Source organism: Chitinophaga sp. 10T418, from assembly GCF_056394125.1.
On record NZ_JBFTHG010000019.1, the window covers coordinates 1 to 57,671 of the forward strand.

At 45.3% G+C, this 57,671-nt stretch carries 38 protein-coding genes and 1 pseudogene (1 of these 39 running past the window's edge); 16 read left to right on the forward strand and 23 right to left on the reverse strand.

Translation table 11 applies throughout. The annotated features are described in order from the left end of the window. Window positions 1-163 precede the first annotated feature (163 nt). Window positions 164-325 (forward strand): annotated as a pseudogene (locus tag AC1DCV_RS33250) (hypothetical protein); the annotation flags it as partial. A gap of 115 nt (window positions 326-440) precedes the next feature. Here the strand turns inward: AC1DCV_RS33250 and AC1DCV_RS33255 are convergent. The 8 genes from AC1DCV_RS33255 to AC1DCV_RS33290 all read right to left on the reverse strand — a co-directional run bounded on the left by AC1DCV_RS33255 (window position 441) and on the right by AC1DCV_RS33290 (window position 18,356). Next, window positions 441-1,172 (reverse strand): DUF1266 domain-containing protein, encoded by a 732-nt coding sequence (locus tag AC1DCV_RS33255; RefSeq protein WP_477027210.1) that lies wholly within the window; start codon window positions 1,170-1,172, stop codon window positions 441-443. A gap of 571 nt (window positions 1,173-1,743) precedes the next feature. After that, entirely contained in the window at window positions 1,744-10,329 is an 8,586-nt protein-coding gene (locus AC1DCV_RS33260) for a hypothetical protein (RefSeq protein ID WP_477027211.1), read from the reverse strand. A 59-nt stretch (window positions 10,330-10,388) separates the two neighbouring features. Beyond that, window positions 10,389-11,789, reverse strand: coding sequence for a ComEC/Rec2 family competence protein (locus AC1DCV_RS33265; protein ID WP_477027212.1), 1,401 nt, complete (start codon window positions 11,787-11,789; stop codon window positions 10,389-10,391). Window positions 11,790-11,824: 35 nt separating this feature from the next. Beyond that, window positions 11,825-13,237 (reverse strand): ComEC/Rec2 family competence protein, encoded by a 1,413-nt coding sequence (locus AC1DCV_RS33270; RefSeq protein WP_477027213.1) that lies wholly within the window; start codon window positions 13,235-13,237, stop codon window positions 11,825-11,827. A 20-nt stretch (window positions 13,238-13,257) separates the two neighbouring features. Next, a complete protein-coding gene (locus AC1DCV_RS33275; protein ID WP_477027214.1) occupies window positions 13,258-16,707 on the reverse strand; it encodes a hypothetical protein in 3,450 nt (1,149 codons plus the stop codon). 5 nt (window positions 16,708-16,712) lie between these two features. Next, entirely contained in the window at window positions 16,713-17,174 is a 462-nt protein-coding gene (locus AC1DCV_RS33280) for a hypothetical protein (RefSeq protein ID WP_477027215.1), read from the reverse strand. A gap of 13 nt (window positions 17,175-17,187) precedes the next feature. Then, window positions 17,188-17,568: a hypothetical protein gene (locus AC1DCV_RS33285; RefSeq protein WP_477027216.1), complete on the reverse strand. Its 381-nt coding sequence runs from the start codon at window positions 17,566-17,568 to the stop codon at window positions 17,188-17,190. Window positions 17,569-17,705: 137 nt separating this feature from the next. Beyond that, the gene (locus tag AC1DCV_RS33290; protein WP_477027217.1) at window positions 17,706-18,356 is read right to left on the reverse strand and encodes a response regulator transcription factor; all 651 of its coding nucleotides are present in this window, start codon (window positions 18,354-18,356) and stop codon (window positions 17,706-17,708) included. Between the two features lie 933 nt (window positions 18,357-19,289). Here AC1DCV_RS33290 and AC1DCV_RS33295 point away from each other — a divergent pair. Then, window positions 19,290-21,089, forward strand: coding sequence for a right-handed parallel beta-helix repeat-containing protein (locus AC1DCV_RS33295; RefSeq protein WP_477027218.1), 1,800 nt, complete (start codon window positions 19,290-19,292; stop codon window positions 21,087-21,089). 1,031 nt (window positions 21,090-22,120) lie between these two features. On the opposite strand, the gene AC1DCV_RS33300 is transcribed toward AC1DCV_RS33295, so the two are convergent. Then, on the reverse strand, window positions 22,121-22,864 hold the full coding sequence (locus AC1DCV_RS33300; RefSeq protein ID WP_477027219.1) for a hypothetical protein: 744 nt from the start codon (window positions 22,862-22,864) through the stop codon (window positions 22,121-22,123). Window positions 22,865-23,211: 347 nt separating this feature from the next. Between AC1DCV_RS33300 and AC1DCV_RS33305 the strand changes: the two genes are divergently transcribed. The 9 genes from AC1DCV_RS33305 to AC1DCV_RS33345 all read left to right on the forward strand — a co-directional run bounded on the left by AC1DCV_RS33305 (window position 23,212) and on the right by AC1DCV_RS33345 (window position 34,311). Further along, a complete protein-coding gene (locus AC1DCV_RS33305; protein ID WP_477027220.1) occupies window positions 23,212-23,787 on the forward strand; it encodes a hypothetical protein in 576 nt (191 codons plus the stop codon). 3 nt (window positions 23,788-23,790) lie between these two features. After that, a complete protein-coding gene (locus AC1DCV_RS33310) occupies window positions 23,791-24,438 on the forward strand; it encodes a hypothetical protein (protein WP_477027221.1) in 648 nt (215 codons plus the stop codon). Next, entirely contained in the window at window positions 24,420-25,211 is a 792-nt protein-coding gene (locus AC1DCV_RS33315; protein WP_477027222.1) for a sensor histidine kinase, read from the forward strand. The genes AC1DCV_RS33310 and AC1DCV_RS33315 overlap by 19 nt, the downstream gene beginning before the upstream one ends. Window positions 25,212-25,222: 11 nt before the next feature. Continuing rightward, window positions 25,223-25,894 carry a response regulator transcription factor gene (locus tag AC1DCV_RS33320; RefSeq protein ID WP_477027223.1) on the forward strand — a complete coding sequence of 224 codons (672 nt, stop codon included), beginning with the start codon at window positions 25,223-25,225 and terminating at the stop codon, window positions 25,892-25,894. Window positions 25,895-26,284: 390 nt separating this feature from the next. Then, entirely contained in the window at window positions 26,285-26,881 is a 597-nt protein-coding gene (locus AC1DCV_RS33325) for an RNA polymerase sigma factor (RefSeq protein ID WP_477027224.1), read from the forward strand. A gap of 134 nt (window positions 26,882-27,015) precedes the next feature. Further along, on the forward strand, window positions 27,016-28,167 hold the full coding sequence (locus AC1DCV_RS33330) for a FecR family protein (RefSeq protein ID WP_477027225.1): 1,152 nt from the start codon (window positions 27,016-27,018) through the stop codon (window positions 28,165-28,167). A 201-nt stretch (window positions 28,168-28,368) separates the two neighbouring features. Beyond that, window positions 28,369-31,683 (forward strand): TonB-dependent receptor, encoded by a 3,315-nt coding sequence (locus AC1DCV_RS33335; RefSeq protein ID WP_477027226.1) that lies wholly within the window; start codon window positions 28,369-28,371, stop codon window positions 31,681-31,683. Window positions 31,684-31,713: 30 nt separating this feature from the next. Continuing rightward, window positions 31,714-33,441, forward strand: coding sequence for a RagB/SusD family nutrient uptake outer membrane protein (locus AC1DCV_RS33340; RefSeq protein WP_477027227.1), 1,728 nt, complete (start codon window positions 31,714-31,716; stop codon window positions 33,439-33,441). A 30-nt stretch (window positions 33,442-33,471) separates the two neighbouring features. After that, window positions 33,472-34,311: a DUF5018-related domain-containing protein gene (locus AC1DCV_RS33345; RefSeq protein ID WP_477027228.1), complete on the forward strand. Its 840-nt coding sequence runs from the start codon at window positions 33,472-33,474 to the stop codon at window positions 34,309-34,311. 151 nt (window positions 34,312-34,462) lie between these two features. Here AC1DCV_RS33345 and AC1DCV_RS33350 read toward each other — a convergent pair whose 3' ends face one another. From AC1DCV_RS33350 to AC1DCV_RS33375, 6 genes are all read right to left on the reverse strand, one after another. Further along, a complete protein-coding gene (locus tag AC1DCV_RS33350) occupies window positions 34,463-34,852 on the reverse strand; it encodes a VOC family protein (protein ID WP_477027229.1) in 390 nt (129 codons plus the stop codon). A 153-nt stretch (window positions 34,853-35,005) separates the two neighbouring features. Continuing rightward, complete coding sequence (locus tag AC1DCV_RS33355; RefSeq protein WP_477027230.1) at window positions 35,006-36,856, reverse strand: ABC transporter ATP-binding protein; 1,851 nt, start codon at window positions 36,854-36,856, stop codon at window positions 35,006-35,008. 91 nt (window positions 36,857-36,947) lie between these two features. After that, on the reverse strand, window positions 36,948-37,169 hold the full coding sequence (locus AC1DCV_RS33360; protein ID WP_477027231.1) for a hypothetical protein: 222 nt from the start codon (window positions 37,167-37,169) through the stop codon (window positions 36,948-36,950). Window positions 37,170-37,286: 117 nt separating this feature from the next. Continuing rightward, window positions 37,287-38,885, reverse strand: coding sequence for a vitamin K epoxide reductase family protein (locus AC1DCV_RS33365; protein ID WP_477027232.1), 1,599 nt, complete (start codon window positions 38,883-38,885; stop codon window positions 37,287-37,289). A 408-nt stretch (window positions 38,886-39,293) separates the two neighbouring features. Beyond that, the gene (locus AC1DCV_RS33370; protein ID WP_477027233.1) at window positions 39,294-39,851 is read right to left on the reverse strand and encodes a sugar O-acetyltransferase; all 558 of its coding nucleotides are present in this window, start codon (window positions 39,849-39,851) and stop codon (window positions 39,294-39,296) included. A 161-nt stretch (window positions 39,852-40,012) separates the two neighbouring features. After that, window positions 40,013-40,537 (reverse strand): dihydrofolate reductase family protein, encoded by a 525-nt coding sequence (locus AC1DCV_RS33375; protein ID WP_477027234.1) that lies wholly within the window; start codon window positions 40,535-40,537, stop codon window positions 40,013-40,015. 378 nt (window positions 40,538-40,915) lie between these two features. On the opposite strand from AC1DCV_RS33375, the gene AC1DCV_RS33380 reads away from it, so the two are divergent. The 3 genes from AC1DCV_RS33380 (at window position 40,916) to AC1DCV_RS33390 (ending at window position 44,159) form a co-directional block, all read left to right on the forward strand. Continuing rightward, on the forward strand, window positions 40,916-41,662 hold the full coding sequence (locus AC1DCV_RS33380) for a DUF2846 domain-containing protein (RefSeq protein WP_477027235.1): 747 nt from the start codon (window positions 40,916-40,918) through the stop codon (window positions 41,660-41,662). Window positions 41,663-41,939: 277 nt separating this feature from the next. Continuing rightward, a complete protein-coding gene (locus AC1DCV_RS33385; RefSeq protein ID WP_477027236.1) occupies window positions 41,940-42,416 on the forward strand; it encodes a hypothetical protein in 477 nt (158 codons plus the stop codon). Window positions 42,417-42,659: 243 nt separating this feature from the next. After that, the gene (locus AC1DCV_RS33390; protein ID WP_477027237.1) at window positions 42,660-44,159 is read left to right on the forward strand and encodes a TlpA family protein disulfide reductase; all 1,500 of its coding nucleotides are present in this window, start codon (window positions 42,660-42,662) and stop codon (window positions 44,157-44,159) included. 75 nt (window positions 44,160-44,234) lie between these two features. Here the strand turns inward: AC1DCV_RS33390 and AC1DCV_RS33395 are convergent, their stop codons facing one another. Together AC1DCV_RS33395 and AC1DCV_RS33400 are read right to left on the reverse strand one after the other, a co-directional pair. Next, entirely contained in the window at window positions 44,235-44,561 is a 327-nt protein-coding gene (locus tag AC1DCV_RS33395) for a DMT family transporter (RefSeq protein ID WP_477027238.1), read from the reverse strand. A gap of 76 nt (window positions 44,562-44,637) precedes the next feature. Next, window positions 44,638-45,201 (reverse strand): Crp/Fnr family transcriptional regulator, encoded by a 564-nt coding sequence (locus AC1DCV_RS33400; RefSeq protein ID WP_477027239.1) that lies wholly within the window; start codon window positions 45,199-45,201, stop codon window positions 44,638-44,640. A gap of 205 nt (window positions 45,202-45,406) precedes the next feature. Between AC1DCV_RS33400 and AC1DCV_RS33405 the strand changes: the two genes are divergently transcribed. Beyond that, window positions 45,407-48,421, forward strand: coding sequence for a glycosyl hydrolase (locus tag AC1DCV_RS33405; RefSeq protein WP_477027240.1), 3,015 nt, complete (start codon window positions 45,407-45,409; stop codon window positions 48,419-48,421). 110 nt (window positions 48,422-48,531) lie between these two features. On the opposite strand, the gene AC1DCV_RS33410 is transcribed toward AC1DCV_RS33405, so the two are convergent. The 4 genes from AC1DCV_RS33410 to AC1DCV_RS33425 form a co-directional block, all read right to left on the reverse strand. Continuing rightward, a complete protein-coding gene (locus AC1DCV_RS33410; RefSeq protein WP_477027241.1) occupies window positions 48,532-49,629 on the reverse strand; it encodes a DUF4998 domain-containing protein in 1,098 nt (365 codons plus the stop codon). A 27-nt stretch (window positions 49,630-49,656) separates the two neighbouring features. Further along, window positions 49,657-50,838 (reverse strand): DUF5000 domain-containing lipoprotein, encoded by a 1,182-nt coding sequence (locus AC1DCV_RS33415; protein WP_477027242.1) that lies wholly within the window; start codon window positions 50,836-50,838, stop codon window positions 49,657-49,659. Window positions 50,839-50,862: 24 nt separating this feature from the next. Continuing rightward, window positions 50,863-52,749: a RagB/SusD family nutrient uptake outer membrane protein gene (locus AC1DCV_RS33420; protein WP_477027243.1), complete on the reverse strand. Its 1,887-nt coding sequence runs from the start codon at window positions 52,747-52,749 to the stop codon at window positions 50,863-50,865. A gap of 63 nt (window positions 52,750-52,812) precedes the next feature. After that, window positions 52,813-56,001 (reverse strand): SusC/RagA family TonB-linked outer membrane protein, encoded by a 3,189-nt coding sequence (locus AC1DCV_RS33425; RefSeq protein WP_477027244.1) that lies wholly within the window; start codon window positions 55,999-56,001, stop codon window positions 52,813-52,815. A gap of 141 nt (window positions 56,002-56,142) precedes the next feature. Here AC1DCV_RS33425 and AC1DCV_RS33430 point away from each other — a divergent pair, with 141 nt between their 5' ends. After that, window positions 56,143-56,307, forward strand: a complete 165-nt coding sequence (locus tag AC1DCV_RS33430; protein ID WP_477027245.1) for a hypothetical protein — start codon at window positions 56,143-56,145, stop codon at window positions 56,305-56,307. 430 nt (window positions 56,308-56,737) lie between these two features. Here AC1DCV_RS33430 and AC1DCV_RS33435 read toward each other — a convergent pair whose 3' ends face one another. Together AC1DCV_RS33435 and AC1DCV_RS33440 are read right to left on the reverse strand one after the other, a co-directional pair. Beyond that, window positions 56,738-57,481 (reverse strand): LytR/AlgR family response regulator transcription factor, encoded by a 744-nt coding sequence (locus AC1DCV_RS33435; protein WP_477027246.1) that lies wholly within the window; start codon window positions 57,479-57,481, stop codon window positions 56,738-56,740. A gap of 2 nt (window positions 57,482-57,483) precedes the next feature. Beyond that, window positions 57,484-57,671 carry the 3' end of a sensor histidine kinase gene (locus AC1DCV_RS33440; protein ID WP_477027247.1) on the reverse strand. It continues 2,932 nt past the right edge of the window, so 188 of the gene's 3,120 nt are visible here — the last part of the coding sequence; the start codon falls outside the window, past its right edge; it ends in the stop codon at window positions 57,484-57,486.

Here is a 57,671-nt window from a genome sequence, read left to right on the forward strand (position 1 = left end):
TCTTATTCCTTGTCCAGGAAAATATATGTGCCAAGTGGAACAAGCCTGTACACAACTGGAATCAGACATTGGCGCAATTATCAATTATATTTAGCGAACGTTTGAAACTTAATCTTTAATCACCGTGACACACTTTATGTAATACTACCGATTCTCCGACAAGAATCTATGGCGTATGAAACAGTTTTATGAGGCATATGAATCTTCTCCTGAGCTTATACCCCTGTTAAGAGAGGTCACCTGGACTAATAATCTAACTATTTTTAGTCGTGCCACAAAAAAGGATACAGTAAATAAATTTAGATTTACTGTATCCTTTTTCTGAAATGCGTATCAGTAAATGGTTTTGTGGTTTACAACCTATGCAAAACAAACCAGGCAATACCAAAACAAAACATCGGAGCTTATTGGAATCAATGTTTTGTCAAAGATTTATCGTATTACGATTTTATAAACGGGTACTTTGTATATATATCTATATCCTCAATTTTTCTCAATGCTGGCCCCTTGCTTGTTAATATTTGTTTGCTTTCTACTATTATTTCATCTAAGTCAAACCCTTGTATTGTCCTGCCTAATAGAAAAGAAATGGTATAATCAGTCCAGTTATCACTTTTTGCAGTTGCTACTTCCGAAGCTTTTTTCATGACTTCCCAAGTTTCGGTTTCCGTTAAATAGCCAGTCCAGTAGCACCATTTGGCCAATGATACAGCCCTGCAAATATCCCAGGCATAAGCAGATTTTACTTGAGCAATTCTATCCAGGTCTAGTCCTAAACCTTTTGAAATATTTTTTTGAGTAATGCTTAATTCTTTTGTTGACTGAAGAAAAATAGCTTCAAATTCATTACTTCTTTGTAATGATATTAAACCATTTAAAGTTTCTTTCGCCGTTGTTTCGTTTGTTATTTCCCATTGCTGCTTTAATCCGCCGATATATTCATTCAAATTATTTTCTGGTTTGATTCCAAGGATTTTCTCTCCTCTATAGTAAAACAAAATTCCGCCAAATGAAAGCAGCCTTTTTTGTTCGTCAGTTAATGGTTTGTCTGAATGATTGGTATTGAAACTTTCTAGTTGTTTATTATTATATTTCTTCATCCTCGCTTTTAAAACGAGCATATATACAATAAATAACAAGGCGATTCCGCCGATAATAAGGTAAGTGTTCATTGTAATAGGGACTTTTAATGTTGGCTGTTGATTATTTTTTTTAAGTCAGTAAGTTATAGGTCAGGAACATAATTGCTACAGAAAACAGTGTATGTAAAGGCTTCCGTCTGGCCTAAAAATAATAAAATAAATTAATATTTAAAATATTTTAAAATATTAATGCGATTCATGTTAGTCGTGAAGTAATCATCATGTTAGCCCCAATCTGGAATTTCAGGGGGATGTGGAAGGTGAGGGCAATATCCATTTTTCTGAGATGACGGACATTGAAGGAATCTACTTTCATTATATAAAGGAAGCATTCCCCAGCATAGCAAGTCCAACTGCGAAGCCTGGAGCAATAACAGGGTGGCTGGAAATTTTCCATATAAACAAGGCTGCCTGATTTCGGATGATAAGAAGCGATATATTTCACGTACTCCTGATCATCCATCCTGAGAATTCAGCATGACCGGAAAGATGCGCAACTCTTCATGAACGGTGCCAGCGAAGCCAATATACCGATTGATTATTCACGTTTATAAAATAATATGATCTTCGCTCATCATAATAACTACTTTAATCATATACATTACAGTCCACTTATCAGCAAGTACAGTTGCACTTGCAACACTGGTCTTGTGCTATCATCAGAGAAAACTGTCATATCCAGGTTGTACTGAGCCTTGTTGGTTTCCGGCATATGAGTATCCTTCCATTTCTTCATCGCGTCTGCTATCATGATGGCTACTGCCAGTCCTTTATCTGCGATACTTACTTCCGTAGAGGCCAGCAGTAATACAGGCAGGTTTATTATGAATGAAGTGCCCGGTTTGGTATACTGGTAGCTGACGTGTAATTTAATTAGTATATCCGTTAACGTTACGTCATTGGTGAGGGCGATGAAGAGCTGGGTCATGTTCTCCTGCAGGGTTCTCTGCTGCGGCGCAGGGAAGACGTTGCTGTTGATGGTGGCRATATCTACGGCGCGGTTGCAGTGGAGTAGCGGTACCAGCTTGTCGAAGAAGCGCACCCACGGAGTCTGATAGATGAACCGTTGATTGGTGGGCTGCCACGTTCCATTATTATTCTGTATCAGGTACTCATTGCGGATGATGCTGGCGCCTGACCAGCTGTTTTGTTCATGGAGTATATCCAGCTGTTGCATGACCACTTCTCTGTCAGGATCTTTGTTCCTGTCGGCGTACAGGAGATAGTCACCATTTGCATCTTTGTATGTCCAGGTATTACTTTGACCGGTTACCGGCTCTGCGGTGTAATTGCTGATGTTGACCAATGGAACCATCGGCACGCTATTGCCACTATCTTTCGTAATGGTGATGCTGAGATAATTGGTAGCCGGCTCTTTGTTTTCTGTGATAGTATATGATAAAGTATACGGCGACAACGCCAGGCTAAGCGGTCCGTGACTCACCAGTTTTTTGGTGCGTGGATGTATCTGGTTCCAGGTGCTCCATGCCTTAGCCACTACAGTTACGACCTTGATGAAAGCTGCTACGGCATTCTTTGCAGCCTGCGCATTCGGTGTGTTGTTCGTTACATCATCAGCAGTCAGTGTCAGCAGGTGCATATTGAAATCATCCAGCATGGCGGGATACACGGACATGAACTGAGATAATGCCTGATCCAGTGTAGGCGATTCATCCAGGTTCCGTGACAGGAAAGTGTTACTGGATGCAGGGATATTGAATTGAACCTGCGTGTGTATGGTATCCTGTGCGGCAGACTGGTTTTGGTATACATAGCGGTAGTTCCATGCTCGTGTATCAGCGATGGTTATAGGATCGCTGCTACTGTTGACAGGATATTGAAGTCCCTGGCTCAGGATGGAAGGCGGTGTAGGATAGGCGCGCAAGGGAACCGGTATGGTGATGTTGCCTGTCTCCCCCAGGCTGTTATCCAGCGGGATAATGAAGGTCAGCCAGGACGAAGCCATGTAGCCTTCGATACCATCAACAGGTTGTAACTGGTATTCCAGGTGACTTATGGCATAACGCATGTCTGTGAAGCTGAAGCTGCGGCTGGCCGGCAGGTCTTTCGATTCAAACATATACGTAAGCCATGATTGCCCGTTGCCCAATGGCACTTTAGCGTTGGACAGGGAATAGGAAGTATTGGGCGGTGTACCGGGTGGCAGGGAAGGATCAGTACCTTTCATGCTGCCGTACAATGCAGGCACATAGGGCGCTTCCGGGGGCTGATTGTTGCTGCCTGTCCATCCGGAGTTGATAGTGGCGGGTGTCTGCACGGCTGTCGTATAGCGGTAAGCGTTAGAGAGCAGTTGGAGGATCACCTGTTTCCATTTGTCCTGTGCGTTGCCGATGTTGGATTGTGGGGTACTTCCCGGATCTATGATATAGTCGATGGTCCCTTCGATAGCATTGGCGATGTTTTCTTTTTCAGCCAGTAGTGATGCCAATGATACGCCGTTGTCTAACAGGAAGGCGGGCACGGCATAGGCGGGGCTGAGGAAACTATCTACCGCAGTGAGGAACTGCAATCCCCAGTTGTCGAGGTCTATGCTGCTGAAATGCTGCGTCACTGCGGCCCCTGCGGGATATGGCTGTCCACTTGCATACGGATAGTTGTTGCTGCTGAACGACAACAGGTTGTTGGCCAGCGGTACGGGTGCAAAGAAATATACTGCAGCATGGCTGAAGTTGAAATTGATACCACTCTTTCCGTTGCTGTCCAGTCTTATCATCCAGAGGGATGGTATTTTGTCTTCACTTTCCTTCGGTGTGCCTGTCGCCAGTTTCAGCGTGATGCCTGCGGTCGGCTGATCTTTGAAGGCCGCTTCAAACTGTTGTGCAAATGGGGTGAGCGACAAGGAATCATCGTTGCCGTTGCCACAGGGGGTGCCTTTGGATTGCGGCGGCACGGTGGTCTGTGCGCTGCTGATACCGGCAGTGTTGGCAAAAGCCGGATCTATATGTGAAGTGCGTTGTACCGTTGCTGTTAGTGTCAATGGCAGTATATCTGCATAGCTCGCAATCGTGGCGGTATCCACCGGGCTGCTGATAGTATACAGGATGCTATTGCTGTCTATGGTGGTAGCGGCTACTATGCTCTTCAGGTAGCTGATCACCGGTGTGAGGAAGCTGGTGTTCAGGGCGGCTATATTTATACTGCGAGTGGAGCCCTCCGGTACAGCAGTGCTGCCGTCAATAGAGGAGCGGAAGCTCATGTTCACATCGGTACATACTACCAGCTGATAATAGAGGCGCATGTAGGTTTCGAGGTCTATGGCAGCATTATTCTGGCTTTTGCTGCCGGTGTATTTCGTTTTGTCGAAACAGAAGCTGAGCTGTATTTCGGGTTTGCCGGCGTTCTGGGCAAACTGGTAATAGGACGATACGGCAGGCCATTGTGATATGGCGATGAGCGGATCGGTATACAGTGATGCCATTGATAATGTCAACGGCTGCACGTTGTTCATGGGTATGTTACCAAACATATCCTGCCAGTTAAGCTGCATCTGCACAGTAGCGCCGATGCCCCCATACGGATTAGGATAGTCCGGGTCTGTACCGGAAGGCTGGACATATTTGTAGTAAGGGATCACAGCTGCATAGTTCCAGTAGTCGGTGTTCAGGTTTGGTGTTTCACCAGCGCGCAGTTTATTTACCTGGTCTTCATCCAGTGTATCCGCAGGACCGGCTGGCAGCAGGTTCTGATAGGCGGCCACGCCGGGTAGTGTAGTGCCCAGCAGGTTGAACTGGTTTTGCAGGTATACCTGGTTGTCGGCGGTTGTAGGTGGTTGCTGTGAAGGATTGTATTCTCCCGGATTATTGCGTACTACTGTATAGCCCACGGTGCCCACCGGTATGGTAGCTACACGGGTGGTAATGCTGGCTGTCTGGGCATATACACTGGTAGTGGAAGTATCCACCTGATCGCCGGTTACCACGCTGTTCACAAAAGGTTGTATGAGCAGATCCGTATAAGTGACCACCAGCGTGAGGCGTGCTACGCCGTCTTTATTGAACAGGTAGGGTGGAATGCCATCGCCGTCGGAGCTACGGTAGTACAGATAAAATCCACCTGATCTCACAATGCTGTTTTCCCACAACAGTTGCAGGAAGATGCCCGGTTTGTTCAGCGTGTTGTAAGTGTTGGTCACGCTGTCTTTCAGGTAGCTGGATGTGCCTGTAGGGTTGGTTTCCGTGCTCAGGTTGGCCTGTACAATAGCCAGCTGTAAAGCGCCATTGGCAGCGGAGATATTACCTCCGGCGGAATCTGTTGTCGGGTCAGGTTCATACAACAATTGTATTTGTGCAATAAAGCTGTCGTCGCCTTTGCGGGTAGTATTAAGGAAGATGATCAGTTGTTGTAATGGTACCACACCACTGTCGTCTGCACCGGTGAGGTTGTACATGTTGCCGGCAAGCGGTGTATCGGGTGCTGAGCCGGCAGAGATCTGCTGTATCGTAACCGGCACAGTGGTGGCCCAGGCAAGATGACTGATACTTCCTTTCTCGCTGCCATCGCCGGAGGGCTTGATGGTCTGGAGGGAGAAAGGAATGGATATACCGGCATGCAATGCAAATACATCGGTCAGGTTTTGTGGCAGCAGCCACAGCACAGGATTTCCGCTTACGCCAGCAAAGTAATCGCCGGGGTATTGCCACAGCGCCGGACTGTTGAGCGTAAAGGCCTGCGGCGTATCGCGGTAGTTCACCATAGCAGCCGGTGAGCCGGATTCAAGGGTGGGCGACAACACTACACTGCGCATATCATTGATGCGGGTGATTTCATCATTGTTGATGGTGATATTGAGAGAAGCTGCATTGCCGGGATTAAAGGAAATCCAGGTGGCTGCTGCATCTTTGGTGATGTTCATACTAAAAGTATCACCGGTTTTGAGCGCCGCAGGCAGTGGGAACTGCTGGCCTGTAAGCTGGTACAGTGGTGTAATGGCGCCGGTGGCCGCATTTGGCGGAGCCGGTAAGCGTAAGCCATATAACAGGAACCTCGAAGACATGCTGCCGGTCTGTGTTACATTGGCGGCTGTAACCACTGCATTGACAAGGCTTTCGGCATCCAGACTTGTTTTCTTGTTGGCCTGCATATAATCCAGCGCATGTTGCAGGAACGTCTTGGCCACAAGGGCGATGAAATCTGTGAAGATAACAGTAGGCATGCTCAGGTCCTGCTGCTGCTGATAGTCGGGGTCAGTCACCTGCGTGCAGGCGTTACCGTAGTAATCAGCAGTGAGCTTGTTTTCTGCGTCCATACTGAGTGTGCGCAGTATGCCCGAAACGGCGCTGATATAACCATTGCTGCCGGTCATGCTCTGTGTGGCGAAGTTCACCTGCGCTCCTTTAGCGCCGTTGTAATCTGTCTGCATCAGCAGTGGTGGCAGGGCAGGGAAGATGGCGGCCTGCAGCTCCTGCTGGGTAGCAGGATCTGTAGCGGTGATCTGTACGCTGAAGAAGGTTTTCAGGAATGAAATAACATCATGTCCTGCTGTATTACTGTAGTTGAATGGTGCTACATTATCCGGCCTTGTGTTGAAATAACATAACAGCACCTGTAGCTGATCAGTACTGATCTGTTGTGTTTGCAGCCAGCTCAGTGGAACGCTGCTGCGACCATTGCTGACCAGCGCGCTGAGACACCAGTACAACACGCCGGTGCTGAGAGCGGTAAGACCGTTCACCGTGTTGGCAATATTGGCGGAGGCGGTGTCGATATAAAATATCATGTTGTATTGTGGGCCAGGTGTAGCGCCTTCTCCGGAAACGGTCAGCTGTGGGATCACATATAGATCCAGCAGGTAGTTGGTGCCGGTATCCGGTGAAACTGGCTGCCAGTTTAATGTTACAGCCAGGTCTGCGCCAAGGCGGTGGTATGCCGGGAAATTGCCACCGGTAAGACATCCGTTCCAGCCTGCATCCTGTGGGTGATTGCTGCCGATCACAAACCGTGCCCTGATAGTAGCGCTGAAACTGAGGTTGATGTGTATTTTAAATAATCCCAGGTTGATGGTGATTCGTAGTGAAACGGATACGCCGGCTACAAAGGAGATAGGTATCTCCATATAACTTTCTATCGTAATACTCACATACACATAAGCCAATATATCCACTCGTGCAGATATAATAGCAAAGTTCACTTCGCCATAGATATGACCCACCAGTCCGAAAGTGCCTTGCAGCTTATAATAGTTATCGTCTTTAGCACCACTTAATCCAGGTGTTGCATGGAAGACGGCAATCACTCCCTGGAAAATGCCTACAGCAGTGAGATACAGCCCTGCTTTCAGAATACCTTCATCAATTGTTTTGCCCACACCCAATTGCAGCCCCAATCCAAAGGCTATTACGGGATTGAATATGCCGCAGGTAGTTTTTGGGATATTGGTAGCGGTAGCACCACTCAGCCAGCCGAAGTAAAAACCACCGGAGCCGGTAAACGGAAATACCTGCACGGTGAAGGAACGCGAGAAGTCTGTAATGCTGGCAGGGAAGCCGAAGTCGAGATAGAAGTTACCATTGGTATAGATCTTGATCCCGATGTTAGGAAGCGTAATGGATACTTCCCCGAACTCAAGATGCCTGAAAACATCTGGCAGTTGCAGATCTATCTGATACATGCCGATGTTGTCATTTATTTTCTTATAAAGAATTTCGAAATAAAGGTTGGCAAAATAAGCCGCAGTGGGATCGATGCTGATCAGGAGACCATACAACTCAGGATCATTGAAGATCAGCGCCATCTTGTAGAACTTTGCTACGGTGAAGTCTGCGCCGAAGAGCCAGTGGCTGTTCTGATCGAAATACAGGGAGCCTTGTTTGTCAGGTTTGATCGGTACGCTGTTAGGTTGACCATTGGTATCAGAGAATGATTTCTTCATGGTGTCGATAGCACCCTGCATGTCGCTGATATTACCAGGATTGGTAAATGCCACATGCTGGCCCATACCCAGGAAACGAAGATCAAAGAACTGGCTGCCCATACCCGGTACTCCGGGCATGTTGCGCACATCACTGCCTTTGCCCGCCAGTGGCGCAGTTTCAGGATTGCCGCTGCTGATAGTCATGCCCAGGAACTTGCCTTCAAAGCCAAGATATACACCGGTACTATCTTTCGTAAGCGTGATGGCAGAAAGCTGCAGGAAGCCCAGGTCTACATTGCTGTTATAAACTACTTTCAGACTGCTCTGTGATGGATCATTGATATTTCTTACATATACAAACGACAAGCCATTCAGATTAATACTGTTGAGCACATTCCAGGGAGCTGCTAGCGTGAAGCCCGGTTCAAATGAAGCAATAAGATGCGTGATGATCTCTCCCAGCGACATCTTTCCGAATACAACCGTGATAGTGTCTGTATTCTTCCCATTATCATGCTGGTATTGCGCTACAATACCTTCCCATTCGAGGTATACCTGTGTATCCGGTGTACCGAACTTATAACCCACCTTGAAGTTCATACCCAGCAGCAGGGCTTCCACGGTGATCATACCGGAAGCATTGCCATTCACATAATCCATCTGCAAGGTAGCGGTGAGTTTGGGCAATACAAAGCTCTGGTAATTGAGCTGCCATTTAACGGTGCCGCCTACACTATATTTGTTTTTCTGATCTGTTGCCTCCGGCGCCGGCGTGTATACGGTAACGTTAACCCCTTCGATATTCAACGAGGCCTGATCTAACCAGGCGGGCAGGTTGGTGATACCCAGCGAGGAGAGGAACGTTTTCACCAGCTTCATGATGTTGATGCTGGAATCGGGCAGCATAGCGCCTTTGAAAGTCCATCCTGCGGAAGGATCTGCTTTCTCTGCGCGCAGTTCCAGCGGAATGTCAACGATGTTAAGCTGTGTGCTGATAAACCCGCTGATGGTGCGGTCGGCGGAGGAGAAAGGATTCTCTATATCCAACGCCATAGCTGGGTCCACAATATCCAGCACATTGAAAAATTTAATATCTACCTGTGTGGATATATCGAAGTTGATGCGGCTGATTTGCCGGGAAGTAGTGTTGTAGGTGATTTCAAGGGTATTGAGATTGAAGCTGTCAAAAGTAATATCTACTGGCAGCGCGGGGGGCTGTGTGCCTGAAAGCCCCGGCAGGGCAATGAAAAACTCATTATACTTATCGATCTCCACTTCGGCAGTGAAAGCAAGCAGCCACTCATCTTCGCCGAATGGCAGGTGCGCATGGACTTCCAGGTTTGCTGTAGCGGAAGACATCTGCATATTAAATACACCATCAATCTCTAGTGTGAAGGTAGGCTTCGCCGGTACTCTGTTAAACTGCATCGTAACGCGTAGCTGCTCGATAGCAAAGCCACTGGCCACCTGCCAGGGATGCGGGTTGGAGATAATCACCGTTACATCATAGATCTTCTGTATGGACGGATTAAAAAGAATACTCAACTGAGTGATACCGAAATTACTCAACACCGCTACATCGGGTGGCATGCTGCCCAGCACATTCATACCAGGGAATAAGCCGAGAATATCGTATATACCTCCCAGTAAGGTCTGCTGGGTGGAAAATGTCAATGACCATTGGTTAGCCGGCATATTGTTGTTGATCGGCACTGCCAGCGATATAGACAGATCAGTTTTACCAATGCGGAAAACGCCGGTGATGGTGAGGTTGGGTGTTCGCTGATTATTGACTGGATTGACATACGTAAGGACCGCAAAACCGAAATCTTTCAGTGAAAGCCCTCCTGCACCTGGAATAATGGGGAAATCGATGTTGGACGAAAGTACGGAAAGCGTCATGGCATAGGTAACCGAAGAAGCATTTAACTGAATGCCCGGGAAAGCAATAGTGGGAAATATAGTGGGATCAGCGAGCCGGTTCAATGGCAGCAATCCCATCTGCGACAGTTGTGGTATAGACAGATTGTTAAGAATGGAATCCAGTACTGTTTCCAGTATTTCGCCCCGCGTATTGATCAGTTGCAGTATGCCGTCATTATCCTGGTTATACAGGTTCACTTTCCCGGAAACAGACAGGATATTATCTTTCACAGTGATATCAGCCGGAGTAAGTGTAAACACCATGTTTTGCAGCGACAGCATCTGCAACAGGAACGGGAACCGGTTGCTGGGTATTAGTCTAGGCGTAAGCGTTAGTGTGCCGTTGGTTTGTATCTGCTGTTGCAGGTTGCTGGCTAGTTGCTGGAGGTCCATGATGACTGTTTTATGGAAATAAGATTAGGAAGAAAGTATTTTATCGATAACAACAGTGATTATGGTGGTGTATTACGATGACACTGAAACGTAGACAAGGGTTGATTGACGTTCTTGTAATAATTCACGCGGAAGACGTAGAACTGGCTCTGTGTCGTGATATTATTCGGTTCCACTTTCAGCACATAACTATCTTTACAGTTCACTTCCTTGCTCTGGTACTGGTTGTTGCCATGTACACCCTGTGGGCTGTAATCATTGCCATAACTAAAGTCTGTACTGTCTTTATTGGCAAACAAGCCGATAGCGGTAGAACGACAGTACTTCTTTGTACCACTGGGGAAATTATAGAGGTTAGTGATATAGATTCCGCGATTATTAACACCTACTGGCCGTTGGGCGGAAGACCATTCAGAGAGTGGGTCAAATAAAGTGTCTATACGTTTCTGAAAGGTGGGTTCAGGCAGTCCCCATTTCGACATATAACCTGCGGACAGAAACATCGCACAGGCAGTGAATTTCATCAGGTCAGGGCTGGAGCTGCACCCACTGCCGTGATGACTTGTTTTGAAAGCACAGACATGACCAATGGCAGATACATCATGCGCATTTCTATCGAAGCGGTAACTTTTAGTATGGAAAAGCGTATCGAAGCCTCCGTCCACGGTGACTTCCTGGTCAATGTAGGCAGAACAGTCGTTATTATTATATCCACCCATATCTCCGGCTGTGAAGTAGCGGAACTGGCCATATTCAAGTATAAATCCCAGGGAAAAATTATTGGCATTGTTACGACCTGCAATGCCATCATCCACGGCAGTGCCACCAGCGCCATATGTATAACCGGAGCTGACCAGGCATTTCAGTGTAGCAGGCACGCCGTTCAAAGTGTCTATCTTCAGCACTTGTCCTATATCGCGGGGGAAAGACGTGACCACGAGACTGCGCGATAGCAGGTAATTATTATTGAACGCATCTCTCAATGCCTTCTTGTATATGGAAGCATCACCGGCTGCTTTGGCACCTCTGTTGGGAGTGGCTTCCGGCGGGTTGATAGGGCCGTAGGTAGTACCCAATGTATATCCACCCGGATCTATCACGCTGTCTGCTCTGAAGATAGTACCGTTGCCCAGTTTATTGAAGCCGGCATAGTGATCTTTATGGAAATGTGTCAGGATAAGGTATTTGAAAGTTACCGGCATATTGGCCGCGCCAAAATAACTGGTGAAGTAGTTTTGCAGGAACCTGTCTGTTCCCGAATTGCCGCCATCAATCAGTATCTTCACCGGAAAGGTATTGTTGGCAGTATCATGCACTACTATCATTGTTGCATCGCCATTCTCTATATTGATATGATGAATTTCCAGTATTTTGTTCTGGGCCGCCATGTACAGCGGCAGCAGGAGGCAAAGGCAGCAACCGTATCTGTGAAGCAGTTTATATAATTGCTGATAGCACATTGTTTGTTATTATTGAATGATGATGAATGAATGTTTTAATCCCGCTCATTGCGATGGCACTTATAAGCCCCCAAAAAGCGAATGATGACACCCTTCCAATAATTGGTCGTGTATAAGTAGAAGACGGATTGTTTGGTGATATTATCCGGCTCAACAGTCAGTATATAGCTGTCTTTACACCGCTGATCTCTGCTGGAACCTGTCATCGAGCCTGTTGCCACACCTGCTGTATCATAATCATTGCCATATTGAAGCTGCATGTCTGTGCGGCCGGCAAATAACTGCACCGCATATTTCAGGCAACTGTCCCTCTCTGTACCATGCTTTTTAAAGTTGTATAGGTTGGTGATGTAAAGCCCCCGATCAAATATGCCGAAAGGCCGCGTGCTGTCTGCACGGCTGGAAAGGGGCTTCCACGTGGTGTCCAGACGTTGTTGAAAGGCGGGATTGGGCAATGCCCAGGTTTTCTGGTCGCCAGCGGAGACGACAGCTACCGCAGGCCGTATCTTCATGAATACAGGTTTGGTACTGTGATCACTGCCGTGGTGGCTTACTTTGAAAGCACAGATATGTCCTGTAACACTATCCGGTGCGGCGGTGGAATCAAAGCTGTAGCTGGGTTGATGAAGCAGTGTGTCCAGTCCACTTACCAATGTAGTTTCCTGGTCGATGAAATTGGGCCCCTTCTCACCACCCATGTCTCCGCCGGTGAAGTAACGGAACTCACCATACCGCAGTACAAACCCAAGGGAATAATCATTGGGACTATTTTGCCTGGAGGAGTCATGTGTAAGGGAATCTCGGATTCCTGTATAGGTATAGCCCGCGGCGGCCACGCAGGTAAGCGTTACAGGGACACCGTTGACAGTACCAACGGTAATGCTTTTTCCTATATCGCGGGGAAACGAGGTGATCACCTTACTTCTGGATTTCAGCAGGCTGCTGTCGTAGGCCTTTTTCAGCGCACCCAGATACACCTTTTTGAAATTCGTTGCATCACCACCTCTTTTAAGTGCCGTACCACTGGAGTCCGGAGGAGCTATTGCCGCGTAGGCGCTGCTGGTGAACTTATAGCCGCCTATATCAATGATGGTATCCACCTTGATGAATGTGCGGGTCCCCAATGATTTAAAACCCATATAGTGATCTGTGTGATGATGGCTTAGGATCATATATTTAAAATGTGCTACAGGCACAGAGTCACCGAAGCAATTTTTAAAATAACTGCTGAGGAAGGCCAGGGAATTTTTTATGCCTCCATCAATCAATATGCCCGCTGGAAAGGTATTCGCTGCTGTATCATGTATCAGAATCATGGTAGCATCGCCGTTTTCTATATTGATATGATGTATTTCCAGTAGTTCTTGAGCTTTCAGCGAAAACGTTGCCAGCAGGCACATACAGCATATAATGCTGCGCAGATTTATTTTGAGGGAAAGGGGAAACATAAGATAGATATTTAACAGCGTCATTTTTTTACATAGGCAGCATACCAGCCAAGGCTCTCTGGTGGCGCACCCTGATCAGGATTACCAAAGAGGAAGAAGCCGATATTGCCTCCTGGTGGAAACGAAAGACTGAGCAGTTTTACTGCAATATTGTTGATCTTCATAAGATAGGCCGCCTTGCCAGGACCGCTGCCATCTGCCAGGGATAAGGATACGGAGCCGATATCCAGTTTTAGTACACCCTGCAGGCTGAAGAAAGGCGCCTGCGGATTTACACCAGGGAGCTTCAGCGCAGCAGCAGTGCCACTGCCGCCTACATTCCACGCAGCGAGGAAGGTAGTGTTGAAACCTGCCGCTGATGCCAATGCTCCCAGTGTGCCCATATTGAGCGTGAACACGAGTCCATACCAGTCACCTGAAATACCTTCCTGTGGTTGGTTGATCCATTGTGTTACGTTCAGGAATCCCTGAGATGCAGGCGTGTTGTCTTTGGAGCCGGTGGTCATACCAGTGAGCTGTAGCGGGAAATGCCTGTACAGGCTATCATTGCGGGCGGTACTCTGACCTATGTCTACAGAAAGATGACTGATGTCGAAGCGAAAAGTACGTGTGGATGGTGTTTCCAGCGGAAAGTTCATGTCGAGGTTCAATCCTGCGCAGGCAACGCCGGCACTGCCCGGCAACCCATTCACTTCATTCCCGAAGGAGAGTATATCAAAATCACTGAGCTTGTTGAAGTTGATGAATCCCCAGCAGGAGAAGACTGACTGCACGATGCCCTGACCACCACTTTGTGGTACAGTGGTGCTGAAGGACGCTTTCTGTATTTCTACATCCTGCATAATCGTGCTGTCAAGAAAGATGAGATTATCATCTGCACTCACAAACGTATACGCCGGAACGCCATCGTGATTTTCACAGGCTCCACGCAGTATCACGAGGTTGTCCCGGTTATCTGCTTTTGTTTTCTCACCGAAAAGCCGGTTGATGGTAAGTGCAATATTGCTGTTGAAATTCACCACCTTCGCATTGTTGAACAGCACTTTGAGATTGAGCACCTTGAAATCATAATCCACGTCTGTATTGATCACCGCCTCTTTCTTGTATCTTTCTACTGATTGTCCCAGCGAAAGAAACACCTGGTCTTCATAATCAATCAAACCAAACAGGGCGCTCACGGGCAACATGGATAATGCGCCGTTATCATTGTGCACTACGCTCATGTCTATGCCAAAATGGTGCGCATTGAACCGCTGGAGGTCGATACCTGCAAGCAGACCTTGAAGTGCTGAAGGGAAATGTTGCACATCCACTTTGATAGCAAGTGCCAGAATTCCCTGCCATTGAGGGTCTGTAGCCGCCGTATAGAATTTATAGTAGTCGTTGTCCTTATTCACCAGGTAATTATCAATACCTGTTTGTACATACTGTTGTATCCATGTTGATAATAATTCGAGTCCATTGTTGTCAGTCATGTTAAACTGATCCGCCATAGTCCATCCCTGTGGATTGCTGATATGATCTGTCAGTGCACCGTTACGGAATTTGAAGATCAGCACATTGTTGAACTGGCCATATACATTCTGCTGCGGCACATCCAGTATAAAAGGCCAGCCGTCCATATACATTTCATTGCTGAAGGAACCAAGTACAGGAGTGCCGTCAACAGTAGGATTGAAAGAAATAACGTTGAATAGTTGATTGGTCTGGTAAGCGCTTTGTAAGGTATGTCCGAGATCGCTGAAGAAAAGTTTGTAGAGGGGCGACATATTGCCATCACTCTGCAGATACTGATTGCTGGCCAGTTGCAGTAATTTCCAGACGCCGCTTGTTTTGTCGGCTTCGATATAAAAGCCTTGTGGACTTGTGCCCGGTACAATATCGGCGGCGGCAGTTTGCATAGATCTGCGTGCCTGTATCAACTGTTGCTGCTGGCTCGCGCCGATTACATTTTTGCGTTGCCCACTGATGATCTGCAACTCATAATTTTGAAGGTCAGTAAGTACATTGCTGGAAGTAGCGTCGCCATAGGAAGACATCGGGAATACGATTGTTTGGGAGAGCGCTCCTGCATTGGGTATGAAGCTGCCTAGTATTTCCTTATCTGTAAACACATCCTGATCCGCTGCAAACAGGGAAGCGCCTACCGGTTGTGCATGATAGATAACGGCGGGATTGCTGCTACTGCCTTGCTGGATGGTGGCCCATGCAGTCTGGTAGCTGTTGTTGAGCAAGGGAAGGACCTTACCATTCTCATCCAGGTTGGGGGATCCTGCTAAAGGAAACCGGTCTGCAGATGCAGGTTGTTTGGGAGTGAAACACAGCAGATCGCCGGTGCTGCCATTCACTTCTGGTGTGAAGCTCACACTCTCTGTGCCGGCGAGGCCATTCATGAAGCGCATCTGTTTGTTGCTGTCGAGATAAGGAGCATATTTGCTGTCCAGTACCAGCGTGAAGTTACCGGATGGTATGAGATACCAGGACAGTGTATCGGCGGTATCCCGGTGGCTGAATACGAGCAGGGCGCTACCGGGACCGGGATAGTTGTCAGTACCATTGATGGTAGACAGATTGACCACAGGTTTCATCTGCAATGGATAACCATAATCAGCAGTATAATAAGTATCGAATAAGGTAGGACTGTGGGTGTTGACCTGAGAATCAGAGTAGAGGGTTTGTCCCAGCAAGGCAAAGTAAGTTCCTGTCTTATGTATGTTCATCATATCCACAGGATTGATACTTGCCTGGCAGAGCAGAAAGTAATTGAGAAGGCCGTCTGGTACAAGTGGATAGCGGATTGTACAAAGGGAGCTATCCGCTGTGCTGTTATAGAAATATTTTATGCTGAGGTCATAGGCCACAGCGGTAAAGTCACGGGCCAGGTTGAAGCCTATCACCAGGCGCATGCAGCCTCTGCCAATACCGGTAAATGGGAGTACCAGCGGAAAGGGTTGTGTAACTGTGCTGGAGGCCACGGTGTTGGCCTGGAAGCTGACCTGTGAAGGATCATTGAAGGTGAGCAGCAGGCGATCATTGTCGGCATCAACGGAAAAATAGGTGTTGATGGAACCTATGTACAGCGATGCATAATTGTTACCGAAGCTGAAGTTCATTTGCTGCATGATAGCAAAACCTTTATTGTATTGTGTCAGGAGCAGCGCCGTTACATTAGCGGATGAAAGGGTATCATTGGGGGAATGGAGCCATAGAATTGCGTTATCAGGTGTATCACTGGGAATGAACTTAATATAGTTCCATATATTCTGTACCAGCGTATCTGCACTGATGGCAGGAGTGCTGTTGGCAAAAAGATAATAGCCATCGATTACAACACTATCGCTGAGGCTGAGGGTGTTTTTGCCGGAGGATGTACCGGATGCCAGTACAAAGGCACACCAGCCGTTATCTTCAGGAGTGGTGTATAGCGATGTATTACCTGAATGAGTGTTGCTGAATGCAAGGGTGCTCATAGTACTCAGCGGTTTATGGTTTTTGCAGGGCATGGTGGTGAGATGCCATTGACATACCACGCTGCCAGCAAACCTTTGAAAACAAAACTTTGGTGGTTACTGTATACGCTGTAACTGAAATCGCCATTCAGCATGCCCGGCATATCCGGCAGTGAAGGCAACATTTTCAGTAAACCCCTGGCGCGTCCTGTTCCCAGCTCCAGATCAAAAATATATGTGTTGTTAGTGGGAGTCAGCTTGCACAGACCCGCCAACTGCGTGTCCAGTAGCAACACACAGGTGAGGGCATTACCGCAGCTGTCGATCTTGTATATTATCTGCAGATCACCCAGGATACGTTGTGAGCATTTCCCGGGAGTAGAAAGTACATCAGGAAGGCAATCAGCCTTTGGTTGTTGAGCGTATAGCAATGAGGAGACAAGCAACAACAGGATAGTACCTGTTGCTGCTGTTATTTTTACCGGCATCTATCTTATGATATTAATGCTGATCCTCTTTAATTCTTGGTTTAACTTTAGCGCCTGCATCGCCACTGGCGTTCCAGGCAGCAATGGAGGCGGAGTAAGGAGTATCGTTATTCCCTTGTTGATCTGTAGCGTCTCCTTCTGCAAAAACGCTACCATCAGTGAACCCTATCGCTGCTGTGAAAGTGGCCTTTTTGAGATTTACGGTCTGCTGTCCCCTTTGAAAAGTTACAGGGCCTGCTGTAGGCTGAATAGGCGAAAGTGTTACGCTGCCGAGATCTCCGGCAGCAGACGTAAATTTTACTACTGCTATCTGCATGCCTCCGTTTATACTGACAGTGGTGGTGGCAGAAACGKAGTTTACCAGCGGTGTAGTCTGTTTATAAGGGAAACCCATAGTGATAAGATTTAGATGGTTAAGGAAAATGTTGTTTGATTACGGAAGTAAAGGTAGGATGACTAACATTTTATATGACCCGTATTTATCCCGTTAGCCATACGTAATATTACGCTTGTTCTGTTTGGTTTTTTTCTTTATACTTCTACCATATTCTGCCGGATTGCATACACAACAATGCCCGCAGTGCCCCGCACATTCATCTTTTCCATGATCCGCAACCGGTAGCCTTCTACGGTTCTGTTGCTAAGACCCAGCCTGGCGGCTATTTCTTTGGTAACCATATCCTGGCATATCAGTTGAATAATCTGCTTTTCACGTGTGCTGAATAGCTCCCGCTGCGTGGAAGAATGTGTCGCAGAAAATAGACGCATCACCTGTGATGCAATAGCACGGCAGTAATAAGGCTTCCTGTTGTATACATCATGAATCGCTTCCAGTATCTCCAGCCTGTCGCATTGCCTGAGCAGAAAGCCCTGCACGCCGGCCTGTAACATGCTGCCCAGCATCGGCACATCATCCAGCAGTGATAATGCAATGATGTTTACGTTCGGCAGTGTTTTGGGCACATATTGCAGTACCGTTGTGTTGTCACCAATATCAAATGTGGGGTCAGTGAGGAGAATGTCTGGTTGTAGTATAGTAAGCGCGGAGGTAAGCTCGTTGCCATCAGCCGTGGTTCCCAGGAGATCTATATCTGGTGCGGTCTGCAGAATATGCGAAAGTCCTTCGAGATATACTTCCTGACGGTCAGCCACGAACAGGCGGATAGGATAGTAATGTTTCATACGCAATGCGATTCCCAGTCAATGTATTTCCTGGGCTGGTTATTTTGAGTAGGTGGCTCCTGGCCTATAATTCTGCATGCATACTCTCTGAAGGAGGCAGCCACAATATATTATCCGGTTTGTTGTGCATGTCTTTATTTTTGTAGAGACACTGCAATAAAGGTAAGGGAATTTTCATTATCGCATACCGGGAAAAATAACAGTTGATAAGAGCCATTTGGTTATTGGATCAAAGGACACTTGAAGTACAATAAAATTGTGCTTCCCATTAGTAGATGTCTTTTTCTCGAATTGCTCACCGTGTCAGGAATTGGTGCGTACAGATGCAATACTGTGTTCGCAATTTGTTTTGGTGGGATGCGGCGTTGTGGAAGTGAATGTGTTACCGGATGAGTAAGTGGTTTCAGGTTGGTATTTGTATGCACCATTTGTTAATACCACGCAATTATCAAACGATAAAGTATATAGTTTATGTGAATGGCTATTTTTGCTCCACAAAAATCTATTCTTAATATAAGCGTTATTTATGGTTAAGCTTATTAAATAAGCTTCAATTCCAGATGAAATAGTAATGGATAAAATCTATTTTATCAGGGGATCACGAAGAACGAAGAAGCAGTCGATTACCATAGGGGCTAATTCTTGGTCGCCTGACATTGCAGTTCCCCATTGGTGCAAATAAAGCATCAGTGTTTGGTAATATAATGTGTGTGGACAGGAGGTGAATGAGATACCTTTGACGGTCTTTATCAACTTTACTTTCATTTACCAGCAATAAATTGTTACAGTAGTTGCCAGGGCCGCCACTTATATGCATAGTATTAGCCGGAATGATGAGGGTATCTGAAATTTTCTTTGCAGCTATCTTCCTTTAAAAGAAGAAACAGTATATCAATAAACCCACCGAAGTTTTTTAATAGAAATAAACAGTTTATGAATCAACGACCGCTGTCCATACTGGCAGGCTTATTATTATCACTGACGGCCACCGCACAACAGCATGTTGCGGTAGGAATTGCGCCCAATACGTTTGCCGATGCTACCATCATTGTGCAACGGGCTATTGCAGCCTGTAAAGATCAACCTGGTGCAGTGCTTGAATTTCAGGCAGGCCGCTATGATTTTTATCCGGATAGTGCGGTGAAGAAATCCTATTTTATTTCCAATACCTCCGATGAAACAGAAGTGCCTGATAAGCTGAAAACGATCGGGCTTTTTTTCGAGAACTTCAAAGGCTTGACGATTGAAGGGAATGGCGCTGAATTTATATTTCACGGCAAGATGACCACCTGGTTATTTGACCATTGTGAAAATATGACACTGCGCAATATCAGCGTTGATTTTGAGCGGCCTTCCATGTCGGAGATGACATTTAAAACAGTTACTCCAACTTCTATTGTAGCGGCCATACATCCGGATTCCCGTTTTACTATTGTGAACCAGCGGCTAATATGGTATGGAGAGAAATGGTGGATGAAACAATTCCATGCCATCCTTACAGATACGACCCAGGGTATTTACAGATACTCTTCCTGGGATCCGTTTTATAAGAGCAAGGCGGCACTGATCGCCCGGGGTGTGGTACAGTTCACTGGTGATTTTTCCAAATTTCATGGCGCGCCGGGAAATGTGCTTTCCGTAAGAGATGGTATCCGTGATCAGGTAGGTGCTTTTATTCAACATAGCAAAAATGTGCACCTGGAAAATATACATATGCGGTATATGCATGGACTGGGTATTGTAGCACAGTTTTCTGAAAATCTTTACTATCGCCATATTCAGGTGATACCTGCCGGGAATAGCGGGCGTGTAATCGCTTCTTTTGCAGATGGCATGCACTTCTCAGGCTGTAAGGGCACTATTGAAATTACGGACGCACATTTCAAGGGGTTACATGATGATCCGATAAATGTACATGGCACACATTTGCAAATTACTGAGATCGTATCGCCGCGGGTGTTGAAGCTGCGCTTTATGCATCACCAGACGTACGGCTTCGCTGCTTTTTTTGCAGGCGATAGTATTGAATTTGTGCGGGGTGCTGCATTGCAGGGCTATGGCAAAGGCCTGGTAAGCACTGCACGGATGTTGTCGGACAGAGAGATGGAAGTAACGCTCCGCAAGGATATGCCAACAGGCGTACGTATTGGTGATTGCCTGGAAAATACGACCTGGGTACCATCGCTGACTATACGGGATAGTCGTTTTGAAGGCGTGAATACAAGAGGTTTACTGGTGACAACGGGAAAGAAAGTAGTAATTGCCAACAATACTTTTTACAGAACCGGTATGCATGCTATTTTGATAGCGGATGATGCCAGCAGCTGGTATGAGTCAGGAGCTGTGCAGGATGTTACCATTACTGGTAATACCTTTGAGGGGTGCGGTTATAACTCCGCTTATGTGATTGCCATTGCACCGGAAAATCATACACTGGTAAAGGGCTATATGGTACACCGGAATATCAGGATAGAAAACAATAATTTCAGGATCGATAATTCGGCTGTACTCACGGCACGGAGCACAGGGAACCTGATTTTCCGTAATAACCGGATTAGCTGGATGAATGATTTCACGGCGCCGGAGGGGAAGGAGAAGGTGTCTTTCAGTTTAACAGCCTGTGAAGATGTACAGATTACCGGCAATGAGGTAAAGCTGCCTTTTAAGCCAGTGGTGCAGTTGCAGGAGATGTTGCCGAAAGCGGTGAAAACGGACCTGCTTTTTAAGAAATAGAAGTCTGATTACATGGTGTTTACTGCATCATGATGTAGCCGGGATGGAAGTGGAAACTTTCATCCCGGCTTATTTTTGCACCTGAGAAACCTGTAATTATGCCAGTGACCTGCCGGAGAAATTCAGCGTCATATTTATCCATCATGAGCAAATATTCGCGCAGTTATGGTCAATAAAGCATTAGTTGTTCTCTGTCTTAATCCCAAATTTTACCAGTGGTAATTAACATTAGTCGAGAGTATACCATCCGGGTTGGAGAGCAGATCGCCTGGTTGTTTTCTGAATATTAGATCGAGAAGCAAATTTCCTCTGAAGTGAATTTCATTATTGCAGCATGTCATGGCTGTTGGAAGGATATGCCAAAATAGCCAACGCGTTAATGATGCTGTTATCAAGCTTACAACTGTAGGTTGTCTTAAACATAATTAAAGTGAATCCAGGTTATGTATTACAATGGAGCGAGACTGCTGTCTAAATTATTGCTGCAGGTAAAAAAGACATTCATTATCATAACGAATGTGAAAAGAGTCAAAGCAAAACGTAAGCTCCTGAAGGAAATCAGGATTGCCAATGAAGTTTTAATGAACAAGCCACAAGAACCTGTTGCTGAGCAATCGGTTCTTGTGGAGGTGACCCCGCGTCACTGTTTGTTCGCTATTGAGTTTAGTCTGAATTGACCGGGTTAATAGCTGGGATTTAAAGTAATTGGCAAAAGAAATGGATGGATAGGCTGACCCCTGCTATTTCGGATAATTTGATGATCGGGTATGCATTACGTAGATTCCGTTGATGCTATGCCTGGCATCCGCTATGCACCTATAGAAACAGTGCAGTAGAGGTGGACTTGATGCGGGGATGACGTCCGGATGTATAACCGGGATGAAATTGAATCAGAGGAGGGATGGAGGACAGAACCGGCCATAGCAGCGCTGCTTCAGAAGGATGCTGTAGCTGAGAAAAGAGATGTACTATTGAAAGGAAGCAGGCATAAGGGGTTTATTCATCAAAATATCTCCGGAGGCAGGAGTGCTTTATTCCAGTTGAATAACAGCTGGATAGGCGTGTGTATAGGCAAGTTTGGGAAGCAATTTTGTCCGCTTTGGGTAGATACGTTTATGAGCATATTTGGGTACCTGTGGGGCTGCTACCGCAATAATATCGGCGGCCATGTATTGTCTGTTGCCCGATGGGCCATCTCTGTACAGGACTCTTACCTGGAAAATCACTACCAGTGAGCCCTCCCCGGGCACATCCAGCGAAACATTTGTTTCCTGGAAAGTGGTATCGGGGGCTATCATGAGCGTCACCGTTTCGCTACCCGCCACCCGGCGTGATGTAAAGTCAATACGCGTTGCAATCACTTTTACTTCCAGGGCAGCAATACCTTTATATCCGGCAATGGTTTGCGCGGGAATGTTTAATATCCCGTTACTCAAAAGCCGTGGAGTCACCGCAAAGAAACGATCTACCCCTGTATGCTGATTGAAGCGGAAGCCAGTCAGGGCTTCGTGATGATCGCCGGCAGCAATGAGCAGCTTGTTGAGCCGATTGATGTGGCCGCCATCACAATGGATATCCAGGTGGGGGTAGCAAGCTTTACGGATAAAAGCGCCTTTCCTGCTGGCGATGCCAAAGCGCCGGGATGCGCGGCGGGTAGCAGCCGTTTGCTGCACGCTTTCAGGCATGCTGCGCAGGAAGTAATTGCCATTGCGCTTATACCCAATGAGATTGCCGAGTTTTCCCGTAAAAGAAATGACAGACATTTGTTTTGCCATGGGAGATTATTTTGATTACTATAAATATAACATAATTCGGGGAACGTGTTTTCGGGCCAGATGGAAGATTAGCTAAAGGGAGTGTATTGCGTATTGTATAATATTTAAACTATCACTTCCCCTACCTACACCAGGTGCCCCTGTATATAGGCCCCATATTCAACGCTGCAGCCGGAAGAAATGAGTATTTTGAAAACGGGTATTATTGTCTGTTTTTGGGAAAAGAAGCAGGTATTTATAACTGTTTTTGAGGACCCTGGGTATCAGCTTCATTATTTGTAATTACATTACAGGAACTTTGTCATGCACTACTAAGCATCAACCAAATCCTATAAAACACACTTAAAATGAAGCAACACCTCTTTTCTCTTATCCTATTGCTGGGCCTCTGTGCCGCAGGATGTAAAAACCAGCCGTCTGCCGGCACTGCTAAACCGGGAACCACCACAAGAAATGATTGCAACCAGGTTACAGACAGTGTAGGCCGCGTACTGGTGAACCTTGTAACGGCCCGCCAGAGTATTCAATCATACGATAGCCTTTGCCGCATCCACTGGAAAGGCACGGAACCGGTAGAATCCTATACCATCCGGGCAGTGGACCTCCTGGCTGCMATGGGCCTGCCGCCGGAACTCGCCGATTCATCTATATGCAGGTTCAAACACATCCGGGTATACCTTGGGTTTAAAGAAAAAGTGGGGTTCAAGTTGTACCTGGTACCAGTAGATAATGCCTGCCTGAAAGGTAACGATCCCAGCAAATGGAACGCTGGTGTGGACGTTATACTCGACAAAGAGGCAAACCCCATCCTCGCAAATACTGATTCAACAGGAATAGCACTTTACGACAAGTACGTACTGGATCTCAACGCCCCTTGTCCGAATACCTGCCCGGAGCCAGGACTCCTTAATGTACACCGTTGATATATGAGCTTTTCAGAAACGATCATATTGTTATCACATGTACCTGTTTTAGTCACAGTAGTGTATGCAGCTGTGCACTATGGCAAATTGCCCCGTGAGCTGAAAGTGTTTTCATGGTTTATTTTCCTGTCGGGCATCATCCAGTTCACCTCCCTGGCTTTCTGGTTCATCAGCAAAAACAACATGCCGTTGCTGCACATATATGTGGCGGCAGGATTCCTTTGCCTGGCATGGTTCTACAACACATTGCTCAATGGATTCATAGATGCAGGCATAATATGGCTCATCGCCATATTATTCTTGCTTTATACAACAATCAACTCCCTGTTCATTCAGCCTATTCACACTTTTAACTCTATCGCATTAACGGTGGAGAGTATTCTCATTGTGATCCTGGCCTTGTTCACTTACCGGTTCTTTCTGAGTGATATTGTAAAAGAGACCAGCGGCCGGAATATCAGGAGTCTTAACTGGATCAATTCGGGATTGTTTATCTATTATTCTTCCTGCATACTGATATTTTATTTCGGCTCTGTTATCACTGGTACTTTCAGCAGGAACCTGGGTTTGTACGCCTGGATATTTCACTCATTCTTTTCCATTGTCATGTATACTTGTTTTTTTATCGGCTTATGGAAATCAAAGACCTGAGTTTTTTAAATGCATTGCTGCCATTGGCGGTTATTGTGTTCATCATCGGTATTGGGGTAGTGTTCCTGAACCTGCATTTTCAAAAGAATTTGTCTATGGAGAAACTCCGGCAGGAGGCATTGAAAAGTAGCTACCAGCATGACCTGCTTCGCTCGAATATTCAGGCGCAGGAAGAAGAGCGCAAACGTATTGCACACGACCTGCACGATGAATTGGGAGCGGTAATGTCTATTATGCGTATGCATCTCATGGTACTCGAACAGCAAAGCACTGATGGCACGAAGCAATTACAGGAGTCCCTGCAGTATGTTCGTCAATTGTCGGAGACGGCACTGGCAAGTGTGAGAAGTATCAGCCACCGCCTGATGCCACCGCAGCTGGAATCATTCGGGTTGAAGGCCGCGCTTGAGTCGGTAACGGAACAGATCAACAAGGCCGGTGAGATAAAGATAGAACTGGGTTGTGAAGCCCGCATGGACGACCTGCCCTGGCTGGTAAACCTCGGCCTGTTCCGCATCATCATGGAAATGATCAACAATACGCTCAAACACGCTGGCGCCAGATCGATAAGAATAGACCTTTTGCGGCACAGCCAGGAACTGGTATGTTATTATACGGATGATGGGAGAGGACTGTCAGATGGTAATGCCAGCAAGGGCCTGGGGCTCAAGAGTATTGAAGGGCGGGTGAATGCGCTCAGTGGAAAACTGGAAATGGGCAACCAGGAATCAGGCGGATACTACGCCATTGTCCGATTAACATTACCTGCATAATACTTTACTATATGAAAAAGGAGATCAACATAGGATTAGTGGAAGACCAGGTCCTTTTCAGAGAAGGGATGAAAGCCATTATCAATACCTGGCAGGATATGAAGGTGATATTTGAATCTGCTGACGGTTACTCCGTGCCGGACAGATTACGCCAGGCGGCTGTTGTCCCGGACGTGATGCTGGTCGACCTCTCCCTGCCACCGGATGGCGACAGAGAATACAGCGGTCAACACGTTACCCAGGCGCTCTCGGTTGCTTATCCTGAAATGAAGATCCTTATCCTGTCGGTCCATGATGATGAGAATTTCATTAACCAGTTAATTCAATGCGGTGCGCATGGTTACCTGGTGAAAGACAGTGCGCCACTGGAAGTACAGGAAGCCATCATTGCTGTGTATACTAAAGGATCTTATATCAATGAGCGCGCGTTAAAGGCCTTGCAGCTCAGAACGGCGAGAACTGTCAGGAGCAAGCCGCAGCACCTCTCTATCACCAAAAGAGAGGAAGAGATTTTGCAGCTGGTATGCAGACAATATACTGCAGAGGAGATTGCGCAGGAACTTTTTATCAGCGTAAAAACGGTCAATGGCCATCGGAATAACCTGCTGCAGAAAACGGGTTCACGTAATGTTACCGGCCTGGTGTTGTATGCCATCCGGAATAATATCGTATCGTTGAAATAATATCGTCATTTAGGCTTATGATGGGTATTCAGGGGTATTTTTCAAGGATGATAATTCTACTATGGATAAAGTAGTTCGATTGCTGTGCCTGCAGGATCATCTCCCGATTTGGTCGGCTAAACATTATTTCTGATTATGCTACATCCGCATAAAACTTTCATCCCGGCTTATCTCTGCGCCTGGGAAACCTGCCATTATACTTTATTGTGCAAAGAAAACATAAGGAAGAGCTAAAATCCTACTAGGAAGCGATGTGAATTAATGTGAGCTTTAGAAGTGATTTTTGCTAAAATCGGGAAAGAAGGGAATAGATTTATCCGGAAAAGTACACGTTATATTATACAGTGGGAGCCAAACACATGTTTCTCTATATCAGATATCTTTTATTAAATGTATTCAAGCTACACAGATGATCAGTTGTCGCGGTTGCTTGCCAGTGGCGATGAGAGGGCGTTTAATGAAATCTACAACAGATACTGGAAACGGCTGCTTTTTGTTGCGCACAAACGCCTGCGTGATACAGAAACAGCAAGAGAAGTTATTCAACGTGTATTTCTGAATCTTTGGAATAAGCGGGAACGGCTTACCATAGCTTCTTTGCCGAACTACCTGGCGGCTATGACAAGACATGCCGTATACCGTTACCTGGCCGACGAGCACCGGAGGCAGGTCCTGCACGAAGTGCATGCCGGTATTGCAGGCCTGGAAGGGAAAGCGCTTGAGTTTGATCTGGAAAACAAGCAACTTCTTGATATACTCGTGAAATATGCCGGCGATCTGCCGGAGAAATTCAGCATCATATTTATCCATCATAAATTACTGGACAAGCCGATTGAAGAGGTAGCGCAGCGGCTGGGTGTATCACCACGTACTGCCGAGCGCTACATCAGTCAGGTCATGAATATTATGCGTAACAAGCTGCGAGCCTTGCGCACAGCGGTATTTGTCTTGTCTGCTTTATATGCTGCATGGAAATTCTTCTCCTGATGGCAGATACCAGTACCCTCTGTTTGTTCTCCTTTTTTTATTTCCTCAAAAAAAAATGCTGTTTGCTGCGTACAAACTTCCGGCACATGTATCTATTCTAAGTATTACCCTGTATAAATAAAAAACCAGGACTTATGCATCTTAGTAAAGAAGCAATAAAACTGATTGCCCGGAAGTATTTTGATGGTACTGCCAGCGAAGCCGAAATCATTCAGCTGCATACCTGGTATGACGAGGTAAATGCAGGAGATGCAGAAGCCATTCTGACATCCGGTACAGAAGAGGAATTTGGGGCTGAAACGTGGCGGCGTTTACAGGTTCAGATGGCTGCTGAAAAAATCAAACAGCATCGCAGACCCCGTTGGTGGGCTGCAGCTGCAGCGGCTTTGCTGCTGATGGGTGGGCTGACCGCCATTTTTGTGAACAGTAACCGGCATCCGAAAAGTATGGCGGCTGTGGAAAAGCGGGCGAAAGATATTCCCGCTCCATCCGCTGTGCATGCCGTGCTGACATTGGCCGGCGGTAAGCAGATACTGCTTGACAGTGCCGGAAACGGACTGCTTGCCAGCCAGGCGGCCACAAATATTGTGAAGAATGACAGTGGACAAATTGTATACATCGCCAACGGGCACAATCAGGAAACGCAGTATAACACGCTTACTATTCCGGCCGGCAGCAGGGCAATGTCTGTGATGCTGGCGGATGGTACCAGGGTGTGGCTGAATGCTGCCTCATCGATTACTTATCCCACTTCGTTTTCGGGTAAGGAAAGAAGAGTGGTTATTGATGGAGAAGGCTATTTCGAGGTGGCCTCAAATCCGGCAGTTCCTTTTGTAGTGGCCCGCCCGGACAAGGGGCTGGAGGTACAGGTATTGGGTACACATTTTAATGTCAATGCCTATGGTGATGAGCCAGAGATCCGCGTTACGCTGATATCCGGCGCAGTAAGGGTTTCCGGAGGACGATCGCGACAGTCTGTGGCGCTTTCACCCGGAGAGCAGGTGCGTGTCGCCAGTTCCCTGACGGTATTGAAACACGTGGACGTAGATGATGTATTGGCATGGAAAGAGGGGCTGTTTGTATTTGATGCAACAGATATTCAAATAATGATGCGGCAGGCGGCACGCTGGTATAATATTACCGTACAATATCCTAATGGCATACCTCATGAACATTTTACCGGCTCTCTTTCTACTGATGCAAGTTTGTCGGAGTTCCTGAAAATACTTGATTACAGTGGTGTTGCAGCCACCATAAAAGGAAAAACAGTATTAATCAATCCTTAAAAAAACAGACTGAATAAAAAAGAAACCGGCAGTGTTCCACCACTGCCGGCGGATAGTTCAGGCCGTATAGTTCACAATAAACCAATTGTTTTTTATCAACCTAAACTTCATGAAGTTATGAAATTAAGATTTCATAGGCAATTCCTCGTTAGCAGATGGAAGGCGAATTGCTTCCGACAATCAACCAGCATCCTCTTAGTTATGAAAGTAACGAGTATCCTTTTATTAACAGCCTGTTTACAGGCGTCAGCCACGGGATTTGGTCAGAACATTACATTGCATGTAAAAGATGCATCCTTCACAAAAGTGTTCAGGGAAATCACCCGGCAGAGTGGCTATCAGGTTTTCAGTAACGACCGCTTACTGAAAAACAGGGGAAAGATAACGGCCAATATACAGGACGCATCCCTGAAAGCAGCGCTGGATGCCTGTTTGAAGGATCAGGCGCTTAGTTATGTTATTGTTGGCAAAACCGTGGTGATCAAACAAATGGAAGAAGTGTCAGCGGAGCTGTCTCCCGCAATGGTGCCGATCATCGTCAAAGGTATTATTACGGATGAAAAAGGGAGCCCGTTGCCGGGCGCATCTATCCGGGTGAAAGGGAAAAATAAAGCGGTTGCTTCCGATGGGCAGGGCGCCTTTACGCTCACAGTAGAACCGGGTGATCAGCTGTTGGTATCCTTTGTAGGATATGAGGAGCAGGTGATTGCGGTAGATGGGCGCAGGGAAATTAATATCTCCATGAAATTATCCGCCAGCAGGGTGGATGAAATCATCGTAGTGGGTTATGGCAAACAGTCCAAACAAACGCTGACCAGCTCTATCACTACAGTTAAAACAGATAATTTCAAAAATGCCCCCTATACGGATATTCAATCTGCGCTGGCAGGTCGCGCTGCGGGCGTGGTAGTGAACTTCAGCGGTGGAGAACCCGGTAGTGTACCTTCAATGACCATAAGGGGTGGTGAGCCGCTGATCGGGCAAAGCACGCCTTTGTATGTAATTGATGGTATCATCCGTGACCAGGATGCATTTGTGGCGTTGAACATGAATGATATAGAAAGTGTCAGCTTCCTGAAAGATGCCGCTGCTACGGCCGTTTATGGCGCCAAGGCTTCTGCAGGAATTGTGCAGGTGACCACTAAAAGCGGGCAAACCGGTAAACCAAGATTTTCTTATTCCAATAACACAGCATGGAATACCCCCAGTCTGTTTCCCAAGCTCATCAACAGTACGGATAAAGCGCTGGTGGCTAATGCTATCGGAGAAGCGGCTGGCAACGGCAAAAACTCCGTTTACACGCCGGAGCAACTGGACAAAATAAAAAATGGTACGGATCCGGCTACTTATCCTAATACCGACTGGTATGGATTAAGTTTCCGCAAATATGCGCGCCAGCAGAATCATAATCTTTCTGTAAGCGGCGGCACAAAAGAAACCAAGTATTATGCAGGGTTGGGTTATTTCGACCAGGGAAGCAACTATGTAAATAATTCTTTCCGCGTGCAACGGTTTTCGTATAATACCAAACTCAGTACTACTTTCGATGCTACGGGACTTACCATTGCGCTTGGACTGAATGGATATTACACCTATAGCACACAACCTCCGGCAGGTTCCGGAACCATTTTCAGTCATATAGTTGCTAAAAGTCCACTGGAACAGGCATATAATAAAGATGGAAGCCTGGCTCCACTGGTGGATCATCCGTTGGCAGAAATCAATTCACCAGGTTACAGCAGGTCCGAAACATTTTTTAATGATGGTAACCTGACCTTTACCTGGAATGTACCCTGGGTAAAAGGACTGACATTAAAAGCGCTGGGCGATTATGTTTTCAGCTCCAATCCAAGTAAAACATTTGATGTACTGGCTACACAATACAATGCAGACGGAACTATTTATCCCACGCCAAGCCCCACGCTGACGCAGGCTAACAGCAATTCCCGCGCTTATAACGTGGAGTTCCAGGCCGATTACAATACCAACTTCGGTGAGCATACATTGGGTGCTACGCTGGTATCAGTTACCAGAGGGGGAAACAATAAATGGTTCAGTGCCCAGAGAAAAAATTTCGTTTCCACCGCTGTTGACCAGATGTTTGCGGGCGATGCAGCGACGCAAGTGAATGACGGTTCTGCGAGTGAGTGGGGAGAAGTAGGTTATGTAGGAAGAATCAGATACGATTATGCGAAAAAATACTTGCTGGAATTTGCCGGTCGTTATGATGGCTCTGATTATTTCCCTCCGTCCAAGCGTTTCGGATTTTTCCCGTCAGTAAGTGCGGGATGGATCATGTCGAAGGAACAATTCTATGAAAACGCCCATCTGGATCATGTATTTTCCTATTTAAAATTAAGAGGTTCCTACGGAAAGGTAGGCTCCATCGGAGGAACAAAGTATGCTTATTTGCCACAGTATGGTGTGCATACACAGACTTATGTAGCCAATGGCAACCTGCAGAATGGTTATTATGAAGGAGGACTCACCGTTGGCAACCAGAATATTACCTGGTTTTCCACCAGGTCACGTGACTTCGGAATTGAGTTTGAAAGCCTGAAGAAAAAACTGAGTGGTAATATTGATTATTTCTATACCCGCACTACCAATATCCTGGGTAGCCCGGCTTACCGTTATACTGATCCGCTGGGGCAGAGTTTGCCGCAGGTACTAACAGATGCTGCTACCCGCAAAGAAGGTATTGATGCTTCCCTTAATTATAATTTCAATATCAACACAAACCTGAAAGGTTATGTGGGCATTAATGTTACCTATTTCAATTATCTGTGGGAAAGAACAAATGAAGACAGTGCTTCTTTAACCAATCCTTATACACGTAACCAGGGAGTAAACCAGGATTATTACGGCGCTATGTACAGCTCCCGTGGATTGTACCAGAATTTTGATGATATCCTCAATAACCCCAGCCGTCTTACTTCGTCCGCATTGGGCCTCGGAGATGTATGGTTGGAAGATACCAACGGTGACGGTAAAATAGACGGGCAGGATTTCCGCCGGCTGGGCAAGTCTACGTCTCCCCGGTTTACCTTCGGCATTCCGTTCGGACTGGAATATAAGGGGCTTCGGTTCGATGCGCTCATTCAGGGTTCCGGAACACGCAATGTATACCTTGGTGGCTATCTGCAAGGTGGAGAAGGTTTGAACAGGATCAATTTCGACTTCCAGAAAAATTACTGGCTTGCGGATAATAAGAGCGCTGATTTCCCCAGAGCAGGAAACAGCTCCATGAACTCCGGCAATAATTATTCATCCAACACTTTCTGGTTAAAAGATGCACGCTTTGTAAGATTAAAAAGTGTGACGTTGGCGTATAATTTCAGACGGTTGTTGAAGAAAACAAGCCCATTCAGTGAGCTGTCGGCCTTTGCAAGTGGTAACAACCTGCTGACTTTTTCCCCGGTAAAAAAATATTTTGATCCGGAACTGGCAGACAACAACAACTTTTTTTATCCGGTCAACAAAACTTATTCAGTGGGTATCCGGGTAGGGTTCTAAGTAATTTAATGCATTAAATAAGTCTGAAAAATGAGATACTATATCATACTAACCATAGCGTGTTTCCTGACCTTCACCTCCTGTACGAAGGTGATGGATACCAAGCCGCTGAATACATATACCGGCAGTGATGTGTGGAGTAACTATGGCCTGGCACAGGGCTATATATATGAATGTTATTCCAATTGCATGGGATATATCTTTTCCTGGGACTATGACGCCAGCACCAAGAGTATCCGGAACCATCCGTGGGGTGGCGGTCATACTTCAGAGAAAACAGAGCAGATAGACCGGAATGCCGATGAGGGCTGGGGGGCATTCGGTAATATACGCCGGGTGAACATGGTATTGAAAAATATACCGGCTTCCCCTTTCACTACTGCACAAAAAAATGTGTTCCTCGGCGAAGCCCACTTCCTGCGTGCAGCTATTTATTCCAACCAGGCTTTCCGGTTTGGTGGTGTGCAGCTCGTAAAAGATGTGCTGACCGTTGAAAGTGATTTCAATATAGGCCGTTCTTCCCTGAAAGAAACCTATGATTTCATTTTGAGTGACCTGGATGCTGCTGCCGATTTGCTGCCACAAACCAACGACAGAGGACGGGCCACAAAAGGAGCCGCCTATGCACTGAAGATGAGAGTGGCCTTGCAGGCCGGTGCCTATCTGAATGACAAAAATTATTATACCGCTGTGAGAGCGGCAGGTGATAAGTTGTTTGCACTGGCGCAGTACAACCTGGACAGTTATTCCAATCTCTTCAATGCTTATAGTACTGCAATAGCCTCTCCGGAAAATATCCTGGTATTTGAGATGAAGAACACGAACACCAGTTTTTCCAGTACACCTATGCAGTCGCTGGTATGCAACAGCGATATGCTGGCCTCCAAACTCACTGCAACCGCCATGCAGAAATTTCCTTTGAAAGAATCCATAGAGGGATGGATGAATTATGCTCCCACACAGGACCTGGTAGACGACTACCTGGTAACAGATGCTGATGGGAAAGAAAAGAAATGGGACCAAACCACTTATATCCAGACTGGCGGAAGTGCTTACGAAAAGATGTATAAGAACAGGGATAGCAGATTCTATGCTTCTATCATCTGCGACAGTACCAAATACTTTGGTAACTGGGCCTACCTGAGAGCAGACGGCAACGCCTCTTCCAACGTGCAGCCACTGAACGGCGGCAACATCAATGGTGGTGCATCCGTAACGGGCTACCTGTTTGCAAAGTACCTGTACCAGGCTAAAAAGCTCTGGTATTCCGATCCTACTGATTTTTGTTACAGCGTGCTCCGTTTGGGTGAATCTTATCTGAACTACGCAGAAGCGTGTATCCGTTTGGGTGATGAAGGCGCTGCGCGTACCTATCTCACCAAAACCTACCAGGTACATGGGGGATTTAAAAATAGTATTACTTCTTCCAATGAAGACCTGTGGAATGATTACAGAAGGGAGCGTCATATAGAGATGATTCTCGAAACAGGTGACCGTTACTGGTCATTGTTGAGATGGGGTATGCAGCTCACCGGCGGCTTGAAACAAGGTTATGAAAATACGGGTGTGGCTATACCGGAGCTGAATGGTAAAGAGCATGGTATAGCGATCAGTTCGGATGGCAAAAGCTACCAGGTGTTTGAGATGAATGAACAGAATGGACAGCCGCTGAAATTTACGCCTAAGCGTTACCTGTTCCCGGTGCCGCAATCCAAAATCGTGGCACTTCCCATCCTTACCCAGAATGCCGGTTGGTAGGGTCTTTTAATCAATTCAATCTCGTTTAGTATGAAAAGCAAATATCTCAATTTTATTATCATAGCACTTGGTTTACTGGTGATGACTTCCTGTTTGAAGAAGGACCTGCCGGAGATGAATAATTCTTCTTTAAATAATATCAGCGATTTTAACCTGTACTACAAGTACATTGATACCGTTGTTGATAACAAGGGCACACCACAGGAAAATACGCGTATTCTGGCGAAGACGGTGCAGTTAAGCAGGGTAGTAACGATCTCCAAAGACACGGTGTATGTGAACCCATCTTTCCCTGCCGGTTTTCCGCGGAATGAGAAGCCTAAGGTAACACTGAGTAAAATCTGGGGCTATGCGAATATTCCGGAAGCGGCCATTATAAGCCCGATTGGATCTTCACCCGCCCTGGGAAAGCCCGGTGATTTTACACAGCCTGCGCAGTATGAGGTGATGGCCGCCAATGGTGATAAAAAAACCTGGGTGATATCGATTTCTCCACTACCGGTTGTGAACAAGTGGGAAGGTAGTTATACCGAAAGTGGCACACTCAATCATGCGTCCGCCGGGTTGCAGACTTGTCCGGCAGATTATGTGCAGGATCTGATCACCGTGGGACCAAACAAGTTGAAGGCTACCGCAGGATACTGGTATTTCAATAATGCCGGGATCACCTACTTTATCACTGTGAACAATGATAACACCGTGACTATTTCCAGCGACCCTGATGCAGCAGTAGCAATACAACAGGAAGCAACGCCGGCATCCACTTATGATCCGGTGAACAAGCGGTTTACATTGAATTATTATTACTATAGCGGCGGTAACCCGGCAAACTGGAGAAGGTTCAATACCATTCTGACATTAAAGCCATAATTGGTTCTGCTTTTTGATGATCCTCTTAGGATCATCAAAAACTTCTGAAGCCTGCGCATAGTGCAGGCTTCATTTTTTAGCTGAACGCTTAGCGACGGCCCTTTTATAAAACCGCTATTTCCGGAAAACAGAAAAGCATTCTTATTTAGCCTTAACCTTCATATTTGTGAAACTCCGTGATTATTAAATAGTATCCATCCGGGTCTCTGAGAGAAAATTCCTTTTTTAATGAGTTTGTATTTAAGTGAATATCTTCTTCAATAGCACTACCTGCTTTTTCAACCTTAGCTCGTATGGCCTCCATATTGGTTGTCCTGAAGTAAAGTATTAACCCATTTCCCGGAGGGATGTCCGGATTAGTCATTGTAGGATGATGATGTTCTCCCCATTTGTGAAGACAGAGCACAATTTCATCATTTTCTGATACTAAAACAGCAAACTCATTCCCCCCGTGTATTCGTTTAAAGTTAAACAACTCCTGATACCACAGGGAGCTGGCTTCAACATCTTTTACGGCTATTATCGGGTCAATTTTTGTCATTGTATTTTGGGTATTATCTTTTGCTAATTCATGCGGGTATATCAAAGTGTGTTGCGCTGTACTTGCTTTTATCCAGGCTGACTTATCGATATGTAAAATACATTTTTTGAGAGGAAGTTTAATAGAATAAAGAGTGAGATGCTTTAAAAGCATTTAACGATACCCCTGTGCCTGTAAATGGAATAGTTCGGCATAATGTCCGCCTTTAGCCAGTAACTCCTCATGGCTGCCAATTTCTATCAATTGTCCTTTTTCCAGCACCAGTATCCTGTCGGCCATACGTACTGTAGAAAAGCGATGGGAAATCAGTACGGAAGATTTACCCCTGGTGAGGTCCGCAAAGCGTAGGAAAACATCGTATTCAGCCCGGGCATCCAATGCAGCAGTAGGCTCATCCAGTATAAGGAGTTGTGCATCTTTCATATATGCCCGGGCCAGGGCAATTTTTTGCCATTCACCTCCGGATAGTTCCACGCCGGTATTAAAGTGGCGACCCAGCATCTGGTTGTATTTCCCTGGTAGTTTCTCGGTAAAAATATGTGCCATGCTTCGTTTCGCCGCAGCAACAATTAATGCATGATTTTCTTTTTCCCGGATATCGCCAATCGCGATATTATGTGCAACGCTCATCTGGTACTGAATAAAATCCTGGAAAATGATACCTACCTGCATCCGCAATTCAGCAGGATCATACTCCCGCAGATCGTGCCCATCCAATAAAATGCGGCCTTCTGTCGGATCATACAACCGGCTCAGTAATTTCACAAGTGTCGTTTTGCCGGCGCCATTTTCTCCTACCAGTGCTAGTTTTTCACCTGCATGCAATGTAAAGTTCAGATGACGGTTAGCCCATTTCTCGGTATTGAGATATTTGAAACCTACATTTTCAAAGGTAAAACCATATTGAATAGGGTGGGGGAATGGTCGTGGATCAGCAGCTATGCTCATCCGTGGTTTGATTGCCAGAAAATCAAACAGATCGCGTAAGTAAATTGCCCCCTGCATAATCGTAGTGAACCTGCCTAAAACGCCCTGTAACAGGCCCCTCAATTGCATAAAAGAACCTGCCATAAAAGTGAGATCACCAATTGACTGTTGGCCATTGACGGTACGGAAGATGATGAGCACATAGGCCCCGTAATAACCTGCGCTACCCAACAGCGCAAACACAGCGCTCCAGGAAGTCCGTTGTATATATAATTTACGACTGTCGCGGTAGAATTTGTTGGATAAATCACGGAAACGGTCTATCAGGAAACGGGACAGGCTGAATATTTTTACTTCTTTGACGGTTTCATCGCTAGCGCCCAGGAAGCGGATATAATCCAGCTCCCGGCGTTCTGATGTTTGCCCGAAGTAAAGTGCATACATTTTATTGTTGAAATAAGATTCGCCGATGAAAGCGGGTATAACAGCGATCAGCAATAGCAATATCAGCCAGGGGTTAAATATGACCAATCCTGTTATAAGAAATCCCATCGTAATACTATCCTGTACCTGACCTAATGTTTGTGATAATAATACCGTACGTCCTGCGGTCTGTTGCCGCGCACGTTCCAGCATATCATAAAATGTAGCCTCCTCAAATTGATCCAGGTCAAGTATGGATGCATGTTCCAGGATCTTAACAGAAGTATTGTTGGCAAATAAATCCCCCAGTAAAGTATCCATTAACCCGATCACTTTTCCCATGCAATCAGACAATATCACCAGCCCCAATTCCAGCGCTACCCATTGCCATAAGGTGTGCTGCGAATGATGGGCTTCAGGACGGCTCAGTAATACTACCTGGTCAATGATCAGTTTACCTGTATACAACATGGCCAATGGTACTGCTGATTGTACAATACGTAGTAATGTATTGATAATAGTAAGCCAGGGACTGGTTTGCCACACCATTTTAAAGAATGGTGGCAGGTTACGCAATGCCAGCAACCGCTCTCTATAAGTTAAATCATCTTTAGCAGACAATGATCTTTGAAATAACTTGCGCCAGAAATTCATGCAATTGGATTGAAGATATTTTGTGGAGTATAGCATTGAAAAAGGGGCTGACTTTACATCAGCCCCTTTCACAATCATCACCAGGTTTTACTTACCATCTGTTAGGCTGGCAGCTACCTGCATAAGCACAGAAACAGTTTAAGTTAGACGGGCCGGCGTAACCGCAGTTGTTACCATTAGGGCCACTCGGACCATACGGAGGTACGCAGTCAGCGTTAAATAAAGAACAGCTGATATCTGCTGCTTCACCACCATTGATGGCTCTTAAATCGTTTCTGTTGAGGCTTTTGCCAAATGAATGCTTTGTTTCCATTTTTCTTCGTTTTTTTAATATAAGAGAAATAATATGCTGCAAGACTGCAAATTGCAGCATGGTACTTGTGAGAAGCAGTCTTTCTCACAACTTAGTTTATGATAGATTGATTTTATTTTACTGTTCCACCGTAGCGCTGAAAGACGCTGCCAATGAAGGGATCAGGGGAAACATATCGCGTATGACATAATTACGTGGCAGCTGACGTCCGTTAATAAAAAAGGTAGGGGTACCTTTTACTTTTGCTACGTTGTCCATCCAGTAGATATGTGCCTTCAACAGGTCATCTACATTTACATCAGGTATCGGGCCCCATTTTAGCTGCCATTTTTCAAGGTCCATCCATTTGAACCAGTCAGACAACATAGCGGCGCGTTCCTCATCACCGAGTATATGCATGTTTTTTTGTAAAATAGCTTTCACAGCTATTGTGAGGTCATTATTCGGATTGTCGATAGGGAAAAGGAAACGGAATTTTATGCAAAGTATTTCTTTATAGGTTTCATATAGTTCATCAATKATCTTATGTGCTGTGGCACATGGCCCACAGTATGGATTACAGGCTATTGTTATTTGTACCGGGGCTTCATGGTTACCCAACATCAGTTCCTGATCCCAGGTAGTACAATCCACATAAGGTCTTTGGTTTGATTGATATAGATAAAGCGAGTCATTTTTTTTCCATCTCCGTAACTCCGTAGCCTGCATCAACCTTTCCCTGATATTCGTTACGAAATTTTTTAGCCCCAGGAGAAAATAACATACTATTGCCTGTGCCAGAAAGAAAGAGATGACATAAGGAGCGGATATCCTGAAACTATTAATAACCGGATCTACAGACAGATAAGCCAGTACAGACTGCGCAATAATTACGGCCACTATCCCCAGGCAAATTATACACCATTTTTTCAGTACAAATTGTTGGGCATATAAACTTAGTCCGGCTACCATTATTACAGGTATTGACAGGAGCAGTGCAGTATGTAATAATGCAGGGTGCCAGTTGGATAAAAGATAAAACCCGGATTGTGTTATGAAATAAGATATAGAGGCATCTGCAATGGAAATGCCTGCAATTCCTTTGGAGTAATTACTTCTTAGTACGGCATCGCACCCGGAAGGACTTACTGAATTACACACTTCTTTTACTGCCTTTACCTGCATGCCCATTTCTACAGAAAGCACGCCTACGCTGATTACCAAGCCGGTGAGCGACAGTAGTCCCCATATTGTATTTATTGGATTGAAAGCAGGAATAGTTACGTACACGAAGGCTGATAGCAATATTAAAACAGCCATAACAGATAATGCTTTTATGGAACGACTTTGCCTGATCAGCCGGGTGTTTTCATCATAACTCCATGTTGGCCTGTTACCGGCCAACAGTACGATGCCTGTCCAGTTTTTCTTTAACTGTTCCTGGTGATGCCAATCGTTGATGGTGTCTACCTGTACCATATGTGAGGAGCCACTGTCTTCCATAACATGGGCCAGGCAAGGGTAGTTGAACTGACTAATATGTGTATGATCACTTTGCACTACATCATAATCCATCTTACCCAAATCCAGAAAATCGATGAGGGAAACAAGGGATGGATAATCAGGATGGGACTGCATTTCCTGGGTAATGAAACGCTGATTTACTTTAATGCCAATCTTGCTCAGCCAATTATAGGCGATGTGTTCAAACGCCGCAATCTGTTGATTCGTTTTCATAATGGTGTATGCTATAGAATTATTTTCCCGGGCATGGCAGTAGATAGCCCGGTTTTAAAATAGGGTAGATTCCTGATTTGTTTAAAATGAGTACATGGATATTTTGAACGGGTATAAAATGCACGATGGTTAGTTATCAAACAATCATGCAGGGATAGTCATAAGATGGCAATTTTAAATATGATGTATTTACATTCCTTTCGGATACCTTAAAAAATAATTACTTTGAGTACATGCTTTCCGGATGTAAAATTAGGGCTTCACCCAACGGTTCCCTAGTCTTATATTAACTACTTTTTTGCAGAAATTCACCTTGGTTTTTTTCATTATTATATAATGAACATTGCATGAAAAAATGTCTTATGCAAAGCGCTTGTTGTCTGATTGCGATGACTGAGGGATGCTCTTTCAGTCATCGCCAATTGAGCGAATAACCCGCGCCGGATTTCCTCCGACGAAGGTATTCGGTGGCACGTTTTTAGTAACTACCGAGCCCGCCGCTACCACCGAGTTTTCGCCTACGGTTACTCCGCCGATGATGGTTGCACCGGCTGCTACCCAGACGTTTCTTTCAATCACGATGGGCTTTCCGATAGTGGTGGTGCGGCGCTGCGAAGGACTAAGGGGATGGCCTGTTGTGATGATGCTTACGTTTGGGCCGATCAGTACATCGTCGCCGATGTCGAGTCCGCCCAGGTCATAGAAAGTACAGTTCTGATTAACAAATACATTATGCCCGACACAGATTTCGTTACCGCCGGCAGTATAGAATGGAGGGAGCAGCAGGAAGCCTTCATCTACCTTCTTACCGATTAGTTCACTAAACAGTGCACGAATTTCAGCTGCATCATCGAACGTTAAGCGGTTAAGCTTACTGGTGATGGCCATCGCTCGTTTTACGTTTGCCACCATGGCCGCTGATTCCGGTGTTCTATTGTTAATTATCCTGGTACGATCATCATTCATTATTCGTTATTTTCTTTAGTCTATAGTAGGCAGAAGATCTGAAAAATGATTTTCCTTCTTCTTATTTATTATTGCAACTTTGTTGCGACAACGATAGGTTTTACTATCATTGCCACATCGTGAACGTCCATCAGCAATAATTTCAATGACCGTAGCAATGGTTAAATCAGGATATTTTTCACCTCATAATGCAATTGAATGGTATTGTCGTTTAATTTCTTCACGTCCAACAGCGACAATTTACATTCAAAATCCGCCTCATTCACTAACGGTAGTCCTTTGCCAAAGAGTACAGGCTCTACTACCAGGATGATTTCATTTACGAGTCCTGCTTTAACAAATGCGTCCACTGTTTGTGTGCCGCCAATAATTACCGCTTCGGTATGCCCCTTAGCGGCGAGTTGTGCAATGATTTTTTCCGGATTGTCACTGGTAAATAACACATTGGATTGGGAGGGTGTTGCCTTGGTATCATGTGTTAACACCACCAACGAACCGCTGTCTTTTAGCGGCAGGTAATCGGGCGACAGGATGTTGTAAGTTGTTTTTCCCATGATGACGGCTTGCGTACGTTGACTGATGGCCATGAATCCCTGTCCATATTCCTGCGATAGCCAATCCGGTACATTTCTGTTATTACTGATCATTCCATTAGCGGAAGTAGCGAGGTAAACAATGATTTTCATCTTGTAAGTTTTATAGTGATGACTATTGTTATCGTTGTTTTATCAAATAAAATTATAGCAAAGAAGCTTTTGTAAAGCAAAAATACTTTGATTAGATAGATGATATGCACCCTATACGCGACATTCTTCGGGAGATTTGCGACACCATTATGGACGGTACCGGTATTTTATTTCTTTTATAATGCTACCTAGGCGTTTCCGTGTCTTTTGCATTATTATGGTTCATGGCCATTTGAATGTATACTTACTCTGTTTTCCACCTCTTGATAGGATTATCCATCGCTGTGTTACCTATAATTTCTTAATATTGTATTTCCGGAAAGCAGCACCATGCGCCGGTAATTATCAGACTATATCAACATTTCAATCCCTGTACGCATGAAACTATATTCAACATCTGTCATCGCATTTCTGCTCCTGTTCAGTATTTACATGCCGGTTCATGCCGGCAGCTTTTCAGATACTACAGAGGTATTAATTATCAATAAGGAAGATATTGTGCCCGAGGGCGCCAGGAAAGTGGGTAGTGTAAAAGTAGCTGACGGCGGTTTTAAAATGAACTGCGGATATGAGCATACATTGGAGGAGGCGAAAGCCAAGGCCATCAAAGCAGGTGGCAATATTGTCAGGATCACCGAGCTGAAATCTCCCGATGGGTTCAGCACCTGTTACCGTCTGTTTGGAGAAATTTACTATTATCCCAATCTCTCCGACCTGAAGGCCGCGAAAATCAAGGCTTTGGATACCATCCTGAGTACATTGCTGCCGGATACCGCTTCGTATGCCCTGTTGTATATATATCGTTCCCGATCTTCTATGGGGGCTGCTATTCCCTATAATGTAATGTTGGATGATTCCGTTGTATGCCGTGCGAAGAACAATTCCAGGTGCCTCGTTAAAGTCAGTAAAGCAGGTCTTACCAAAATATCTGCGCGTACAGAATCACGTGATGAAGTGTCAATAGACATCCGGCCGGGAAAAGTATACTTCGTGAAATGCAGCATTAGCATGGGCGCTTTTGTAGGCAGGCCTAAACTCAATGTCGTGGATGCCTACATCGGGTTGAAGGAATTTAATGCGGTGAAAGAGAAGCAAAAGGAAGAACGTGCGGATGATATGTATTAACCCCCGGACTTGATTACTTTGACTCGTTATTTTCCCGGCGAATCCCCTGTTTCTGCCGTGATGAGCACTTCTTTGTCACATTAATAAATCATTATGCCATAGTACTGCGGATGTACCACATGGATTTAATACTATATTTACCGCAGCAGGTGAACAGAGAAATAGACGCAGCGTATACCGACCCAGTTGTTCTGCCTTCCGAAACCTATTGACATCAAGACTTTTGAGTGAGAGATGAAGATGGCTATTAATTATCCGAAAATAAAACCCGAACAAAATGCAAAACATTGTAAAACATCTCTCCCTGTGCATGGCCGTATTGGCATCTTTTACTTTAAGTGCGCAATCGAATGCAGTTAAGCTGCTCAACAAAACAACACCTGACGCGGCGGTTGAAAACAGAGACGTAAAGGAAAAAGCAACAGGGCAGGTTTTTGTTGCCGCTAAAAAAGATGATCTGCCAAATGATCCTTACAGAAGTGCTGTGTTTATAGCGCCTGTTAATGGAACGGTAACACTGACATTGAATATTCCATTATGGCACGACGTAAAGCAGCCATATGTTATTATTGAGAACCTGACAAAGGGTACGTGGCTGAGGTATACTACATTCCCCGGCGAAAGTACTTACAGAACAACATCGGTAATTTTTTATGCAGGTGATCAATATCGCTTAACTGCGCATATTCTGCCCAATCCAAACGATCCTAATGATGATACTGATGAAGATGTTCTGGCGACTTTAAGATGGTAACCATAACGAAATTCAGGTATTGAAAATTTATTATTCCGGAGGGGACCTTTTGGGGTCCCCTCTTTTTTAGATAGATCTCCTGGTCTCACTTTCCCATGATCTGAACAGTGCGCGGATTTTAACGGTGATGCCTCCTTCAGATGATCATTTTCATGATCCATCACATTTTCGAATGTATTCATCACATTTGAAAGAATAGATTTATACAGGGCATATCATTGTATTGTAATTAAAATACGATGCATGAAAAAACGAATGGCCCTGTTGTTATCTATTCTTATTGGGATACAGGTATCTGCCCAGTTTAAGTTAGAAGGAAGGATCCTGAATTACTCCGGCAAAGCCGGGATATCAGTTAATATTCCACTGGTATATGGTTTTCATAAAGAGAACACTATAGCTGTCCCTGTCTCCCCAACAGGTAAATTCATCATTACCCTACCTGTTGAAAGCCGGAAATTTGCCACCCTCATTTTCCAGGAACAATTTTATTCCCTGTTGCTTACCAGTGGCAAGCACCTGACGGTGACGCTTGATGAAAAGGATAAAAAGCTGGAACTGATATCAGGCAGTGCTTTGCCGGAGAACAAACTGCTGCAGCGTATTGACGTAAACGAATCGCCTTCTTTTATGAACGAATCTGCACAAAATGATGTTGGGAAGCTTTCCTTTGCAGCACTGAATACTACAGTTATTCAACCTTATCTGGTAAAGCGTGATGAGAAAATTAATCGTATCAATGCTTCAGATATTTCACAGCCGGACAAAAAACTGATGGCATCAGAAGTAAAGTATATTACTTACAATTACCTGAATGACCTTGCCAGAACACGGGTGAATAACAAGGAAGTCATAGATAGTATCATCCTCAGCGTTTTTGATAACAGCACCATTCAGCCGGAGGTATTTCCGGCAGGGCCGCAGTACTACTCTTTTGCCAACAACTATCTCAGGTACCTGGAAACCAAAGCTTTTTTAAAGATCAAACAAGAGAACATCAAACCGGATGAACCCATTCCCTATTTTCGGATCAGTTTTGATAGCGCCAATATTATTGTAAAAAAATATGGTAAGCCATACTGGCGATGGATAGGCAGCATCCATAACTTCCCTGATGCCGTTACGGAACAATATACATTTCAGCAAATAGTAAATTTGTATGATGATAAAGACCTGCGACAGGCTACTTTGCTTTCTGAAGCATTTAAAATGCATTTCCCATCAAGTAAGTATAATCGGGTGATTGATCAGCGTGTGAATACATTAAAGGAGCTGCTGGCCCAGAATGAATCAGATACGCATATCCAGGTGGTGAAGCAGGAGGTACAATCCGTTTATGATGTTATAAAGGATTTTAAAGGTAAAGTGGTTTACCTCGATGTTTGGGGCACCTGGTGCGGACCATGCAAAGAAGAACTGAAACATATTCCCGCACTCAGATCCGCATTTGTAAATAAAGACGTGGTGTTTGTATACCTGGATATGGATGAAGATGACCGTGATGCCGTTTGGAAAGAGTTTATCAAAGTAAACGGATTAAAAGGGACACATTTCCGCAAAAACAGGCAAACTATCGCGCCATTATGGAAAGAGCTGCTGGCAGACAACCAGGATAAGGCGGAATATTACCCGCAGTACTTCATCTTCGATAAAGACGGAAAGCTGGCTGTAAGCAAGGCTTTTCGTCCAAGCGATAAGGCGGTATTGTATCAGCAGATAAATACTGTTTTGTCACGTCACTAATGTAATCCGGCTATGTATGCCCAATACTTACGGGGTATACATAGCCGGGTATATCAAATATTATCCTGGAGCTGCTTAGTGCGACACCGCTTTCAGACCAACGATAGAACCTATCAATGTTACTATAAAGAACAACCGCCAAAAATGAGCTGGTTCGTTAAAGATAAGGATACCCATCACGGCGGTACCAACTGCGCCGATACCTGTCCATACGGCATAGGCGGTTCCCAGGGGCAGGGTTTGTGTGGCTTTCATCAGTAAAAGCATACTCGCTATTAATGAAATGAAAAAAGCGCCGTACCATAGATACATGGCTGTGCCTGTTGACTCCTTTGCTTTTCCGAGGCTGGAGGTAAACGCTACCTCAAACAAGCCGGCGATAATTAGAATAATCCAGTTCATGACGATTGACTTTAGAAGTGCAAAGTTCGCATGTCACGGACAATAAAAATTTTACAAATGATAAAAATTAAGTGGTTTATTTCAATTCAGACCTGATCCTGCTCAAACTAACCTGTGTCATGCCCAGGTAAGAGGCGATATGGCCAAGCTGTACCCGTTGCAGTAATTCGGGATTGGTGGCCATCAGTTCTTTGTAGCGTTCCATCGCTGTTCTGCACTGCCGGAAGATAAGACGCTCTTCCACTTTTATTAATTCCTGTTCTGCAAATTTCCGCCCCCAATTGGCGATATGAATATCTTCCCCGAAAAGTTGCTGCAGATGCTCTGTATCAATGACGTACAGTTCACACGGCTCCAGCAATTCTATGGTTTCATATCCTTTCTCATCCTGAACATAGTTCTTCATAGAAATGATGGTGTCTCCTTCTTTTCCAAACCAGAAAGTGATGTCTTCATCACCCGGATTGGCATATGCCCGGACCATGCCTTTCCTGATGAAGTACATTTTTGATACGATCGTGTTCACTTTAAATAGAACGTGTGCTTTCGGATAGGTTGTTTCGTGGATGTTTTCTTTCAGTAAGACTTTTGATTTTTCCGGTAGCGGATATATATTGTCAATGATAGTATCAATGTTCATAAGCTATTCGCGTTAAAAGGTAAAATACATAGCGTATTTTTGGGCTTACATCCTGCTGAAATCATACGCTCATTCGGGTAAGTTGTTCCCTGATGGTGTAACCTAAAATAGTAATACCATATTGAACTATTTTAATGTCAAATATAGCTATTTATAGCCTAAGCCACTGAGTACCTTTGCTGTGAGATCAACAAATCAACAAAGCATGACAGCGAAATTCCTCGTAAGCTTTCTTTATATCTCTTGCATCCTGTTGCATGCAGATGCGCAGGTAAAAGATTTAAGAGCTGGTTTTATTCGTCCGGCTGATGCATATAAGCCAGGTGTATATTGGTATTTTATGGACGGTAATATGTCTGCAGAAACGATTACAAAGGATCTTGCGTCTATGAAGAAAGCAGGTATAGGTAACCTGATTTTCCTGGAAGTGAATGTTGGTATTCCGAGAGGCCCTGTTGATTTTTTGAGTAATTCCTGGACATCACTTTTTGTTCATGCTGAAAAAGAAGCACGCCGTTTAGGTATAGAAATTACACTGGGCATTGGACCTGGATGGACGGGGAGTGGAGGGCCCTGGGTGAAGGCAGCGGAATCAATGCAGCACCTGGTATCCAGCAGGGTGACGGTATCCACAACAGATCATCAGCCAATTGTTTTACCGGTACCCATGCCTAAGCCACCGTTTTTTGGAGAAGGAAATTTAACCGCTGAAGTGAAGAGAGATTGGTTGAATTATTATAAAGATGTAGCCGTTTTAGCTTTCCCGCTGAGAGAAGAGCAAACATCAATAGCTGATTATGAAGAAAAGGCACTTTATTACCGGGCACCTTACAGCTCCGGTACCGTAAGACCGCAGCTTTCGTCTCCTTCGGATGCAGCGGATCATAAAAATGCAGCGATACAAAAGCATGAAATCCTGGATCTGACTAATAAAATGCAGGCAGATGGGACGCTCAACTGGTCGCCGCCCCCCGGTAAATGGATAGTGATGCGCTTCGGCAGTAGAAACAATGGCGCAATTACCCGTCCCGCACCTGTTCCTGGTTTGGGTTTTGAATCAGACAAGTTTGATACCATTGCTTTAAACAACCACCTCCATGCTTATGTAGGAAAGCTGTTGGATAAGATTGGTGCCATACAAAAGCAGGAGAGGGGTGGATTAAAGCGGTTGCATATGGACAGTTGGGAGATGGGCGCGCAAAACTGGACGTCAAACTTTAGAAAAGAGTTCAGGAAGAGAAGAGGCTACGACCCACTAAAATATTTCCCGGTTTATTCCGGTAATATTGTTGGGAGCCTGGAAGAAAGTGAACGCTTTTTATGGGACCTCCGTCAGACTGCGCAGGAACTGGTGTTGGAAAATCATGCGCAGCATGTTAAGCGTTACGCCCATCGCCACCAGTTGTCTTTATCTATCGAACCCTATGATATGAATCCAACAGCAGACCTGGAACTGGGGGCGGTGGCAGATGTTCCGATGGCTGAATTCTGGAGCAAAGGTTTTGGGTTTAATGCTACCTATAGTGTTATTGAAGCTACCTCTATTGCGCATGTAATGGGCAAGTCCCTTGTTCCCGCTGAAGCATTTACGGCCCAGGACAATGAAGCATGGAAACAATATCCGGGTTCTATGAAGAATCAGGGTGATTGGGCATTTGCGGCTGGTATCAATCGTTTCGTTTATCATACTTTCCAGAATCAGTTTCTTCCGGACTCGCTTAAACCTGGCGCCACAATGGGACCATATGGTGTTCACTGGGACCGTAGTCAGACCTGGTGGCCAATGGCAGATGCTTATCATACTTACGTTAGCCGCTGTCAGTATCTTTTACAGCAAGGACGTACCGTTGCGGATGTATTGTATCTTACCCCCGAGGGATCACCACTTGTTTTCGTACCGCCGGCATCGGCTGTTCTGGGTGATGTGATCGGAGACCGCAGGGGGTACAATTTTGATGGCTGCTCTCCGGGACAATTAATGAAGGCTGCCGTGAAGCAGCACCAGGTTGTTTTCCCCGGTGGAGCTACTTATCAGCTACTGGTTTTGCCTGCCTATTCATCTATGACGCCGCAACTACTTACTAAAATTGGTGAGCTGATAAAGCAGGGAGCTACTGTGGTGGGGAGCCCGCCATTAAGGTCTCCCAGCCTGGTGGATTATCCGGATTGCGATCGTAAAGTGGTGTTGTTAAGTAAAACAATATGGGGTGCACTGGATCCACCCATGGCAATAACCTACAGGAGTTATGGAAAAGGCCAGGTGATTTGGGGAGGAGCGATCAGCAAACAGATGGATCATCTTTATCCTTTTTACGAAGAAACTGCCGCCATATTAAGGTCAAAAGGATTGCAGGAAGATTTTCAGGCCAATGGGCCGGTGCGATATACACATAGAACCGAAGAAAACCGGGATCTTTATTTTGTATCTAACACCACCGATAAGCCCATTAAGATACTCGCGCAGTTTAGAACAATAAAAGGCGCTCCTGAATTATGGAACGCAGTTACCGGAAAGATAAGTCCATTGTATGAATTTAAAATGGATCAGTATAGCACCACTGTTCCTTTGCAGTTAGCTGCTTATGAAAGTTGCTTTTTATTATTTTCAAAAGAGAATAAATGGCTACCCTCCGGGATTCACAAAGAGACGATGCTCAGTACACTACTGACGTTAGATGGTTCATGGGAGGTATATTTCGATCCAAAATGGGGAGGGCCGGCACATACGGTATTTCACGAATTATCAGACTGGACTAAAAATAGTGATGAGGGTATTAAATACTATTCGGGTATCGCATCTTACCACAAAAAATTTGACCTGACATCAGTCAATAAAATGAAAGGCGTATCGCCGCTGTATCTTGATGTAGGGAACATAAAGCATATGGGCAGGATTATCGTAAATGGAAAGGATCTGGGCGTGTTATGGACAGCTCCCTGGAGAATTGATATCTCCGATGTGGTGAAAGAAAAAGATAATGAGCTTATCATCGAAGTGGCCAATCTCTGGCCTAACCGGTTAATCGGAGACGAGAAAAAGCCATTTGATGGGGTAGTGAATGAGCAGTGGCCGCAATGGCTGTTGAAAAATCAGCCGCGCACAAGTGGAAGGCATACCTTCGCCAGTTATCAACCTTATAAGGCAGACTCACCGCTGCTTGAATCCGGTTTAATGGGGCCGGTGACCATCGTTCAGGAAGTAATGAAAGAGATAAAGTAAAAAGAAAGCAGGCGACGAAAGAGAAACAATAAAAAGGCTGTCATCTTACCATTGCATATTTTTTCACAGCAACGGTAAGATGACAGCCTTTTTAGTATCAGTAATCCCTGTTAAAAACCAAACGCACTGATATCTCCTAAAACAATATAAGTCTGAGGACCACTCAACCCGATGAGTTTAAAATATCTCGCGGTGGGATGAGTGGGTATTTCATAGGATTGCCCATCGTTAATGGTACGGTTGAAGTTAAAAGTACCGAGATCGGTCCAGTTGACATTATCGGTACTTGTCAGCAGCTTAAAGGTGTCACAGGCTCTGTCATCATCTGTTTTCCGGTATAATGTAAACGAGGTAATGGTGTGGAGTATGCCCATGTCTACCACAAAGAAATGCGGATAGCTGGAATTACCTACCCATGCATGCCAGCGTGTATTAGGACTTCCATCAATGACATTGGCAACGAGGTTTTCATCACCGGGATGTTGACTGGAAAAATCTATGATGCGCCAGTTCTTAGGACTAAATAAAAAGGGTTTACTGGTTACATAGTCCGTATAGAAGGTATCAATACTTAATGAATCAGGAAGGTAAACTGTCCGGTACTGATAGGTTACCCCGGCTTTCATATCCGTAATAGTGGATGTTGCATTGCTGGCCGGGAAGCGCTTTACCTGCGTAATACCTGCCACGGTGATATATTTTACATCTGTAGCATATGCGCCGTTTGATATATCAGCCCCACCCCATTTCACTACGATGGAATCTGCATACAGGATACCTGCATCTACCGGGCGGCTCAGGAGGCTGGACTGGTATACTTCTCCGTAGCTCGCACCAAATAGTTCTACCGGTACAGAAACACGTCCTTTGGTGTCATAGGTTTTAATGACGAACGAATAACTTTTTTCCGGTAAATTATTAATGGTGTAACTAATCGTATCTCCGGTGGGAGGAATATTTACTACAGCAGAATCCCCATAATTATTCCAGAAGATCTTCGCACTTGTGAGGGTTGGATCTGCGCCTCTCAGCCAGGAAATCTTCACCCTGTTACGGCCGGCATTTGCTACCGGACTATTCGCTTTCCCGGGATAAACAATGCCATCCGGTACTACAAAGTTTTTATAGGTACTGTCCATTTTTTTGCAGGCGGTCAGCATCACCAGCATGATGGATATTATCGAGGTATAATAAAAGATGTTTTTCATCTGCTTCTTTTTAATTTAAAAAAAATGTTAAGGTACCTGTTGTCCCCAGAGGTCTATTTCTGCCATCACCACCTGTCCGGACATACTGTAAGTTTCCAGGGTTTTAAAGCGGATATAACGTATTGCCGGCAACAGGCGATTGAAAGAAAAATCTTCGCCCTTAAACCAGGCGTAGTTTTTATCTTCTTCCGTTGTTTGTCCTAAAGGCAGTCCGGAAGGTTTAAAAGAGTTGAAGCTACCCAGCAGTTCCCAGTGCTCCCAGCTGCCATCAGGACTGGGATCATTTGAACCCCATACTTCAAATTTCTTGACAGCAGAACCTGCATAAAAGTGATCGGCTTCCTGCTGATGTTCCACCAGGCGGCTTAGCACTACCTTTTTGCCCAGATCGATCGTCACCCACTGTGGTAGTACAGACTGGTTGGTAGATGCAAATATGCTGCGGATATTATTATCCCACAGTTGTTCCAGCCTGTAGCCTTCCGCCTGTAACCAACTGTCGGTAGGCAGGCGTAGTGCGCTCCAGGTAGTTTTAGGAATTAACTCTTCATAAACAGGCTTCAGGGATTTGATTAAGGTATCAGATCTGTTGCTCCACCGGTCTCTTACAAAGACCGCAAATTTTTTAACCGTGGTATCAAATCCTCTTACAGAATAGGTGCCTAATGGCGCGCCGGTATAAAATGTGTTTACGGTAGTCCAGGTGTTTTGCCCCGTAGAATCCAGCATCAGTGCGATGGCCAGATTATCTTTGGCATCGTTCCGGAAAGATATTTGTATGCCGCCAAAAGTAGCGTTCATGGTGATAGAAGAAAAAGTAGAGAGCACAGGTGGCCGTAATGGTTTCACTAACAGTTCCACCGGCGCCGATGCTTTTTCATTTTTGCCAACACTGAATAGTTGCACTTTATGTACGAGGGTATCACCAAATCCAATCAGGTGCAGGGTATCGGTATAATAAGATGCTTTAGCTTCCCTGAAAACACCTGGCTGCATTTCATATACTGCTTTTACATAAGACAATTGCGGGTCTGTGGGGAGTTTGTAGGTAAGTATAGCAGCGCCCGGACTTACGGTCACCTTTACATTGGTAACGGGGGCAGGGGCGGGGGCATTTCCATCCGTGTAGTTTATCCTGCTTTCTTTTTTGCAGGACCAGCCGGCAGCAAAGAGGAAGAGGAATACGATGATATACTGTAGTTGTTTCATGTCCTTATTTTTTATCCGGTGATATTACCAACCAAGGTTTTGTACCAGGCTTTTATCTGTGGAGAGGGAACCTTCACTGATCGGCCAGAAATAATTTTTTAATGCAAATGTTTGATTGAAGATCGTTTTGGGCCGATAGTAGCCAGACGCTGTTTCCTGTATCAGATCCCATCCTTTTATCGGTCTGTTGAGCACGGATTGTGCTTCTTTCCAGCGGCGGAGATCCCAGAAGCGTTGGCCTTCAAATGCCAGCTCAATCAGCGTTTCCTGGTGGATAATATCGCGCATGCCTCTTTGTGAAGTGTATTTAACAGGATTGTTGGACCAGGTAGACCAGGAGGTTTCAACGGATGCCAGTCCTGCGTGTTCGCGTACCAGGTTCAGGTAATTATTCACTTCTCCGCCCGGCCCCTGCGATTCATTTAATGCTTCGGCATATAAAAGATACAAACCGGATAACCGCATGATAGGCCAGGAATAGGAAGTAATAGAGTAGTCGTTTCCTCTTCCTATTACGTTCTGATAATGAACGGCCTTTTTCAGGTAGTAGCCGGTAATCGAGCCGTAGCCAGGTTTACCAAAACCGTTTCTTTGCCTGTATTTACCTTCCAGGTAAAAGAGGTCGTTGTAGTTTTTGTCATCGTAACGCCCTTGTCCGTACCAAAGACCACCATCAAAACCTAAATCAGCATAGAACCGTGGTTCCCTGTTAAAGTTTAAATAGGCAGTGGTATAGCCTTTCCACACATGAAATTTATCCGCTTCGCCGGCTACTTTCAGGTTAAAGCGATTGGCATAATCCCAGCTTTTATCTTCTGCAATGGGTACACCATGATTGGAATAAAACAGTTCCGCCATCTGCAGGGGCGGTGATAGCTGGCCTTTCACAGCGGTGATATCCCGGTTACCCGGATCTATATAGGTAGTGATCAGTTGCTGAAAGCCGGTGGAATTGGTTTGTGTATTAGCCCAGATAATGCCGCTGTTCCATCTCTCACAAAATGCATTGCGGATGCTTAGCTGGGTCATAATGGTATCAGAAAGGTTGAACTGTTGAAAGTCCGGGCGGTATTTATAGAGTTTCATGCCAACCTGGTGACAGGCATCTATGGCTTTTTTACAAGCTGCCGCAGCGGCATCCCATTTTGCTTTGGAAAAGGTGGGATTGAACAAGAGGGTACCGTCACGGTTTTTAAGTACGGCTTCATCGCTATTGCCATTAAACAGGGGACTGGCGGCATACACCATTACTTTTGCTTTTACAGACAGCGCAATAGGCATGGTAACTCGACCCAGTTCATTGGCAGGGTCTATAATAGTGGCGGGCAGGTCGGGGGTGGCTTCGTCTATCATTTGCAGCACATAATCGAAGCAGGAGTCTACCGGTGAGCGGGACAGTTTGATGTCGCTGCCATCGGCATTGATGGGCACATTGGTTTTCATTAAAGGAATGGGCCCATACATCATTACCAGGTAGAAGTTATAATAGCCTTTTAGAAACTTCACTTCTGCTATCCAGCGTTTTCTTTCTTCCTCTTTCAGATCGGGTACTTTGGCGATATTTTCGAGGAAGATATTACAGTCGCGGATGGCCCTGAGATAGAATCCCCATCGGTCGCCCAGCGGTCCCACTACATTCTGCAATCCCATGGCCATGCTAAAGAAGCCGCCTTCAGTAGAGAAGCGCCATAATTCGTCGCCGCCTACCATGGCAGGATCGTCACCGAGGTCACCGTTCCTGGGGATATAGGAATAGCAGGTAAATAAATATTTCTTCGCTTCTATGCGGGTAGTAAAGGCGTTGTCGAGGGTGGCCACATTATCCGGTACCACATCCAGGAATTTCGCGCAGGAATTACATGCGAATAAAATAAATAACAGGAGCGCCCTTATCGTTATATTATCTTTCATGGTGCTTTTTATTTTACGTTATTAACAACAGCCGGTTATCACATTGCCGGCAGGTGGTTGTTATTAATTGAAGTTCAGGTTGAGACCTATGTTAAATACCCGTTGAACCGGGTATCCCAGGCCATTTCCTCCCATTTCCACATCCCATAATTTGAATGAGCTGAAGTTTAACAGGTTGGTGGCATTAACATAAATGCGGCAGGTGGTGGTGTGTAATTTCTTCTGCCATCTGTTGGGAAGCGTGTAGCCGAGTTCAACTTGTTTCAACCGCAGAAATGAGCCATTGCGCATAAACCAGGTGCTGGTTTGTGCATTGTTCCGGCTGATATCAGGACTGAGTCGGGGCCAAAGCGCGTATACGTTTTGGCGATCTTCTGACCAGTGGTCATCGGCATAGGCTTTTAGCAGTTGATTCTGCAGTGTGTTGTTGATGTTTTCACCAGCATATTTATAGGAAGCGAAAGGAGAGGTAGCTTCCGGATCTATCCAGAAGGATTCATTGTCTAATCCCTGGAAGAAAGCAGAAAAATCTATATTCTTATATCCCATGGAGAAACCAAAACCGTATACTATTTCTGGTACGGTAGGATTACCGATGGCCACTTTATCTGCTTCTGTGATCTGACCATCCCGGTTTACGTCCAGGTATTTGATATCTCCACCACCATACCGGCCAAAGTTTTGTTTGGGCGAGTTTGCGGCTTCGGCATCATCTACAAATAATTTTTCCGCGATATAACCAAATGTCTGGTTAAGAGAATAACCGGTATGATAGCGATAGGATTCATCATACTTTGGTTCTTCATAATTTTTATATTTACTGGTGGCATAAGTAAAGTTGCCCATTACAGACACCCAGAAATCCTGTTTAAAAAACTGTTTATAGTCCATAGAAATATCAACGCCTCCTGCTGTGGCAACACCCACATTGGCCTTGACAGGCACAGCGAAACCGGCGGCTTCCGGAATGGTACGGGTCATCAGGATATGATCCCGGTATTGGGAAAAATATTCAGCGGTAATATTTAATTTATTAAACAGGCCCAGTTCCAACGCAACATTCTTTTGTTTGGAAGTTTCCCAGGTAATGTTCGGGTTGGCATAACGGGAGATAGAGATACCATTCAGCTGGTACATATTCCCCGGATCACGCCCAAAGGCAGCACCTCTGCCACCATCGTTCATATTTACGTTCGATAAATAAAAGAACCGGTCCTGCGGGGAGCCGATTGCATCATTTCCTATGATGCCGTAAGTGCCTCTCAGTCGCAGATTGGAGACGACTGTTTTAAATGGTTCAAAGAATTTTTCGTTGGATACGGTCCAGGCAAGTCCTACGGACGGGAAGAAGCCGAAGCGGTTATTTTTATMAAAACGTTCGGACCCATTATAGCCGAAATTGATTTCTGCAAAATAGCGTTTATCATAGTCGTAACTGGCCCTGCCGGATAATCCCACATTCCTGAACGGGAGCGATTGCTGCAGATCTCCTGCATTGGCATTTAACCGGTTTTGTAACATAAATACCAGCATACCACTCACCGAGCTTTTATTAAATGAGCGATCATAATTCAATCTTGATTCCAGGTAAAGAGAGGTGCTGATGGTTTTATCTCCTTCTCTATAACCCAGGTACTCCGTACCATCATTGGGGTTGGTATTGGTAATAAAATACTTGTTAGATAATTTATCATACGCATCCATCTCGTACCAGAAAGGATTGTAGAAACGGCTTACATCGAAATAAGACGTTCTGTTGGTATTGATCATGCCGCTGGCTGCCAGCCCGGGGGTGATGGATTTCAGGTTTTGTTTCAGTTCAATTTGTGCCAGCATGAGGGAGCGGGAATAATCTTTATATCCTTTCACCATTTCGGCGTAAGGATTTATGTATTGTCCTTCATCATAATTTCCAAACATGATATGCTTCACAAATTTATGGTCTTCATCTGCCGGGTAATACGCGGGGAACAGTACCGGGTTGGATCTCATCACCTTCTGGTACATGCTGGCGCCGCCATCTACCGGGCCTGTATAATCATCGAAGTTGCCACTCAGGCGAACGACCATTTCGGTGCTGTTCGTCAGGTTTATATTCACGTTTGAGCGGAGGCTATAGCTGCTTAAGCGGATATTGTTATTGAAATTATTCCGGTTGTCTACTTTCATGAGTCCATTGTCCCGGTTATAAGCGCCGGATACGAAATACCTRGCCACGCCACCGCCACCACTCACACTCAGGTTTAACCGCTGGTTCATGGTATAGTCTTTAAACATCTGCTTTCTCCAATCATTGGCGGGATAAGCAGTAGGGTTGGTGCCTGCCGCTGTATTATCTATTTTTTCTTCGCTATAGGGAAGTGCGCCGAGGGGATCGCGGGTAAGTACGGCTTCATTGGCCAGTTTCATATAGGTCACCGGGTCGGCCAACTCAATATTTTTGGTAGGCGCCGAGAGTGAATTTTCTATGCGGAAAGCCAGCTTGGCTTTTCCAACAGCGCCCTGTTTGGTGGTGACCATGATCACGCCGTTTGCTGCTCTTGATCCATACAGGGCGGTGGCACTGGCATCTTTCAGGATAGAAAAGCTGGAGATATCATCTACCTGCAACCGGGCCAGATCGGTGGTCGTTAATTCCACCCCATCTATCAGAATTAAAGGATCTTTTTTATACCCGAAGGTGGTAACACCGCGGATAAAAAACTGTGCATTGTCCAGGCCAGGTTCACCACTTCGCTGAAAGGCGATTACCCCTGCTGCGCGGCCTGCCAGTGCGGTGGTGAGATTGCTGGATGGTATTTTAAGATCCGATGGTTTAATGGTGGTGACTGATCCTACCATGTCGCTTCTTTTCTTTGTACCAAAGGCCACTACCACCACATCTTTCAGCTGACTGGATATCGACTGCAGGGTAATATTAATGGTGGACTGGTTACCTACTTTCACATGCTTTTCCACAAAGCCGATGTAACGGAACACCAGGGAGTCGCCGGGATTGGCCTCCAGGAAGTATTTACCTTTTTCGTTGGTAGTGGTGCCTTTTTTGGTGCCGAGTACCTGTACTGTTACGCCAGGGATAAGGGAGTTATCGTCTGACGAAGCAACGATACCGGTAATGATGACACGCTGCTGTGCTAATGAAAGGCCCCCGGATAATAACAGCGCAGTTATCAGGAAGTGCCGCTTGTTAAATAGTCCATACCAGAATAGGGGAAGAAAAAATGTTTTCTTTCTGAACGTAGAATTCTTCATAGCGTTAAGCTATTTACAGGTTTGAAAAGAGTGAATGATTATTGTGTTGCTTTAAGTACCGGGATACGGTTGTTTCTATAATACCGTGCTATTGAATTCTGGTTGATCGGATGTTAACGGGCATTCCTTTTCCAGGTCGGTTTGGAACGATGGCAACTCATTACCGGCATTTCCGCCGGTACAAAAGCTGCCGGAAGTCAAACCGACAATAGGATTAAAGCATGCCTGATGCTGAATGATAAGATTGCCGACGATAAGCCAGTAGCATCACTGCATATTGATTGGTTGCATAGTGGTACTACATAAGATTATTGGTTGTTGATGAATAAAATGCCTTGATAAATCGATTCAGCACAATGCGCGTCTAATTTGAGCAGTGAAGGAAAAGAAGAATTTTGTTTCCTTACACCTTACATAACATGTTTGGTTGCTACTGGTTTTTTAATTTACTATTACTTTTTGCGAAGAAAGTGTTAGCAAAATAAAGAACTAATTCTTTTTGATCATCCTGTACCATCCTGTTCCGGGTAATCAGGCGGTATGGTTTGGGGGGAAGAAATGAGGGCCCTGCAAGCCGGCGAGGGATCTTGCGGGCATTTACCGTTGCTCATGAGAGGCTGCTGATGGGCAGGCTAGCTGGATAGGTTGGGTAGACGAGGCCTTTATCCGTAAATGGATACCGATTATTACATCAGCGATGTAAAGATGATGTGGGATGGTTTGCTGTTGCCATCTTTTATAATGTATTCAGAAAATCATTTTTGCGTCGTTGGGAAATTTCCAGTTTGATGCCGTTTGACATGGTTACGTATCCGCTTTTTCCTTTGATATAGCTTTTGATGAAGCGCAGGTTGATGATAGTGGATTGATGTATACGGCAAAAATTATTTGCGCTGAGCAGACTTTCATAGTATCCCAGGCTGCGGGAGGAAATAATTTTGGTATTATTGGCCAGGTGAAAAATAGTATAGCTTCCTTCAGACTGGCACCAGATGATGTCTTTCAGATCCATGAATTCATACCCGGTAACCGTAGCGATACTGATTTTTCTGTCCTGGCTACTTTGTTGGATCATATTGTGCAGCAGGGTATCGATGTGCTGATGCCTGGATTTTTCATTTATTCTGGTTCTTGCCCGGTCGAGTGCATCTTTGAATTCATTCATACCAAGCGGTTTTAGTAAATAATCAACGGCTGCAAATTTAAATGCTTTGATGGCGTAGTTGTCGAATGCAGTGATAAAGATCAGTTCAAAGTTGCGGGAAGACAATTTACGCAGCACATCAAAGCCGGTACCATCAGCAATCTGGATGTCCATAAAAACGAGTTGTGGTGCTTTATTTTCAATCAGTTGTACTGCTTTTTTAACATGGCCTGCTGTTCCGCATATTTCCACATCGGGCGCAAACTGCTTGATCAGGTCACTGACTACCTGTCTGTTTTTTTCATCATCTTCAATCAGAATGGTTTGTATGGTCATAACTAATCATTTAATATCGGAAACGATACACGAACAGTAGTACCGTGTGCGGAAGTGTTGTTTATTCCTTTGTCCGATGTTGCCAGCAATATTTTATCTTTTTGAATAGCATTGATGATATCGATACGGCTTTTGGTAATACCGGTACCTAACGATATATAGCCGGGGAAACTGGTTTTGTGAGCGGCTA

Excerpts from the sequence above, each read along its gene's own strand:
- AC1DCV_RS33300 (WP_477027219.1), bottom strand. The coding sequence starts at position 22,864 with ATGGCAAAACAAATGTCTGTCATTTCTTTTACGGGAAAACTCGGCAAT.
- AC1DCV_RS33340 (WP_477027227.1), top strand. The coding sequence starts at position 31,714 with ATGAGATACTATATCATACTAACCATAGCGTGTTTCCTGACCTTCACC.
- AC1DCV_RS33330 (WP_477027225.1), top strand. The coding sequence starts at position 27,016 with ATGCATCTTAGTAAAGAAGCAATAAAACTGATTGCCCGGAAGTATTTT.
- AC1DCV_RS33315 (WP_477027222.1), top strand. The coding sequence starts at position 24,420 with ATGGAAATCAAAGACCTGAGTTTTTTAAATGCATTGCTGCCATTGGCG.
- AC1DCV_RS33375 (WP_477027234.1), bottom strand. The coding sequence starts at position 40,537 with ATGAAAATCATTGTTTACCTCGCTACTTCCGCTAATGGAATGATCAGT.
- AC1DCV_RS33405 (WP_477027240.1), top strand. The coding sequence starts at position 45,407 with ATGACAGCGAAATTCCTCGTAAGCTTTCTTTATATCTCTTGCATCCTG.
- AC1DCV_RS33295 (WP_477027218.1), top strand. The coding sequence starts at position 19,290 with ATGAATCAACGACCGCTGTCCATACTGGCAGGCTTATTATTATCACTG.
- AC1DCV_RS33275 (WP_477027214.1), bottom strand. The coding sequence starts at position 16,707 with ATGAGCACCCTTGCATTCAGCAACACTCATTCAGGTAATACATCGCTA.
- AC1DCV_RS33310 (WP_477027221.1), top strand. The coding sequence starts at position 23,791 with ATGAGCTTTTCAGAAACGATCATATTGTTATCACATGTACCTGTTTTA.
- AC1DCV_RS33255 (WP_477027210.1), bottom strand. The coding sequence starts at position 1,172 with ATGAACACTTACCTTATTATCGGCGGAATCGCCTTGTTATTTATTGTA.
- AC1DCV_RS33415 (WP_477027242.1), bottom strand. The coding sequence starts at position 50,838 with ATGAAACAACTACAGTATATCATCGTATTCCTCTTCCTCTTTGCTGCC.
- AC1DCV_RS33270 (WP_477027213.1), bottom strand. The coding sequence starts at position 13,237 with ATGTTTCCCCTTTCCCTCAAAATAAATCTGCGCAGCATTATATGCTGT.
- AC1DCV_RS33410 (WP_477027241.1), bottom strand. The coding sequence starts at position 49,629 with ATGAAAAACATCTTTTATTATACCTCGATAATATCCATCATGCTGGTG.
- AC1DCV_RS33280 (WP_477027215.1), bottom strand. The coding sequence starts at position 17,174 with ATGCCGGTAAAAATAACAGCAGCAACAGGTACTATCCTGTTGTTGCTT.
- AC1DCV_RS33335 (WP_477027226.1), top strand. The coding sequence starts at position 28,369 with ATGAAAGTAACGAGTATCCTTTTATTAACAGCCTGTTTACAGGCGTCA.
- AC1DCV_RS33400 (WP_477027239.1), bottom strand. The coding sequence starts at position 45,201 with ATGAACATTGATACTATCATTGACAATATATATCCGCTACCGGAAAAA.
- AC1DCV_RS33420 (WP_477027243.1), bottom strand. The coding sequence starts at position 52,749 with ATGAAAGATAATATAACGATAAGGGCGCTCCTGTTATTTATTTTATTC.
- AC1DCV_RS33320 (WP_477027223.1), top strand. The coding sequence starts at position 25,223 with ATGAAAAAGGAGATCAACATAGGATTAGTGGAAGACCAGGTCCTTTTC.
- AC1DCV_RS33290 (WP_477027217.1), bottom strand. The coding sequence starts at position 18,356 with ATGAAACATTACTATCCTATCCGCCTGTTCGTGGCTGACCGTCAGGAA.
- AC1DCV_RS33385 (WP_477027236.1), top strand. The coding sequence starts at position 41,940 with ATGCAAAACATTGTAAAACATCTCTCCCTGTGCATGGCCGTATTGGCA.
- AC1DCV_RS33435 (WP_477027246.1), bottom strand. The coding sequence starts at position 57,481 with ATGACCATACAAACCATTCTGATTGAAGATGATGAAAAAAACAGACAG.
- AC1DCV_RS33370 (WP_477027233.1), bottom strand. The coding sequence starts at position 39,851 with ATGAATGATGATCGTACCAGGATAATTAACAATAGAACACCGGAATCA.
- AC1DCV_RS33325 (WP_477027224.1), top strand. The coding sequence starts at position 26,285 with ATGTATTCAAGCTACACAGATGATCAGTTGTCGCGGTTGCTTGCCAGT.
- AC1DCV_RS33350 (WP_477027229.1), bottom strand. The coding sequence starts at position 34,852 with ATGACAAAAATTGACCCGATAATAGCCGTAAAAGATGTTGAAGCCAGC.
- AC1DCV_RS33380 (WP_477027235.1), top strand. The coding sequence starts at position 40,916 with ATGAAACTATATTCAACATCTGTCATCGCATTTCTGCTCCTGTTCAGT.
- AC1DCV_RS33265 (WP_477027212.1), bottom strand. The coding sequence starts at position 11,789 with ATGTGCTATCAGCAATTATATAAACTGCTTCACAGATACGGTTGCTGC.
- AC1DCV_RS33345 (WP_477027228.1), top strand. The coding sequence starts at position 33,472 with ATGAAAAGCAAATATCTCAATTTTATTATCATAGCACTTGGTTTACTG.
- AC1DCV_RS33360 (WP_477027231.1), bottom strand. The coding sequence starts at position 37,169 with ATGGAAACAAAGCATTCATTTGGCAAAAGCCTCAACAGAAACGATTTA.
- AC1DCV_RS33355 (WP_477027230.1), bottom strand. The coding sequence starts at position 36,856 with ATGAATTTCTGGCGCAAGTTATTTCAAAGATCATTGTCTGCTAAAGAT.
- AC1DCV_RS33390 (WP_477027237.1), top strand. The coding sequence starts at position 42,660 with ATGAAAAAACGAATGGCCCTGTTGTTATCTATTCTTATTGGGATACAG.
- AC1DCV_RS33395 (WP_477027238.1), bottom strand. The coding sequence starts at position 44,561 with ATGAACTGGATTATTCTAATTATCGCCGGCTTGTTTGAGGTAGCGTTT.